Below are 45,657 nucleotides of genomic sequence, written 5' to 3'. Positions count from 1 at the left end.
GGCTATAAGCTCAAAAATCAATTTAACCGACTTCGTGAACATTGAAAATAAATTAGCGAAACAAGGTAAAATCATGAATAATGCTGTTTCTTCTTTCATATATATGAGAAACTAGCCAAAGTCAAGAAAGGAGATAACCATGGGTTATCTCCTTTATATTTTGAGTGAATAAATAATTATTCAGCTACAACTTCGAAAGGAACTTGAACTTTCACTTCTTTGTGTAAGTTTAAGTTTGCGATGTATTCACCTACAGATTTAGGCTCTACTTCGAAAGTGATACGGCGACGGTCAACGTCATAACCTTGAGCTTTCAATGCATCAGCAATTTGGATGCTATTTACTTTACCAAAGATTTTACCAGACTCACCAGCTTTAGCACCGATAGATAACTTAACGTTTTCTAATTTAGCAGCTAATTCAGTAGCATCTTTCTTGATTTTCTCTTGTTTGAACTGAGCTTGTTTGATGTTCTCAGCCAACACTTTTTTAGCAGATGAAGTTGCTAATGTAGCAAATCCTTGAGGAATTAAGTAGTTACGACCGTAACCTGGTTTTACTACTACGATATCGTCTTTCTCACCAAGGTGCTTAACATCTTGTTTTAATATAATTTCCATTTATCGTATCCTCCTTATTTTAATGAATCAGCTACGTAAGGTAATAAGCCTACGATACGCGCACGTTTCACAGCTTGAGCAACTTTACGTTGGAATTTCAATGATGTACCAGTAAGACGACGAGGTAAGATTTTACCTTGATCGTTAACGAATTTCATTAAGAAGTTAGCATCTTTATAATCGATATATTTGATACCATTCTTTTTGAAACGACAGTATTTTTTACGGTTGTCCTCTACTTTAGGAGCAGTCACGTATTGGATGTTTTCCTTTGACATTATTTTGCTACCTCCTCAGTTTTAGTTTCAGCTTTCTTGTTGAATGCACCGCTACGTTTTTTCTCGCTGTAAGCAATTGCATGCTTATCTAAAGCGATAGTCATAAAACGCATAACACGCTCATCACGCTTGTATTCAAGCTCTAATTTTTTAATTAATTCACCTGGAGCCTTGAATTCAGTTAAGTGATAAAATCCAGTAGATTTTTTCTGGATTGGATACGCTAATTTTTTCAAACCCCAATTATCTTCAGCGATAATTTCGGCTCCGCCTTCTGTTAAGATGTTTTTGAATTTAGCAATTGCCTCTTTCGCAGCATCTTCTGAAAGCAACGGGGTAAGAATGATTACAGATTCGTACTGTTGCATTGTTTAAATAATTATGTTAATTTAAATTTTCCGTACATACGGAAGTGCAAAAGTAGATAAAAAATATTATTTATCAAATAGTTTTTGTAATACTTAAGCCAAATATTTCAATGATGCTAAATATCTAGACGACAAATTATACCAAATATTTAGTTAATTATGTCCCTTTTATCAATTTACCACTTGAAGAAGTTTTATTTTGAAGTATTTCTGCTGGCTCTTTTTCGTAAGTAATGTTTGCCGAAGAAGAAAGAATACTACTCAATGTTTGGGCTGTCATAATGTTTAATTTAGCAGAAGAACTGCCTTCACACACTAAGTTACGAACTGATGCTTGCGTTAAATCAAGTTTAGCTGAAGAACTCATTTTTATATTAGAATCTTCAATTTTTCCAGCTAAGAATATTTTTGCTGAACTAGAAGCAGTGATCATAAGTTTTGATACATCTATATGGGCATCGAAGTTTGCAGAAGAACTAATTTGAATGTCTAAGTCTTTTGCTTTAATATGACGGGCGTTAATTTTTCCTGAAGAGGTCGATACGATTGATACGGATTCTGATGATATAGGAGAATCAACTGCTAGTCTTGCGCTTGAAGAGGCTTTTAAATATTTTAGTTTAGAATTGGAATAAACGGTTATTTTATTCTGTTTTAGACTGTTTATCTTGGTATTAGGTTTGTATTGAATAGTCAAAACTCCATTTTCGACTTCGGTCATTATTAATGCAATATGATTTTTGTTTGCACAATCAATTACAATTTCATTTTTGTTGGATTCAATATACGATACATTCAAGTTTGTGGCTACTGAAATGCCTTGATGTGCACCTATTTGGCGAGTTTCGGTATGTTGGGCTTGAAAGGAAGAGAATAAAAGGAAGGCTAAAATACTTGCGAATACAGTTTTCATAATTTAAAATTTACATGTAAGTTAATACAATTATTTGATTTCGTCAATTTCTTGAGCTAGAGTCATTAGCTTCTGTTTGAGTAAATAAATCTGTGATTCCAATTGGTCGTACATATCTGCGCGATTTTCCAAATCATCGACTGTGTATTTTCCACCTTTACCAAAATATAGGTCAGCTATGTCTTTTGAATTTTCATCAATTTGTCCAAATTGGGACCATTTGTCAATAATATCTTTTCGTAAAGAGTTTTTATTAATGTCTTCCGAATTGAGATAATACCATATAAAAGATGGAAAAAGCTTGGAAACGGCTGGTCCTTCCCAGATGTCTTGAAGAATATTTCGTTCATGATAAAAGTCAATTTTTCGTTTATTGAACAACATCGTCAGACCTAATCCTGCCTCAGCTATACCCGTACTAATCCCTACAGCATTGCTTGCTTTATCATTCTTAATGACACCTCCTGTCAAAATCGCTCCAGTAGCACCTAACACAATAGCGCCTATCGTTAATTTTGATTCTTGAGTCCCTTGTTTTTCGGATATATAATGTGCAATTTGACTTACGCGCTCTTCCTCGCAATCCAATTCAGAAGACACAGCAGATATTACTAATGAGGCATTATTTATTTGATGGTCTATAGCCTGTTTGAGTTCAAGTATTTTTAGTCGATTTTCAATGTTTTCTTCCGAGCTTTGGGAGGTTTTTAATTCTGCATACGCATTCAAATAGTCTATTATCCCGATAGTATTCGCAATATGCAAGCTAGGTGCTGATATTGAATTTTGTATTTTGGTATGTATATACAATTCATTTAAAGGCTTTGGAAAGTCTGCTGTGCTGTAACTATATAGATTCTGCTGATTACATTTGCTTGCTGCCAATTGTTTGCTTATTTCAACATCTTTAATGGAAGCACATGAAGCACAAAATAATATTAAACAATAGATTAGTGTTGTTAATTTCATAAAGCTAGTGTTTTCTTTACAGTAAATGTAATATTATATCTTTCAATTTCTTTACTTCTCTTTTGATTTATATATTTGTTTATGACTTTAATCGAGCATTTCAAAAATCTGTACAATATTGATGAAGATTTGGAAATTTTCTTTGATTCTATCAGCGAAACAAAGGAATATGCAAAGGGAGAATTGATTTTTGAGCCGAATAGTTACTTAAAGCATATTTATTTTATAGAATCTGGATTCACACGCGTTTTTTATTACAAAAATCGGAAAGACATAACGCACTATTTTTTTGGCGAAAACACATTTAGCACAGGTATTGAGAGTGTTTTTTACCAAAAGCCGAGTTTGTTTGGTTTTCAAGCATTAGCTCCATGCAGAATAACACTGTTGCCTTTTACGCCTATCCGAGAGCTAGCTAATAAAAGCATTACGATGAATCATATTATCGAAAAAATCCTTTTGGATAATCTAATCTCATTTTCTAAACGATTCTACAATAGCCAATTTGAGACAGCGCATGAGCGCTATGAGTCCTTACTTAAAGAGAATCCTTCATTGCTTCAAAATGCTACATTGGGACATATTGCGTCCTATCTGGGAGTATCTCAGCAGACACTTTCTGTAATACGATGTATGAAGTAATTTCATTTTTTAAGATATCTGAAAAGTTTAAAGGTAAGGAAGATCTAGTTTTGCACTGTCAATAGAGATAATTTAACTTTGAAATGAAAAGAAATTACCTTACTTACGGTTTTATAATGTTATCAAATATGTTGTTTTTCAACGAATTGATGGCGCAAGACCAATTAAAACTATTTACTAAAACGGTAGAATCTGCTGTCAGCTACAACAAAAGTTTCCAAAATGCGGTTTTGGAAAACAAGAAAGTGGCTTTAGATAGGGAAGAGGTGCAAGGTAAATTATTGCCAAAAGTTTCCTTGAATGCGCTTTATGGTTATGTAAATAGCGGCATGGACTTGGATTTGCCTACCCAACAATTGCCTATTACGGCTATCAACCTTTTTGAAGGTTCGACCAAAGCTAATATTTCTACCCAATTATTTGCAACGGGAGTGACTGCTACGCAGGTAATCTTCAGTGGATTGCAAATTACGAATGGACAAAAGGCTTTAGAGCAAAAATATAATGCACAAAAGTTGATGACTGAAGCCAGTTACGACCAATTGGCACAAGAAATTGTGACTTCTTTTGACCAATTAATGTTGCTTAAGGAAGTAAATTTGCTAATCAATGATTCGGAAAAACGTTTGAATAAAGAACACTTGAAAGTGATTAAAGCTATCGAAAACGGTGTTGCCATTCCTTACGACCGTGATAAGATTAAGTTGGCGATGTTAGAATTGGAAAGCAAACGTGCTGAGGTGCAAAGCAATCGTGAACTGTTATACTACAAATTGGAAGAACTGACTGGTTTGCCAATGGACGAGTTGCAAGCGATTTCATATTCTTTGCAAGAAATTGTGCTTGATGATAGCGCTACTCAGATGAATCGTAAAGAATTACAAGCTTTGGAAGCTTCGCAAAAGGCATATGAATTTGTCTTGAAAAAGGAAAAAGGGGCTCAATTGCCGATGCTATTTGCTTTTGGTAATGCTTCTTACCTGAATGCTTTCAATTCGAATGCGACGATTAAAGATGTGCCACAATTGGGGGATTTGAAATTAAAATCCAATCATTTGCAATTGGCTCCAGCTTTTGCGGTTGGTGTAGGAATGAAATGGAATATTTTTGAAGGAAAATCGCATAAAGCTGCAGTCGAAAAAGCAAAATTGGATTTACAAATCAACGATAACAAGTTGGCTGATACCAAAGAAAAATTAAGCTTATTGCAACGCAAAACAAAATCTGATTATGATTTAGCGATGAAAAAAGTTTCTGTAAATCAACAACAAATGATTATCGCTAAGAATAATCTAAACTTAGCTTCTCGTCAATTTGAAGAAGGATTGCAAGATGTGACTGAAAGATTAGAAGCTGAAAATGAGTATTACAAACAATCATTAAGTTACTACAATCAAATATTAAGTCAGCGTACTGCTGCAACAGAAGTATTAAAAGCAAACGGAAATTTATATCAAACCATCGTTAGATAATTATGAAAAATATAGCATATATAATAGGTTTAGCTTTTTTGGTGCAAAGTTGTTCATCAGATAAAGTTGAAAAAGGTATAGAAGGTAAAGTAGAAAGAGAGCAATTGTCGGTAACGACTAAAATACCGGGTAAAATCCAAAAAATATTGGTTGAAGAAGGACAGTTGGTACACAAAGGGGATACCTTGATTATATTGGAATTGCCAGAAGTGGATGCGAAAGCTATACAAGCGCAAGGTGCTTTAGAAGCTGCGCAAGCGCAATATGATATGGCTGTTCGTGGTGCTACTGATGGTCAAATGAAACAATTGCTTGCCAAAGTGGATGGTTTGAAAGAACAATTTGATTTTGCACAAAAATCTTTAGATAGAATGCGCAACTTATTGCAAGATTCATTGGTGTCACAACAAAAATATGATGAAGTCTATGCAAAATATCAAGGTGCAAAAAACCAATATTTAGCTGCGCAAGCTGAAATTGCAGATATTCAGCATGGTGCACGTATCGAGCAACAAAAAATGGCTTTGGGGCAAAAAGAACGAGCAATAGGCGCTGTAACAGAAGTGAATGTAGCGGCTAAAGAACGTTATATCATCGCGCCACAAGATATGTCTATCGAAACGATAAACTTGAAAGTTGGGGAATTGGCATTGGCTGGTTATAGCTTGGCTTCAGGGTATATTACTGAAGGAACTTATTTCCGTGTAACAGTTCCAGAAAGCAAAGTGAAAGAGTTTCAAAAAGGAGCTGTAAAAACGTTGCGTGTGCCTTATTTGGACAACAAACAATTACAAGCGAAAGTAGAAACTATCCGTACATTGACTTCTTATGCGAATATTAATACGGCTTATCCTGATTTCGAACAACAAGAAGCGATGTTTGAAGTGCGTTTGAAACCTGTTAATCCTGCTGAAAGCAACGATTTATTGACTAAATCTACTTTTGTAGTAGAACAATCTAAATAAGGAGATTATGAAGAATTTTTTGAGTTTAGTCAAAAGAGAGTTTCAATTATTCTTTCAGAATAAGGTATTGGTCATGCTTTTTCTGGGAGCTCCTATACTGTATGGTGTTCTCGTAGGCTCGGTGTACGAAAAAGGAACTGTGACGCATATTCCGATTGTGGTTGTCGATGAAGACCAAACACCACTTTCTAGACAGCTAATCGATATGTTTAATGAGAATGAGGTTATTTATGTAGCTTCAATTTTGCATGATAATTTCAAATCTCGTGAAGAGGCTTTGCGCAAGCAAGCAACTGTAGTGGTAAATATTCCAAAGAATTTTTCGTCAGATATCAACTATAATCGCACGACAGAAGTGACCATGTTTGTGAATACATCCAATACCGTGACGTCGAATTATGCAATGATGGCGGTAAATGTCTGTGCTGGTACATTGAAAGCGGGTATTCAGATTAAAGCTTTAGAGAAAAAAGGCGTACCATCTTATGTAGCATCTCAACAATATGAGCCTTTCAAAACGACGATTATTAAGGAAAACTTCCGTTCAGGAAACTATCTTTATTTCATGCTTCCTGGTGTATTATTGACGGTTTTCCAACAAGTGATGATGTTAGGATTGGCATTGAGCTTTGCTTCAGAATTTGAAAAAGGTACGTTTAATGAGCTTATTGCTAAGTCATCCAATGTATTGGAATTATTGCTTGTGAAAATCACACCGTATCTATTGATGTCGGTATTAATTTATGCTTTATACTATGGTTATTCTTTATGGTACAGGATGCCGTTACATATTGAAGGTTTTGCTTTCTGGGGAAGTTCGTTATTGTTTTTGTTGGCGGTAGGATTTTTGGGTATATTATTCAGTATCGCGATTCCAAATCAATTGAAAGCAACTGAAATCTTAATGGTGGTAGCAACTCCTTCATTTATCTTGAGTGGTTTTACTTGGCCATTGAGTCAAATGCCAGCTTGGGTGGTAAGCATTGCGAATTGTATTCCACTGACTCATTATTTGCAGATATTCAGAACACTCGTTATCGAGCGCGGAACAGCAGATATGGTTTCGCATTCAATTTGGGGATTGGCTATTATTGCTATTGTGACGTTTATAGCTTCCGTCGGCTTGCTACAATGGAAGATTAGTAAAGAGAAGAAAGAAAGTCTTGCGAAATAAAATAGAAGAGGATTAAGCAATAGCTTAATCCTTTTTTATAAACAGTATAGTATTATGCTTTTTGGAAAATTTTATTCATAAGGGTGTAAAAATATTCTATTTCTCTGGTTATTTAACAATTACGATAATAATATCAAATAGTATTTTAAAATTAAATATTATTTTTTACCTTTAAGGTTATAAAAACCTGTCCTTACCTATGAAATTGTTAAAAACGCTTTTAGGAACGTTTTTCGTTTTTTTTGTATTTGTTAATTTCAACTTTGCTCATCCTATTTCTAAAGAATTAGCTCAATTTAATGATTCATTGAATCTCTTAATCGACAAAGAAAAAGATTACAAAAAGTTACGAATCTACATTACAGATTTACTTAATAAAAATTATTTAACAAATAGGGCTTTTGTAATAGAGTATATAGAGAATCACGTATTAGAAAACCCGAACTATATGCGGGATACTGTATTCTATGCGAATACAATCAATACATACGCTATTTGTTTTTTAGATAGTGATTTAGATAAAGCCATTGAATTTGCAAAAAGAGGCATTAATTATATCGGTGAGAGTAATAATCCCGAAATATTAGAGAAAGTTGCTTTACTAAGTAGTAATCTTGCAAATGCATATGCAGCACTCGGGCATCACAACAGTAGACTTAAAGTGTATGCTGATATACACCCTATAATTCTCAAAACTAAAAATGCACAAATAATTCGTCATCACAATTTTAAATTAGGTGGTGTTTATTACCAGTTTAATGAATTGGACAAAGCATTATCACACTTGCGTAAAGGTATTTTTGTAGAAGAAGATTTTAATTGGCATCCGAATTTTGCAGGGATGGGCGAAACTTTAATAGCCTCTGTGTATTTTAAGAAAAATGAAATTGATAGCGTAAAAAAATATATCTACATAGCAGATCGAATAAAGCGAAGTGAGCTACCAGTAGCTTACAAGTCTAGAATTAATAGTTTAATAGGTTTGACCGCTGCTTCTGAAGGTGACTTTACAGAAGCATTTAAACGCATAGAAGAGTCATATAAAATTGCTTTGGTTGGTAAGGATACTTCTGAGCTTATGTTTAGCGAATACATTAAAGGGAGGGCATTTGCATATAAAAATGATTATAGTTCTGCTATTAAAATATATAATGATGTGTTGGACCGATATGTACATCCAGATTTGGATCATTACAAAAATTATATTTTAATGAGTTTGATTGCTGCTTATAAAGCTACAAATCAACAGTTGAAAGCCTATGAAACATATGATAGGTTGTTGCGGTTTTTTGATCATCAAAAGTTAAGTAATCAGCAGTTATATGCAGTTGAACTTAGCTATAATATGAAATTCAATGAGAAATTGGCAGAAATTGATCGATTAAAGGTTAGCAATGAAAAGGCGGAAATTACGAAACAGCGTAATCAAGTATTTATTGGTGGATTGTGCATGTTACTGTTGTTTGTTTTGGTTGTGTTATTTTTAATACTAAAAGCACAGAAGCGTAACAAAATTTTGGCTAAGCAGGAACTTGATCTTTTGGAAGTTAAGTTGGAAGAAGAAAAGAATAATCGTGTCATCGATGAAATGACACTTCTTAAACAAGTAGAAGATAGAGAGCGCAATAGAATTGCTACGGATTTACATGATAGCATTGGTGGACTATTATCTTCTATCAAAATCGCTTTATTTAGTTATCAAGAATCTGCAAAATTGAATGCTAACGAAACGCAACATACAAATCGTATTTTGGATTATATCGATGATACAAAACAAGAATTAAACCGTATAGTATATAACCTTACGCCTTTAATCGTCGAAAAGTTTGGATTACTAGAAGCGATAAAGCAGTATACTAAGAAAATTCAAACTGATCAGCTAAATATTAATCTTCAATTGATTAGTATTCCGACGAATATTATTATGGAGGACGAAATTACTCTTTATCGAATAATTCAAGAAGTGTTGCACAATATCGTGAAGCATGCAATTGCCAAAAATATATTATTACAAATTCAAACAGATTATACTTCGGGTATGGTTATTATATCTATTGAGGATGATGGTCAAGGAATGAATGTTCATGAAGCCATGACGAAAGGCGGGTTGGGTATGAAGAGTATGTATTCTCGGGTTCAAAATTTAAAAGGATCTATCACTATTGAATCCAATAAAGATGTAGGAACGACAGTTTATATTAATTGTTTTCCTAAATCTATTAAGGAAAATGTGTTGATTTCTTAAAAGCACTTAAATTTGACGGTTGCCAATTAAAAATGGCTCAATTATTAATTGAGCCATTTTTAATTGAATATACCTCTAATTCAAAATTATAATTTCAACGCGTCTATTCTTTTGACGACCTTCTGCTGTTTTATTGTCAGCAATAGGATTATTTGGGCCTAAACCTTTTGTCGTAATTCTAGAGGCTGTAATACCTGCGTCTTCCAAAAATTTTTTAACAGAAGCTGCGCGCTTCTCCGATAACCACACATTATAATTTACTTCTCCTGTAGCATCAGTATGTCCGTCTACTCGGATTTTTTTATCTGACTGTGTACGCAATATTCTGGTAAGTTTATCTAATTCAGCTTTAGCTTTATCAGTCAAATAAGAAGAGTTAGAAGGAAAAAGCACATCTGAAGATAGTGAGAATTTAATACCTTCATCCGTACGAGTAGCATCGTTAAAGTCTCCTTTGACATTCTTCAATCCATCATCAGTTCCGTCTTTACTCACTACAGCTCCAGGAAGAACCGTCAATTGTTGTTGTTTACAAGAATTTAATGACATCAAACCCGCTAATACGGAGAATACTAGTATTTTTTTCATATAAATGTAACTTAAGTATATTGCTAATATAAAGATTTTAAATTATTATTTTTTATTTCCGAATAAGGCTTCTCTTTTAGATTTTAGTTCAGGAATCTTATCATACAAATCCCAAATCAGCCCTGTTTTAGCATTTTCAATCATTACTGCTATAGCTGCTTGATTTGCTGAGTTATATTCATCTGAAACATCGTCATTCTGCAAATCCAACCATGACCTGAAACCATATTCTGTAAATAGAATATTGCCATATTGTTTATATAAGCTTATAATAGATTTTGTACCTATTGATTTATCGATGCTAATAGACGAAGGACCAATAGCAGGATTAATTCTATACCCAGATACGCTATCATTACTTTTGTAAAAACCCCAAATATCGCTATTACTTGCGCCTAAACCTATTTCATTGTCTCGACGTTTTACATAATGTAAATAATTTTGTAATGCTTTACCCCAGTTTGTTAATGAATCGTTTATGCTTTCGGGACGAATAGTCAAAAATGGTTCATATAAATCTAATAAACTGCGATTCAATTTACCAAAAGGTAAATCTAAACCATATGCAACATGAGAATTTAAAACGGAAATCTGAACAGTAGTATCTACTTTATGAGTTGTTTTTAAAGCATGGAATTCATCTTCCGTAATTGTTTCATTATAAAAATACGGGTTTATAGATTGCGTAGTATCTTGCTTTATAGTTTCAAATTTGCTGTACACGGCATTAAAATATGTCGAACTTGTAATAGCAAATTTTGATTCACCAATAGCTAACAAATATGTGTTAATTGCATTTTCCAAACCACTTAAAGGCAAATTTTTGCTGTCGTTTTCTTCTAATAATGCCAATTTTGATTTCAAAAGATCATTATTGTCAAGTAACGATGACCAATCTACTTGTTGATAAATCTGCGTAATGCGTTTACGTAAATCGTTCTCTGTCTCATTATTTTCATTAAAGAACTCTCTGGCGATAAGTAGGGCTTCGATAATAGAGCCAGTAGCTTGTACATCATAAATCGCTTTATCACTTCTGTATTCTGGTACACCTTTTCTTGCATCATAATAAGCTGGAAAAATTCCATTTTTGGTTTGTGATTTTAGCAAGAAAAAGGCAATTTTCGAAATTCTATTTAATGCTGTTTGACGTTTTACAAAATCATTTTTAACACCTACAACTAATGATAATATAGCTCCTGCAGTTTCTTTTGTTGACACAATAACTTTATTTTTTGACCTAAATGGCATATACATACCGCTATTGATATCAAAATTTTCAACAAAATAGTTCACATTAGCCAATTGTACCAATCGAATAATTTCTTCATCTTTCATTGGTTTAGTTTCGACTTCTTTGACCGTAGAAGCAGGTGATTCTTTGTAATTGAAATCCATCCACGTCACTTTGTAATAATACTTTTGCCCGATCAAAGGAACTATATCCAAGCATGATTGCATATGAATTGGCCTTATGCTGACAGGTTGAAACTCCTTTCCGTCTTCTGATCTATAAATTTTTATATAACGTATACTTGGTGTTAAGGGCAATTGCCAACTCAAATGGACAGCTTTATCATACCCCTTGGCTTCGCTTAATATTGCAGCAGATTGCAAAGGGATTTCAGAATATTTAATTGGTAAAAACTCTATCTGATCAATAAAAATATGATGATAATGAGTTGAAGCTGTATGTTGTGCAAATCCAATACCCAAAATAGGAGCTTGTTTATTTGTTATTCTAAAATTTTTTACTGGAATTTTCAGATGAATCCACTTATTATATTCTATTGCTGTAATAAATTTTTCCAACGAAAGAGTGTCAGAAGCATAGTGTTGATGTCTAATAAACAATTTGGGCAAATCTTTCAAGGTTGTATTGGTTGATTTGATGTTAATTCTAATACTCAATACATCCGAATCATCGACAGTATAATTATACTTTTGTCTGCTATAATTGACGGAAGTTTCCCAAAATCCACCTTTTGATGAAAGATATTTTAAAGACAATGAATTCCCTGGCGTGAAAAATAGAGTATCAGACACCAAAAGATGTTTATTAACGTTTTCTACCCAGCTATCACCCGTATACAAAACTTTACTTTTTGCATACGCTCCTCGAACTATACTATTGTCAAAAATAACCTCTGGATAGGTGTCAGCAAGTAAAATAGCGGGTAATAAGGATATGAAGAAAAATAGTTTTTTTACAAAATTCATATTCAATTGGATAATACTGATGAACAAAAATATATAAATCAAATGTATTTGATTGTAAAGACCTTGTTAAGTTTAAATAATATAATGTTTTTCAATAAAGAAATCCGTGTAACAATTGTGCCAATTCTTCATATTATACATTTTATTGTCTTGCTAATACATTATTTATCGATGATTGAAGTAATTAAAAATTTCTAACTTTGCGATTATGTCAATGAGCACATCCAATTCACAAGATACTATCATAGCATTAGCTACTTCTCAAGGAGCGCAAGGTGCTATAGCAGTCATTCGTATATCAGGAACAGAAGCGATTACAATAGTTAATTCGGTATTTAAAGGTAAGGATTTAACAAAACAGTCTTCACATACTATTCATTTTGGAACTATACGAGAAGGAGAAGAAATTATAGATGAGGTTTTAGTATCGCTGTTTATTGGACCAAATTCATATACCAAAGAAAATTCGGTGGAAATCTCTACTCATAATTCCAAATATATAATAGAGCGAGTAATCAATCTATTAATTCGAAAAGGAGCGCGTGGAGCGAGACCTGGTGAATTTACATTGCGTGCATTTTTGAATGGTGGTCTTGATCTTTCACAGGCAGAAGCAGTAGCTGACTTGATCGCGTCAAATTCAGCAGCGTCACATCAAATTGCTATGCAGCAGATGCGTGGTGGTTTCTCCAATCAATTGAAGAAACTACGTGAAGATTTAGTTCATTTCGCTTCTCTAATAGAATTAGAATTAGACTTTGCTGAAGAAGATGTAGAGTTTGCTAATCGTGATCAACTGAAGAGTCTTATTAAGCAGATTTACAATGTTATACAGCGTTTGATTCAGTCTTTTGAACAAGGAAATGTGCTTAAAAATGGTGTTCCGGTAGTAATCGCTGGAAAGCCAAATGTTGGTAAATCAACTTTATTGAATGCCTTATTAAACGAAGAACGTGCAATAGTATCCGACATCGCAGGTACCACTCGTGATACTATAGAGGATGAAATCAATATTAAAGGTGTAACATTTCGATTTATTGATACTGCTGGTATTCGCCAGACTGAAGATGTAATCGAAGCAAAAGGAGTGGAACGTACCCTTGAGAAGATGAAGCAAGCTCGTTTGATTGTGTATCTTTTCGATCCGACTCAAGATTCTATAGCTGATGTTCAGTCTCAAATTGAAGAAGTAAAAGAATTGAATATTCCTTTTGTGACGATAATCAATAAGTCTGATCTAATTAGTGAAGAGCAACGTGCATCTTATGCTGTCCTAAATCCTTTGTATATATCCGCAAAAGAACAAATCGGAATAGAAGAGCTGAAAGATGAATTATTAAATCAAGTGAATCTATCGAATATCAATACGGACGACGTAATGGTCACAAACATACGTCACGTTGAAGCACTTCAACATACACAAACTGCTTTGGAAAAGGTGCTATACGGAATAGACAATCCCGTAACTTCAGATTTCCTAGCCATGGACATCCGCCAAGCTTTACATCACCTTGGCGAAATTACAGGGACAGTTACAACAGATGATTTATTGGAGAATATATTCTCTAAGTTTTGTATCGGAAAGTAACCTATAAAAACAACTAAACAACAAAATGTATTAAAACACTCATAAGCTCCTAATTAGGGGCTTTTTTAGATTGAAGAATCTATTTCTAACGGGATATCTCATGATTCATATTCCCTTATTAGCAATCTTAGTGGCTTACTTGGTAGTGTTAGCGCTGAACAAATAGATGAAGAGGAAAGAAGAAAAAGAAGAAGGACGAGGCGTTAAATTATTATATAATTATATATTCAATAGTTATATAAATATATATTAGAAACTTATATAATTATATATTTTGAGGTTATATAAATATATACAAATAGCATTATATAAATATATAATGCTGTTTGTGTTTAATTGTTTAGTTTTCAATTAGTTCTTTTGTGTTTGTGACATCTAGAATCAATGATTTAGCGGCATAATTATTTGGTTCAAAGACAAGTGTTTTAGTCGTTGTCTTTTTGCCGTCAACATAAAATTCATACGTCACTGTTAGCGGATTAGCATTTTCTTTCAAATTGGTAAACACCGATGAAATAGTGAAGGTACTTACAGCAGCTGAAGTTTTGATACTTGATGTAGCGTTAGGGATCGGGGATAGGTTGGCTTGATGAATTATGCTTGCTTCATGAAATATCGATAAAGTAGAATTTATGCCTACAAACTTGAAGTCACTTTTCAAGTCAGCGTCCACACTCGCTACCTGTAAGCCTAGATTAGCAGAATAATCAGGATAGTTCGAGCCGCAACTAATTTTTAATTCTACGACCTTTTTAGATGATTTGTTCGGGCTTGGTTTATCATTATCGTTCTTGCTGCAAGAAAAGCTGATAAGCGCGACCAGAAGGAATGAAATTTTGATAATTGTTCTCATGATTTAATAGTTTTATGTGATTAAAATTTGTGTCTAATGTCAGCCAAGTTGTAATAGAAATACTCTTGATTACTTCGCAAAATGTAGCGTTTGATATAATGCGTGAAGTAGGATTCTGATAATTCTACAGGATTGAAGTCTTTTAAATTTGGCTTATGTTCTGGAAGGTTGTACTTCTCAATATTTGATAGCATCAAGTTTCGCAGATAGCTATTTGCACTTTTGATCGTTGTACTATATTTTGCTTTATGCGTTAATGTTCGTTGTATGCCATAATAGATTAATCTGTAGGATTTTGATAAGCTGTAGTGATTAAATAGTTCATCTGCAATTAATTCTAAATTTTGTTTAATAAGATCAAAATTTGCATAGTTTCTGGTGCTATATTCAAAGTAGTTGATTATACTTTCTTGATAGCATTCTTTCCACAATATCTCACGTTGAGCAGCTGTGTAATCTTTTTTGACAAGATAATTGAAGATTTCTCCTACAGTCAAAGTAGTACCATCTTTCGCTAAATTGAGTGTCCATTGGCAATTAGCCAAAGTTAGTTGAGGTTGAAAAAGACCTAAGTCACCATAATGGTCGAGAGAGGTTGAATATTCGACTTCTTTTTCTGGTATAAGGATCTTTTTATCAATAAATGCTTTAGTGAATTTAAAGATCTCCGTAGGAAGTTGGCGTACACCGAAATTTACTTCAATTAGCCGAGCATTTATGAAATTGAAGGATTTTGATTCTTTATTAAAGTATTCGTGAATTAGTATAACTAGTTGAACCTCTTCATAAATACTTAGATTACTTAATTCAATATCTGAGTTATAAGTATTGTCATAATAACTATCCCAAGTTTTATAAAAATGCATTTTTCTAGCCTCAAGCTCATTTTTTCTTTTTAAAATGCAAGTTTTACATAAACAATCAGGTGTTTCATCATGTCTACAAGCTGGACAATAAATGAGTTCTGCAGCGAATGATGTTCTGCCTTTTGTTTTTCTGTACAAAGGTTTACCACAGTCACAAATATCATCGGTGATCACATAAGGCAGAAACATATAAAGGTTGTTGTTAATCTTAATATCTGGGAATGTTTCTTTAATCAAGCCAACCGAAGTTCCATCTTCATACATCGTTAAAATCTGATTTACTATGGACTCATCAGCTGAAATTAAGGGGGAACTTTTAGAACTGTAATAAAATCTTTCTTGTGCCATTTTAAGTTTATTTTGAGAAATAAAGAAAGGCGTGAAACTAAGATCAATCCAAGACTGAGGCTTGCGACGGCCTGACAACCAGAAAGACTTAGCCCACGCCCAATATCAGGCACGGGCGTAAGTCTATCGAAAGTTGGTTGTCAAATGAAGGTCGCAATTTCAGTCTAACCAATACGATAGCTTACGCTGTTTCGTTTAATAAATTATTAGTGTAAAGATAAGGAAAATTGAAGGATATTATAGTTAAAATTCGCTGTTTTATTACCTTAAATATGGTTAATTACAATTTCTAAAGACACTTATTTCCTCATATCTTTTTTTGTAGCGCTTATAACATATCGTCTTCCATCTTTTGCACCACTCCAGATATTAGTAACGCTATTGATGTTGATAGGAGGTTCTTTCTCCACTTTAATTAATCTTTTACATACTTTTCTAAATTTTCGATTCCATAGTCGTTTATCTTGTTTCTCCGATATAGCTGTGGCAACTCCGAATATTTTGGTTTTACGTATTGATCTTGACATTGAGGTATGTGTTTTATGGTTTGAATATAGCAACTTTGATGAATAACAAGTATATTGTTTCATAAATTGTTCTTATGAAAATACAGTATTGTTCGGATTTGCATTTAGAATTTCCAGAGAATAAAAGATTTCTTGAAGAGAATCCTTTACTTCCAGTTGGTGATATTTTGATATTAGCTGGTGATATAGTTCCGTTTAAAAATATGGATCTTGCTAAGAACTTTTTGAAATTTTGTTCTGAAAATTTTCAAGAAACATATTGGATAGCAGGAAACCATGAATATTATCACGGTACTTTGGAAGGTAGAACTTCAGCGTTTAAAGAAAAAATAATGGAAAATGTTTTTTTGGTAAACAATTATACTCTTGAAAGGGAAGGTGTGCGAATTATTTTTTCTACATTATGGACGAATATTTCACCAGAAATGTCTTTTTTTATTAAGAATGGATTGTATGATTACAAGGTAATAAGAGATGGTAGTCAGTTATTCTCTGTAGATCGTTGTAATAAACTTTTTGAAGAAAATCTTAATTACATTAAAAAAACAGTTTCATCTGATGATCAAAAGCAAAATATAGTCGTTACGCATCATGTTCCGACCTATCTTAATTATCCGCAAGAGTATTTAAACAGTAATATAAGTGAAGCTTTTGCTACGGATTTAGATGATTATATTGAATCATCGAAGATTCATAGTTGGATTTATGGACATCATCATCGTAATGTTTCTGAATTTAAAGTAGGAGAAACAAATATGTTGACCAATCAACTGGGATATGTAAAATATGGAGAGAATAAGAGGTTTAGATGGGATGCTTTGGTTGAAATATGAGTAAAGAGTTTGGTTATTGGGAATTGTCTTTTATTAAGGCTAATATTGTTTTTGCTTTTGAATTTAATTTGTTGGTAATCTATTGTGCACAAATTTTAAAATGTAATCAAATTTGATTACATTTGATTATGGAAAAGAGATTAGAACGTTTTAAAGGTATACATCCAGGTCTGATACTAGAACGAGAACTTAATAAGCGTTCGATTAAGCCAAGTCCCTTTGCATTGTCTGTTGATACTCATAGACAGATTTTTAACGCCATTCTTAAAGGGAAACGAGGTATTCCAATTCCTTTGTCTTTAAAAGTTGATCAAGCTTTAGGATTAGAAGAGGGGACTTTTGCGATGTTACAAACTTTTTATGATATCCAAAAGGTTAAAGAAAACGAGCTGAGTAAAATTCATCCTGATTTGGGTATTATTCGAAAAATACTTTTTTGGGATACGGATATTCATAAAATTGATTGGAAAAAGCAGGATAAAGCTGTTATTCAGCGTGTTTTTGAAAGAGGTAATGACGAAGAAAAGAAAGAGATAGAACGTTTTTACGGTTTGGATAGAATTCAAGAGGTTTTAGCTTCAAATAAAACTGAACCAATGTCACTGCATTAACAATAAGATATTTATATGCTTTATTACAACACAGTTAATGAACTGCTTAAGAGTACACTTATTAGATTAATGCAATCAGATGTTTTTTCCTCTTTTCGATTAGTCGGAGGGACAGCCTTAAGTTTGCATTTAGGTCATCGTGAGTCTATAGATATTGATCTTTTTTCGGATGTAGACTATGGAACTTTAGATTTTGAGACTATTGATATTTATTTAAAAAATTCTTTTTCTTATGTAGATTACCTGTCAAATGTAGCTCCAGCTATGGGGAAATCTTATACGATTGGGACAGATGCTGAAAATACAGTAAAACTAGATGTATTCTATACGGATTCTTTTATTAAAGATATGGTTGTAGAAGATGAAATTCGCTTAGCATCTATTGAAGAAATTATAGCAATGAAAATTGATGTGGTACAGCGCGGTGGGCGTAAAAAGGACTTTTGGGACTTGCACGAATTGTTAGGAAAGTATTCTATAATGCATATGCTGGAATTACATGAACATCGCTACCCTTACACGCATGATCGTAATTTAATTATATCAAATCTTGTCAATTTTGAAATTGCGGATAATGATTTTGACCCAATATGTTTTAAAGGCAAATACTGGGAATTTATCAAAGCTGATTTTGAAGATATTATAGCTAGTTTATAGTTATGAAAATACAGGATGGCTTGAATTATAAATTTTAAAACGCCATTTAGTAATTCTACAGCTTGGCAAACTGCAAACTAATAAAAAATCATTTTTGCATATTCAATATTAAAAATATTCCTGTAATTTTAACGGTTTGATTATTAATAGATAAAGACAAGTATTATTGATTAATGATCGATATCTGCGGATTCCCGTAATTCTTATTTATTGGTTTGTTTTACTTTTATTCATTAATATTTAGTAATATTTATTAATTACAGATATCTTTAAGGAGTATAAAGCCATACACCTATTAATGAAATTTAACGAAGATTCTAGAGTCAAAATACCAGCCTTATTGCATTTATTGCGATTAGGTTATCGATATATTCATATTTCCAAACAGGATCGTATAGAAGAGAATAATATATTCCCTGCTATTTTTATTCCAAAAATTGCTGCCTTAAATAACATTACAGAGCAAGAAGCCAAGCGTGTATTGGATGAAATAAACCTAGAGCTTGATTATGAGGATTTAGGAAAGAAATTTTATGAACGTCTGACAGCTACTTCAGGTGTTAAACTCATCGATTTTGATCATTTTGATAAGAATGATTTTCATGTTACAACAGAATTGAGCTGTATAGCTGGAGATGAAGAATTTCGTCCTGATATTACTGTATTGATTAATGGTATGCCTTTGGCTTTTATTGAAGTTAAGAAACCACACAATAAGGAAGGTGTTTTGGCTGAGCGTAATCGTATCAATACACGTTTTAAGAATAAGCACTTTCGTCGATTTGTAAATATTACGCAATTACTGGTATTCTCCAATAATATGGAATACGAGGATGGTGTAGTAGATCCTATCTTTGGGGCTTTCTACGGTACGCCAGCGTATGGTGAGGTATTATTTAATTATTTCAGAGAAGATGCTGATTATCCAGTAAAACAAGCCTTAATAAATGTCTCGGATGAGACTGAGAATTTGCTATTAAAAGATAATAACCTAACCGTTATCAAGCATAGCCCAGAGTTTATTACAAATAAAGATGAACGTAAACCGACCAATAGAATCCTTACTTCTTTATTTAGCAAAGAGCGATTAGCGTTTATATTGCAGTTTGCAATTGCTTATGTGGAAGATGAGACGGACGGGAAGATTTCTAGACAAAAGCATATTATGCGTTATCCGCAGATCTTTGCTACGAAAGCGATCGAAGCTAAACTAGAAGCAGGACAGGATAAAGGTATTATTTGGCATACACAGGGTTCGGGTAAGACAGCATTAGCTTATTACAATGTCAAGCATTTGACGCATTACTATGCGAAAAAGCATATTATACCCAAATTTTACTTTATTGTAGATCGTTTAGATTTATTGATTCAATCGGCTACTGAATTTGCCAATAGAGGATTGAAGGTAAATTTAGTCAATTCCAAAGCAGAATTTATACAAGATCTACAAATTGTAGGTGCCATTCATAATGATAGTGGTGTGCCTGAAATTACTGTTGTGAATATCCAAAAATTCTCTGAAGATGCGACGGTAGTGAAAGATATCAGCTACGATATTCATGTGCAACGTGTATTTTTCTTAGATGAGGCGCATCGCTCGTATAATCCTAAAGGTAATTTCTTAGCAAACTTGATTAATTCGGATCGCAAGGCGATTAAGATAGCGCTGACAGGTACTCCATTATTGCGTGAAGTAGCTAAGGAATACGATTCCAAATTGCTATTTGGTAATTATATCCATAAGTATTACTACAATATGTCTATTGCGGACGGGTACACGCTTCGGTTGATACGTGAAGAAATCGAAGGTGGCTTCAAGATGCAGATGCAGGATGTGATGGATCAGATCAAGGTCTTAAAAGGGGAGATATCAACCAAAGAAATATACAAGCATACCAAATTTGCTGAACCTTTGTTGGATTATATCTGTAAAGACCTGATTCAATTCAGAAAAACGCAAGGTGATGCTACATTAGGCGGGATGGTGGTCTGTGACTCTGCCGATCAAGCTAAGGAATTGTTCCGATTGTTTGAAGAGCGTTATGGTAAACAAGAAACGGATGCAAGTATTGTGATGGCGGCTGAACCTGCTGTACGATATGGTATGAACACTGAACCAGAATTGAATGCAGCGCTTATTTTGCATGATGAAAATGATAAGCAAATCCGAAAAGATTTAATCAAAGCCTACAAAAAGGGTCATATTGATTTGCTTTTTGTATACAATATGTTATTGACTGGGTTTGATGCAAAACGTTTGAAAAAACTCTATTTAGCGCGTGTGATTCAAGATCACAATTTATTACAGACCTTGACACGTGTTAATCGTCCGTACAAAAATTATAAGTATGGCTATGTGGTAGATTTTGCGGATATATCCAAAGCATTTGATCGTACCAATCGCTTGTATTTTGATGAATTGCAAAATCAATTGGGCGACGAGATGGAAATGTATGCCAATCTCTTCAAATCAGAGGCAGAAATCAAGGCAGAAATCGAAGAAATTAAGGATGTATTATTTCATTATGATACGTCAAATATGGAGCATTTCTCTAGACAAATTGCCGAATTGCAAGATAAAGCCGAATTGCTAAAATTGGTAAAAGCACTACGTACTGCTAAAGAGTTAAAAAACATCATTGCATTGAATGGTTATGAAGCTTTAGGAGGCGTGGCTGATTTCGAGGTATGGAATCGCTTATTGATCGAGTCGCAAAATAGATTAGATAACCTCAATTTGCTGGAAAGTATTGGCAAACAAGGAGAAAGTCAAAATTTATTAAATACCGCACTGGAAGATATTATTTTTCAGTTTGTGAAGGTAGACGAGAGTGAATTGGTTCTGGCTGACGAGTTTAAAGATATACTACGTAAAACACGTGAATCTTTGCAAGTAAATTTCGATCCAAGCGACCCTGAATTTGTATCTTTGCGCGAAGAATTGGAACGTATATTCAAAAAGAAAAATCTTTCTGAGGTAGGACAAGAGGAGTTATTGGAAAATAAAGCCTTGCTCGAAAAGATATACGATAAGGCAAAAGAACTCAATCGTAAAAACAACTTGCTACAAGCTAAATACGAACAAGACAGTAAATATGCGCGTATTCATAAGCGATTGGTAGAGAAAGGTACACTCAATGCTAAAGAAGCCCAATTGCATCGTGCGCTGATGCAGGTGAAGGGATTGGTGGATGAGACGATCAACAATCAAAAGAACATTATTGACAATGAAGCTTTCTTTCAACAATATTTGATGAAAGTGGTTATTGATGAATTTAAAGCAAAAGAACAAATACCGCTAGATTTTGCGACTACACAGTCTATCAATCAATTGATTGTAAAAGAATATGTACAGCAATATCAACAACGATAACACATGACACAAGACATTAAATTTATAACGCATACCAAAGACTTGATCGACAATCTGAAGTCGGTATGTGCACAATATGGATTAGGAAATGACGGCAATGAGTTCAAAATTATTACCCAAGTATTTTTATACAAGTTTCTTAATGATAAGTTCCGCTATGCAGTAAAGCAACAGAAACCCGAATTGGCAGCAGCCGAAAACTTCTCTGATGCGCTGAAGGCTTTGTCCGAAGACGAATATTTGTTCCTGGTGCATAGTTTGGATGCCAATATTCCACGCTTGAAACCCGAGCATCTTATCTCACATTTGTTTGCGGTGCAAAACAACAGCGACTTTGCCAAAACTTTTGATGATACGCTACGTCAGATATCCATAGAAAATGCCGATGTATTCTCTGTAAAATCTTTCTCTGGTGCAAAAGATACGTTATTTGATGAATTAACACAATTTATTTCTGATTCATCCCAACGTGATGCTTTTGCGAAAGCGTTGATTAATAAATTGTTTGAATTCTCATTTGAGGAGATGTTTGCGCAGAAATACGATTTCTTTGCGACTATATTTGAATATTTAATCAAAGATTACAACACCGATTCGGGCGGTAAATATGCCGAGTACTATACGCCGCATGCCGTAGCACGTATCATGGCGCAAATTTTGGTTCCAGAGCCTGTAAAAGGGGTGAAATGTTATGATCCAAGTGCGGGATCGGGTACCTTGTTGATGTCATTAGCGCATCAAATTGGCGAAACCAATTGTACGATTTACTCGGAAGATATCTCCCAAAAGTCGAGCAATATGCTACGACTGAACTTGATATTGAATAGCTTGACGCATTCTATTCCGAATGTGATCAAGACCAATACTATCGCACAACCGACCTATTTGGACACGAAGTTTGACTATATCGTATCTAACCCACCTTTTAAGCTGGATTTCTCCGACTTTAGAGATGATTTGGAGAAGGACGCTTTTAAAAAGCGTTTCTTTGCTGGGATACCCAATGTGCCTAAAAGCAAAAAGGAATCGATGGCGATTTACTTGCTCTTTATTCAGCACATCATGTACAGCTTGAGTGATAAAGGTCAAGCGGCTATCGTGGTGCCTACGGGATTTATCACGGCACAAAGCGGTATTGAGAAAAAGATACGCGAGCGATTGATCGAGAACGGTTGGCTGCGTGGTGTAGTATCTATGCCGTCGAATATCTTTGCGAGCACAGGTACCAATGTATCGGTATTGTTCTTGGACAAACAAGCCGATAACGAACATATTGTGTTGATGGATGCCAGCAAATTGGGCGAAACCGTGAAAGAAGGTAAAAACCAACGTACGGTTCTCACGCCTGAAGAAGAAGCGAAGATCATTAACACCTTTAACCAAAAAGAAGCTGTAGAAGACCTATCGGTAGTGGTCAATAAAGACGATATTGCTGCTAAAAATTATTCATTTTCTGCAGGGCAATACTTTGAAGTGAAGATAGAATATGTGGATATCACCGCAGAAGAATTTGCTGAGAAAATGCAAGGCTTCGAAACTCGCTTAGCTTCTTTATTTGACGAAGGCAATACCTTAGACCAAGAAATTCAGAAACAATTAAAAGGATTGAAGTATGAATAGATTTATTAGTTTAAATAGTTTTATTTCTAAACAAAAATCAGGTGATTGGGGAAGGGATAGTTATGATGAAAAATATAATTTTAAAGTTCATTGTGTTAGAGGAGCAGATATAAATGCGGTTAATGAAGGTAAATATGATTGTTTACCTTTAAGATATATCGAATCAAAAAATAAGGCAAAATTACTGGAGGAAGGCAATATAATTATTGAAATTTCTGGAGGTAGTCCATCTCAATCTACTGGGAGGGTATCTTATGTAGGAGGTGTATATAAAAATATTATATGTTCTAATTTTTGTCGCGCATATGAAATACAAAGTGAATATTCTGCCAAATACTTTTATTATTTAATAAAGAATATATATAACTCTAATGTGTTTTTTAATTTTGAAAGTAAAACTACAGGGATTAAAAATTTATTAATTGAATCAGCATTTAATAATATAAAAGTTCCTGAATTTGACCTTCCTACCCAACAAAAAATAGCGGCTGTATTATCTGCCTTAGATGACAAGATCGAGCTCAACAATAAAATCAATGCAGAGTTGGAAGCTATGGCGAAGACTTTGTATGATTATTGGTTTGTACAGTTTGAGTTTCCCTACGACTTCGCTCAGGACAGGCCCAATGCGGAGGGCAAGCCTTACAAATCTTCTGGTGGTAAAATGCTGTACAACCCAACCCTAAAAAGAGAAATTCCTGAGGGTTGGGAGGTGTCTGTATTTAATGATTGGATAAAACAAACCAAGACTGGTGATTGGGGCAAAGAAAAAATAGAAGGAAATTACACAGAACGTGTATTTTGTGTACGTGGAGCAGATATAAATGGATTGAACGGTAAAGGTGAAGTTAAAGCTCCTGAACGTTACATCTTAAAAAACAATCTCTCTAAGAAATTAGAAGATAATGATTTCATTATTGAGATATCTGGTGGTAGTCCTACACAGTCCACAGCTCGTATAGCTTTATTAACAAAAGAAACTTTAGAGCGATTTGATACGAATGTGGTTTGCTCGAATTTTTGTAAAGCAGTCACGTTAAAAGAAACGGTTTATGCTTTTAATTTTCAGCAAGAATGGCAACGCCTGTACGATGCAGGCGTGTTTTTCGGATTTGAAGGTAAAACAAGTGGGATAAAAAACTTCTTGTTTGATTCATTTATGGATTCATACCATATCGTTAAACCACCAAAGGAATTAGCTCAAAAATATAATTCTTTTGCTAAAGAATTAGAAAAGAAGAAGCAATTAAACCTCAAACAGAACCAAGAGCTTGCTCAATTAAGAGATTGGTTGTTACCAATGTTGATGAATGGGCAAGTGAAGGTGGAAGATACATATAGCTCTAGTGAGCAACAAACTAATATCGCTGCTGAAGCAGCTATAGCATACCAAAACTAGCGCTTGCTAGTTTTGGATGTTTTTTATAGACTAACTGATTATTTATTTTATGATTTTTCCTGTTGTATTAGGATGGACACTTGTTACTATCGTTATTATTTCGATAGCGTTTGGATTATTTTGCTGGTTTAGTAAAAAGTTTTTTTTTCATAATAAATTAGATGATATAGATATTAATAAACCAAATCTATGGATAGGGCTATTGTTAATTTTAGCTATTTTACTAGTCTTTTTTGCATTTACAGCACCCGTGTTATTTACAAATTCTTCTAGTTATGGGGATTTTAATGCATCTACAGGTGCAGTTGGAGATACTATTGGTGGTATAATGAATCCTTTTATTGCATTAGCTGCTGTTATAGTTACGGGTTTAGCTTTTTATATGCAGTTTCAAGCTAATAAACAGGTGCAGGATCAGTTTAAGTTGCAACAATTTGATTATCAGTTTTATGAAATGCTCCGATTGCATAAAGAGAATGTGAATGAGATGGAAATTGAGGGGTATGAATATGATAGTTCAAACAATAAAAAAGAATTTAAGGTAACAAAAGGAAGAAAAGTTTTTGTTACAATGATTAGGGAATTGGAATGTATTTATTTAATTATAAAAAAATGTTACAAGTTAAAAATTGATGATTTAAAAGAACACTCAATAACTCACTACGATATTAAAAGTGAAATAAATAATAAGATATTTTCTAAAAAAACATACTATTCCTTTCCTGATAATGAAAAATATTTTTATTTAGCGTATGAAATTTTCTTTCATGGATTGGATAAGTTTGAAGAGGCGTACTATGATAACATATATCACGATTATAATAATATTTTTATACTTGAACTGATTAATGAACTTAAAAGGTGTAGAAAATCCCATAGTTTAGGAGGTAAAAAACAAAGTAATTACTTAAATATTAAAGGAAGTCCTTTTATAGAAAAAGAATTATTTAAAGAATATATAGATAAAAAGTTCCCATCCCTTAAAATGTACTTTAATTATAAACCATTTTCAGGTCATCAAAGAAGACTTGGGCATTATTATCGACATTTAATTTCTATTACTGGTTTTGTAGTTAAAAGTGATCTTTTAGTATATGAACAGAAACGTGAATATTTAAAACTATTAAGAGGTCAGCTGTCAAATCATGAATTCGTTCTACTTTATTATAATTTTTTATCTGGTTATGGTAGTAAATGGGAGAATCAAATAAATAGCTATTTAATTGATTATAGAATGCTTCATAATATTCAGAGGGAATTAGTTTTACCTGAATTCAATCCTTATGATAAAATGTTATCAATAAAGTATTCATTTTTATATAAGAATGATGACGTCAATGATGATTCTCTTTTTGAGCTATACAAAACAGCGAGTAAATTAAGTATTGAAGATAATAGAAAGTTAAAAAATAAATGAATAGACTAATACTCATAGGTAACGGCTTTGATTTAGCGCATGGATTGAAGTCTAGATATAAGGATTTTATATTTTGGTATTTGGCAGATTGTTTAAGTCGAGCAGGGGGCTATCCTCATATATATTCAGATGAGTTTATTGATGTTTACCCACCATCCATTTCTTACGTAAAAGTTGCTTTAAATATTTTTTCCGATCCAATAGTTGGAAATACTACATATGAGGAATTTATTCGGCAACATTACGATAGAAGATCCCTTATTGATTTTCTTAATATTTTACCAGATAATAATTATTTATCCATACCTATAAATAAAAATGATGAGTATAACATATATAATTTCAGAATAGAAATCAAAAGTACATTTTTCGGTTACCTAATTTATAATTGTACAGAATGTGGTTGGGTTGATATAGAGCAAGAATATTTTAAGGCATTAAAGAAATATAATGATAAAGATAATGCTCATGATCTAGATTATATTAGAATGATAAATAAACATTTTGACTTCTTAAAGAAAAAACTAGAAGAATATTTGACTATTCAGGATGAAAATTATGATGGAATATTTAATCCTAATTTGGGTAAAATTTTAGGGCAAGAGTTTCAAGAAGATGATTTTGACCCAAGTATAGGCGATGATGAACTAAGAATAATGTTAGGAAAAGATTATTCTGTAGAGAATAATAAAACCCAGCGGAAAGTCTATGTCTTGAATTTTAATTACACCAATACATTTTATAATTATTTAAGAGAGATTAAAGGTAATTATTTTACGCAAGTTGAAATTAACCACATCCATGGCCAATTAAATAACAAGGACAATCCGATTATATTTGGTTTTGGTGACGAACACGATAAAGATTATGCTTTATTCGAAGAACAGTCCAATAATGATCTGTTCGAGCATGTGAAATCTTACCATTACTTGAAAACTCCTAATTATAGGCATCTTATGCGATTCTTAAATGAAGATCATTTCCAAGTGTTTGTATTAGGGCATTCTTGTGGTTTGTCAGACCGTACAATGTTTAAAGAAATATTCGATCACGAAAATTGTAAGTCTGTCAAGATTCTGCATCATAAGCGAGATGATGGCACAACTGACTTTTTTGATAAAACCATCAACTTAGGTAGACATTTTAGCGACAAAGGACGGATGCGTAAACTCGTTGTGAATTTTAATGAAGTGGATGCAATTCCGCAGATGAAGAAAGAAATATAAAATATGTTGAAATATAAAGATTACGAAAGAGAAATTTTTGATTGGTTAATTGAAAAAAACAAAAGTTCTGGATTCACTTTTGGACTTCGAAGAGTTGCAACTAAGGGCGCTGAAACAGATTATTTTATAGGAAAAGAAGCTTCAAACTATTTTGGTACTACTTTTTGGAATATTCCTGTTTCTTTCCCAGGTTCTTCAGGAGATCTTATTCAATTGATTTTTCAATATACAAGTAACAAAAGAGAATTTGTTTATTTCTTTGAATGTAATCAAACTAAGCAACCTAATAATCCTCAAAATCAATATGCTTTAGAGTTAATCCAAAGCCTAAAAGACCCAATTGAAAAGAAATTTGGTTTAAAAAGACCTTTTAATCCGAATGCTAAGATGTATAATTTTCAGGTTAAACCGATAGAACCATCATATGGCATTTTAAGCTTTATGATTAATGATATTGAAAGCCAGATGTATGATTTTATTGCATTAGTTAATGAGCATATTGGTATATTGAAAAATAAGTACCCTGATTTTCAAGCAGATCAAATAAGTAATGTTGATTTTAATATCAATCTTGATAAAACATATAAAAGAATTGAAAAACATTTGAATGTAAATCAACCAATTAAAAGTGGAGATGGTGATTTGTTGAATCCGATTGTTTCAAGGGAGTTGAATGATATTGTTCATCTTAACTTGGAACAATCTAAGTACTACTTTTCGGTTTTGGATAAGATTATAGATAAGGTTGACCTCAAGCAGGATGATCAACGCGTATATTATAATTATAGAAAAGGTCGTTTGATTTTTGGAGTTGGTCAACGTTATGTTTGGTGTATAAATAATAAGAAAAATTATTTGCGTTATATATCTAAAAAGCCAAATGAAGTATCATCAGAGAAATTTGAGGGCGGTAAAGAAGCCTATTTAAATTACAGTCAAGATTTTTCAAGAAAAGATATTTCAGATTTAACCATTTTACCAATTGAGGAGACATTAGCAGTTACATCTTTGTCAGGGTTTTTACGCTATAATAAGCTAGATTTTGAAAAAATGGTGTTCGATAAAAATTTTCGTGAATCTGTGTTTGATGGTAAGATTGAATTTAAAGAACAACAAAACAATAACGAAGCTAATATGTCTAACTCACCAAATCAAATCTTATATGGTCCTCCAGGGACAGGTAAGACCTACAATACAATAAATAAAGCTGTAACTATAGCAAATCCATTTTTTGATTTGAGTCAGGATCGTACGATTATCAAGGCGGAATATCATCGACTAGTTGAATCAGGGCAGATTGTTTTTACGACATTTCATCAATCCATGAGTTATGAGGATTTTGTTGAAGGAATTAAACCCTTGGTAGAGGAGGATGAAGATGGGAATAAGCAAGTTGTGTATGAGGTGAAAAATGGGATTTTTAAAGAAATTGTGAATCGCTCTCGCGAAATAAAACTTATTGATGATAAAGATTATACGTATGCCTTCGATGATGCTTGGAATGAGTTGGTAGAATTAACCAACAATAGTATTGAAAAAGGAGAAAAGATGTTTTTACCAATACAAACAAAGAATTTAGGTTTAAATGTTATTGGAATTTCAGCAAAGGGTAATTTAATCCTTAAACCAGCTTATTCACATAATTCTAAAGAATATATCGTTTCATATTCTCGAGCAAAGCGACTACAAGAAGTATATAGTGACTTGAGTGTTGTAAAAAATATTGATAAGGAATTTAGAGCAATAATCGGTGGCTCAAATTCAACTGCTTATTGGTCAGTTTTAAATTTTATCAATACCAAGATAGAAGATAATAATAATTTTGATCAGCACATTGTTGAAGACAATAAAAATTATGTATTAATAATCGACGAAATCAACAGAGGTAATGTATCTGCAATTTTTGGTGAACTAATTACTTTAATAGAAGAGTCTAAACGCGCTGGTGCTGAAGAAGCTCTTGAGGTAATCCTGCCTTATAGTAAAGAAAAATTTTCTGTACCATCTAACTTGTATATCATTGGTACGATGAATACAGCGGATCGCTCTGTTGAAGCTTTGGATACAGCTTTGCGTAGACGTTTTGTTTTTGAAGAGATGTTGCCTAATCCTGATTTGGAGGAGTTGGACTACGAGATGTACGGCTATAAAGCTTCTGCTATTTTAAAGCGTATCAATCTACGCATAGAGAAATTGATAGATCGCGATCACTGTATAGGACATGCTTATTTTATAGGTAAGAATGAGGAGACTATTATTGATTCCTTTTATAAAAATATTATTCCATTACTACAAGAATATTTTTTTGGTGATTACGGTAAAATAGGTTTGGTATTGGGTTCAGGTTTTGTACAACGTATAGATGCAAGTGATGATATTTTTGCTCCTTTTGATTATGATTATAGAGATGATTTAGCGAGTCGAATGATTTATCAAATCATTGATTATCGCAAATATGAAGATGATGAAGAGGCGTTTAAGACTGCACTTGATTTATTGATGAATTAATGCCGATTGAGGATTTAAAACATATCATCTGCTTTGAACACGAAAAGCTCCTTTTTGATATACATATCGAGGAGGAGCGAAAGTTGTATGCGGTATTAGAGGCTTATCACGGGGATTATACGCCATTCTTTAAACTTATTAGAAATGGTGTTCAGTTTTGTGAATATGTAGGTGTACTGCAGGTTGGAAATAGTATTATAGAGGTGCTTCCTAAGGCTGATAAATCGAGAAATGCCGTTGTTTGGCAAAATATCTTGATTAATATGATTCGTTCAGTATGGGGATTTTCGGTTCAAAATTCTGGATCGTCTGATTTGAAGCTGAAGCATAATTCTGTATTAGATCTATATTTTGAGCTTTTTGTGAAGGAATTAGTGTCCTTGCTACATCAAGGTCTAATCAAGAAATATATTCGACAAGAGCAGCAAGCGAAAGCTTTGAAAGGTAAATTGCTTTTTTCGAAACAGCTGCAGTATAATCTGATTCATAAAGAACGATTTTTAATAGAAAGTACTGTTTATACGGTACAGCATCAGTTACATCAAATTATCTATGCGGCTTTATTACTGGTTCAGAAACTGAACAAGAACGTGCTATTGGCTTCACGAATTGGCAATTTACTGCTGAATTTTCCAGAACAAGAGAAGATCAAAGTGAATCGTAAGACATTTGATTGCCTTAGATACGATCGTAAATCGCAGGTTTATAAGGGTATAATGGATATTGCGGAGTTGATCTTGTTAAATTATCATCCTGATATCACCAGGGGACGTAGGCATATTTTAGCTTTAATGTTTGATATGAACGCCTTATGGGAGCAATTCGTGCTGGGCTTATTAAGAAAATCTTTGCGTGATTATAAAGTGTCTGGTCAAGTGACCAGGCGTTTTTGGAAAGCGGAATCTTTGAGTTCGACCATGCGACCAGATATTGTCATTTACAGCAAAGATTCCACTGTAGTAATGGATACCAAATGGAAAAACTTAAATGGTAAAAGTCCATCACCAGATGATTTGCGTCAAATGTTTGTTTACCACGAATATTTTGAAGCGAATAAAGTGGTGTTGCTTTATCCTGGGGAAGGTGATATATTAAAGGGGCAATATTATTTAAAAGATCAAAGCGATTTTGATGAAAAACATTGCCATATACTACAGATTCCAGCCGTCAAAGACTTTGTTGTTTGGAAGAGCAAGATAGTGGAGAGTGTTATTAAATCTATTCTTTAAATATATTTTTGATTGTTATTTCAATCAAAAATGATATATTTGATTGAAATAACAATCATTGTGGAATGAAGAAGCAAGTCGTATTACCAAAATTTAGAAATGTACTCGAGCAAATGGGAGAGAATATTAAGCTCGCTCGTAAAAGACGTAAGCTTACTACCGTACAAGTAGCAGAGCGTGCTGGCGTTGTTCGTTCAACTTTATATTTAATTGAAAAAGGAGATCCTAGTGTTGCAATGGGTGCATATTTTAATGTTTTACGTGTGCTAGGATTACAAGATGATTTTCTGAAATTAGCAGCTGATGATGCTTTTGGCCGTAAACTTCAGGATTTAGATTTATTGTAATATGGCTAATAATAAAACAGATATCTATGTTTATGCAGATTGGATTGGTTTATCAGCACCAACTTTAATTGGTGTTTTGTCTGCTCATCAAGCAAAAGGCCGTAAAGCATTTAGCTTTGAATATGATAAACAATGGTTAAAGACAGGTGCTCAGCGTCTAATTGATCCTGATATTCAATTCTACTCGGGACAACAATTTCCAAATGATAAAGAAAATTTCGGTGTTTTTTTAGATAGTATGCCTGATACATGGGGAAGAACACTAATGAAGCGCCGAGAAGCTCAATTAGCTAAGATTAATGGTTCTAAAGCAAGAACATTGTATGATATAGATTTTTTATTAGGCGTCTATGATGAAACACGTATGGGCGCTTTTCGTTTTAAATTAGATCCAAATGCTGATTTTTTAGATAATGATACCGAAAAATCTACTCCACCTTGGTCAACTATACGAGAGTTACAACAGGCTGTTGTGCATTATGAAAATGATACAGAGAATGAAGCTATTAATAAATGGCTAAAACTATTAATTGCCCCAGGATCATCACTTGGAGGAGCTAGACCAAAGGCAAATCTGCTAGATGAGGATGGAAATATTTGGATTGCTAAGTTTCCTTCAAAACATGATACAATTGATAAGGCAGCTTGGGAGTTTCTGGTTTATAAATTAGCCATCGATTCAGGAATTCAAATGGCAGAATGTCGTTTAGAGAAAATAAGTGATTCTTATCATACTTTTTTCACTAAACGTTTTGATAGAATAGGAGCAGGTCGAATTCACTTTTCATCAGCGATGACTATGACTGGAAATAGCGAAGAAACAATTAAAGATAATCCAGCTAGTTATTTAGATATTGTAGAGTTTATACAGGATTATGGTTGTAATGTGGATTTGAACTTAGCTCAATTGTGGAGAAGAATAATATTTAATATAGCAGTATCTAATACAGATGATCATCTTCGTAATCATGGCTTTCTATTAAGTGATCAAGGTTGGCAATTATCTCCAGCTTATGATATTAATCCATCAATAGATAAAGATGGTCTTGCCTTAAATATCGATATGGATAATAATGATTTGGATTTTGATTTGGCAAAGAGTGTAGGAGAGTATTTTAGATTGAATGAACAGCAAATGAATACTATTATAGATGAAGTGTTAGCATCTGTAAAAAAATGGGAAATTGTTGCAAAAGAAATAGGTATATCGAGATCTGAACTAGAGTTGATGAAGTCAGCATTCCGAATTGAATATTAGATATGATGATCAGACGACTTCTCCGATAATAAAATGTTACAAAATTGAATTTTATTTGTATTTATTTTTAAATAAATATCTGATAATCAGTTTTAAATATTTTTTGTATCGAATTATTAAATTTTGCCAAAGTCAATTTTTTTTTCTTTTTAAAATTTTAAGCAAATTCATTAACAAACACTTAATTAATTATTGATTATAATTAATTTCTTATTCCTTATAAAGAATTAATTCTTCTAAAGTTAATTCTAGCCCTTTACATATTTTCAAAAGAGTTACGAATTGAAAATCTTCTTTTGCGCCTTCGATATCGCTGATTTTGGCATGGTCAATTTTACCATTAATTTTATCAGCTAATTTTGCTTGGGTTAAACCCATTTTTTTTCTTCTCTTACGAATGTTTTCTCCAATTAATTTATAATCATCAAAAAAATCTTTATCTACCATAAAATTAAATTTGGTTTTATTGCCAAATACAAAAAGTATTATTATCTTTGAATCAGTTACATAAGCGATTAATAGAGTAGGGTTTAAATATTCTACTTTTACGATGTCACTCATATTAGGAAGCCGCTAATTTCCCGATGAGTCGATCGTGGGTTCGCCATTTCTATTAGATTTTTATATCTTCGTGATACTGTCTAATAGGGCGACTCCCATGTAAGTCTTCGGGGATACATGATTTTGGTCATGGAGGTACTTAGCGGCACCACTAACGAAGCATTGGGATTCGCTCTATTGGTTTTTTACCTACCAATACAGCCTTAGTCATTTGCTCTTTGAGTGTCATCGTTATCATAAAACATTTATAAACAAACTATGAGAACGAAACCAACTACCTCCAAGTCCCAAATGTTGATCCAGGATCAACAACGGATATCCTTAAATCTTATCTATAAGAACATCAAACGATCACCAGAATAGTTGATGATTTAAAATATACAGCGCATAAAGAAAAAGGGCGCCTATTCTGATTTATGGAATACGCCTATTTACCTTATGAATACTGTAGCCGACTTCTGTACTAGATATAGATATACATAGTAAGATTTAATAATCGATATCATATTTTATTGTTCGCACTCTAAATATACTACTCCTTATGCAATCTTACAAGTGGTTTGAACCACATATTGTCTTTCAAATATACTTTTGGGAAGTCGGCATTTTATAATTCCATCTTAATTTTTGTTAGTAATGGCTGGAGTTATGTAGGATATTAAATTGAATTGATTTTATTCCTTTTGAAAAATCCTACATCAGCATTTTACGATTAACCAAATATATTACACTTGAAAATGAAGAATTTTTATCAAGAGGGAAGAAGTATGCCTTTATTAGAGTACATATCTTCCGCTAAATCACCCGCGATTTTTAAAATATTTAAGGCAAAGAGGCAACATATGGATGAAGAAATTTGTGCAGAAGATTTAGAAGGGTATACTTCATATCTGGCTTCACAAATTTATGAGTATCAATTACGATTGAAGTATTCAAAAGACGCGGAAGGAAAAATGTATTCACAGAAAGAGGGGGCTTCTGATGAAGTTAAAGACTTAGATTTCGTTAAAAATGTTATAAAATATTTTAATAATATTATCCCTACGCACAACATGAATATGTTGACCATCATTTTTCTATTGATCTTTAGTAGTAATGCAGTTTTTGCTGCCGTACGACAGGACACTACATCATTTAAAATTCCATTTACATATTTCCTTTCAGAAAGAATTGACACTGGATTAGAAAATAAGCTTCGTCAGCAGCATTCAGACATTGATTTCAATAAATATCCTGTAAAATCGTATAAGGCGAAAGCAAACTTAATTCAAAGTCTCCCAGTAGAGTCTAAAATTGATGATTATGTTTTAGATATGCGTATTAGGGTTTTTAATGATTCACTGGATCGTGAATTTGTAACACTTCGTGAGTTAAGTGAGAATCGCATAGTTGTATTAGATTTTTGGGCTTATTGGTGTAAACCTTGCTTAGCTTCTGTAGTGCATTGGGAAACAAATCACAAATCACTAAAAGATAATATCAGCGTATTAGCTGTAAATGTGGAATTTGATTTTTGGGCCATACGATATGCTAAAGATCGGAATTGGAAAAATACACAGGTCATCGGTCCGGCATCTTATTTTCTAGCAAATTATTTTCTAAAACAAACACTTGTTGGTCCTAATGTGTGGATTAAAGACGGATATTATTTGGGAGCTTCAAACCCGATACAGGAATCATATGAATTTGTTAATCAATTAAAAGATGGTCACATCAACTACATACCAAAAGAAAATCGTTATGAACCAATATATACTTCACCTTTTCAAGACTAACCTAATAATATGATGAAATTAAAATGTTATTTTTTTTTATTGTTCCTAAGCATATTAGCAACAGGAATTAAGGGGCAATCAATAAGAGATGTATCTGGAATTATTCGCTCAGAAGGCACCAATGAGCCTATTGCTGGAGTAACGCTTCAAATACACGGGCGTACAATTTTTTACGTTACTGGTGAACAAGGAAGATTTACGATTCCACAGGTAAGGGACTCAATGATGCTCCATATAAGTCATGTTCAATACAAATCCAAAACTATTATAATCAATAATAAATTGGACGAATTAATTATTCATTTGGAAAGGAATGAAGGAGAAATCCAAGAGGTAGCTGTATACGCTACGGGATATACTTTGATACCTAAGGAACGTGCGGCAGGATCTTTTGAGATTTTTGATAAAAAAAAGTTAAATCAATCACTCTCATCGAATATTCTAGATAGATTGGATGGACTTTCTGGATCACTTGCTTTGGATCGGAGAGCAGCAATGCAAACAGAAGGAGGGAAAACGGATGTTTCACTGCGGTTAAGAGGTATGAGTACGTTAATGAGTGATGCTCGACCATTAATTATTGTTAACAATTTTCCCTTTGAAGGCAAATTATCTGACATTAATCCCAATGACATTGAATCGATATCTTTTTTAAAAGATGCTTCCGCATCTGCAATTTGGGGGGCTAAGTCCGCAAATGGTGTTATCGTAATTCAGCTCAAACAATCTAAAATAGGAGAAAGTAAATCAATAAATGCATTATTTACAACTCGTATCAGTAATAAACCTAATTTATATGCTAACAATAGATTTATATCTGCTCCTGAATATATGGGTTTCGAGGAAATTATGTTTAATCGAAATTATTATCGTGATGAAAAAACAATATTGTTATCTCCATATGTACATCTATTGTCCAAAAAGCATAAGGGCCTAATTGATGAAAACGAATTTCAATTTGAAAAATCAAAATTTATGGAACAGGATATAAGAAAGCAAGCAGATCAATACTTATATCAAAATGCCATAGATAAAATAATGAATATTAATATGAGTGGAGGCTCATCCTTACATAGCTACCTGTTCTCTATTGGTTATGATGATGTTAAACCTGTTTTGGTAGGGAATTCTAATTCAAGACTATCACTAAGGGTAGATAATAAGATAAGGATCACATCTAAATTTGAAGCACAGTTTTCGATAGATTATATCCATAGAATGGAACGAAATAATAGTGTATCGTTATTTGATCAGTCAGGAATAGTTCCAGCAGATAAGAATATGATATACCCTTATGCATCTCTGATTGATATTAATGGAGAACCAACTAGAAGCGCAATTGCATTTAACCCATTCTTTTTAGATTCATTTAATCAATCTCATAATAGAGATTGGTTATTTAGTCCCTTGGAAGAACTAGATATTAGAGATAATACTTATAAAAATAATTCCATTCGAATGTTTAGCAATTTAAATTATAAGTTATCAAAAGATTTAACGATCTCAGCTAATTATATATTTAATAGCACAAATGGGGACAGAATTAATCATTTTACTGCAGATTCGTATTATACAAGAAACTTAGTCAACAGATTTATGCAAGGTCCTGGTTCATTCATTATTCCAAATGGTGCTATAAGACATAAAACTGTTGATTCTTCGCGTAAGTATGGTGGGCGTATGCAACTGGATTTTAATAAAAATATATTTAATAAACTTTCGATAAATTCTTTAGTTGGAGGTGAAATTAGCTCATATATTTCCATATTTGATCCTTTACAGATATTGTATAATTTCAGTAAGGATAATTATATAGGGCAAAATATATTTGATTATACCAAATACTATACAGTGAATCCTGATGGAGCTCAACGAATCCCTTCATCAAATAGTCAAATCTATGAGCTTACAGATAGGTTTATTTCTTATTATGGCTTAGGAACGCTGATGTGGGATAACAGATATTTATTAACAACTAGTTTGCGCTGGGATGGTTCTAATTTATTTGGCGTAAAAACCAATCAGAAAGGAGTTCCATTATGGTCTTTAGCTTCTGGCTGGCTTTTACACAATGAAAAATTCATGAATAATTCAAAGTTGTCAGAATTAAAATTAAGAGCTACAATAGGGGAGAATGGTAATATCAACAAGAATGCGACAGCTTATCCAACAGCAGTATTTACAACTAATAGTAGTACTGGATTAAGAGAGGCACTTTTAAAAACCGCAGGAAATCCACAACTTAAATGGGAACGTGTACTTTCCTGGAATATTGGTGTAGATTGGGCACTACTAAAACGTTCATTAGGTGGAAGTATAGATTTTTTCAAGAAGGATGCATACGATCTTATGGGCTTAAAAGAAGCAGATCCTACTACAGGAATCAATCCAATTTTATCGGGAGTTAAACAAATGATCAATTATGGCAAATTTGAAAGTTCAGGTTTTGATGTAAGATTGTTTAGCAAAAATAACATAGGGAATAACCTCATAATTGATACTGATTTTAGTATTAGTAAAAATTGGAATAAAGTAGTCGATTATAACGTTGTACCATTGGGTATACAAGACTATTTTCAATATATCGTTCCTGCCGTTGCAGGCAAGTCACGTGATATATTTTATGCATTTCCTTGGTATGGGCTTGATAGCCAAACTGGAGCCCCATTAATTATGGAAGAAGGTAATCTGACTACTAATTATACTAATGTTCCCAAGTTTCTTCCTGAAAACCTTATTAATATAGGAAGCAGTTTTCCAATATGGAATGGTTCATTTCGAGCTGTATTGAGTTACAAACAGCTATCCTTAAGTGCATTGATTCTTTGGAAAGGTAAGTACAATTTTAGGAGAAGCTCTATAAATTACCAAGAACTTTTAGATAGTTGGAATATGCATAACGATTATTATTTACGTTGGCAGCAACCAGGGGATGAAGATAAAACATATATACCTGCAATTCCTACTACAGTTGATCGTAATAGAGAACTATATTATATGAATTCTGATGTATTAGTTGAGAGAGGAGATTATATTAGGTTACAAAGTATTCAGATAAATTATAGTTTGCCCTTAAAGAATAACTTATTTAAGTTAGATGTAATAGGGGTAATGGAAAATCTTGGTTTGATTTGGACAAAAAATAAACAAGGTTTAGATCCAGAATATCATCTTTACTACTATAATCCTCCCAAACAGTTTTCATTAGGATTAAGAGCTAACTTTTAAATTATATGATTATGATTAAGAAAATATTATATATGTTCATAACTAGTATTTTGACCCTAAGTTGCTCACAAGGTTTCTTAGATATAAAACCTGCTAAAAATCTGGTTGTATTATCAACTATAGAAGATTTTGAAGCTTTACTTGATCGTGTAGCGATATTTAATGAGAAGGGTTCACAGTCTCTCTCACTAATTTCAAGTGATGATTATTTTTTAACCAAAAGCTCGTGGGAAACGATTGTTACACCCTTTCAACGTAATGTATATATATGGGATAAGGAGATTTTCGAAGGAACTCAATCAGCAGATTGGGATAATGGGTATGAGCGGATATTTTATTCTAACATTGCGATTGAAGGTTTGAATAAGATTGTGCCATCAGAAAATGATCAAAAGAAATGGAACGATGTGATGGCAAGAGCGTTATTTCATCGTGCATGGAACCACTTTAATATTTTAGTTTTGTTTGGTGAGTATGGTTCCGAATCACAGGATTTAAGTAACAAAATTGGAATACCTCTAAGAAAAGAATCAGATATTACTATACCAGTAACACGTGAAAACGTAAAAGCAGCTTATGATTTTATAATTGAAGATTTAAATAATGCTCAAACTTTATTTGATGACTCTAAATATAATATTGAAAGACCATCAAAACAAAGTGTATTGGCACTTTTGGCAAGAGTATATTTGTATTTTCAAGATTATGAGAAAGCTTTTCATAATGCAGATCTTTGCTTAAAAATGAATGCTGAATTAATTGATTATAATGAATTAGATGCATCTAGATCTTATCCATTTCCTGCATATGGTTTAAATAATAAAGAAATTCTATTTAATTCATGGCAACCATCTATCTCAGCATTAGCTCAAAGTAGATTATGTATTGATACAAATTTATTAGTAACATACTCTAATGATGATCTTAGATTGGGAATGTTTTTTAGAGATAATGGACTCGGAAATAAGACTTTCAAAGGTAGTTATGTAGGTAATTTGTTTATGTTCTCTGGAATATCACTTAATGAAGTTTATGTAATTGGAATGGAAGCAGCCGCAAGAATTGATAAATTAGATGTAGCATTATCATTGTATAATAATCTGAAAATTAAACGAATAAATAAATTAAGTTATGTTCCTCAATATGAAGTTTCTAAAGATCAATTGATAGAATTGATATTGAAAGAAAAGCGTAAAGAAATGGTCTTGCGATCAAATAGATGGGAAGACTTGAAAAGATTTAATAACACCTCTGGTGCAAAAATGATATTAACAAGGAAATTAGATAATCAAATTTATACACTTCCTCCATTTGATAATAGGTATACTATGCCAATTCCTGAATATGTCATTAAATTTTCTGGAGTGCAACAAAATATAAGATAATTAAAGGAAGAGCTCCAAATTTTATTGGAGCTCTCTTTTAATTTTTACTCAACTAATCGGCTATATGCTTCATCGGTTACATTATGATCGGTTTGAGCTTGAGTAACAGATGTTGGGAAGGGATTTGCTGGGTTCAATTCAATTTCTATCGCGCACATATCGGTGTTTTTAGCAGTACTACATGGATCATCAGGGCTATTACTTGGCGGGGAAGATAGTGGAGTTGATGAAATGATACCAGAAGTATTCACAGGATACCAGTTCGAAGATTGTTCCTTTTTAACAAATGACATAAGCGTCAGACTTGTAGCAGCAATGACTAAGGCTACCAAAGCCATTGCATAGTTTTTAATGTTTTTCATAGTGTTTGATTTACATTGTTAGTAAAATTTTATTTGCTTATTTGGGCTATCTAATAGGATAGTCCATTTTTGTTATCCAACAACTCTCATTTTTTGTTCGATGCCTGAAAGTTCACATTTGGATATTCTGAAAACCATTTGGCTGGCGATGCCCTTTACCTAAATTAACCTAGAATCTAGATTCCGAAGTTTTATTTTCATTGATGATATTTTATAATTTAATTGAAGATGTTTTTTGAAGTGAGAACTGTATATACCAAGCTGTCACACTCAGGATTAAAAAGATTGAGTTGAATAATAGATGTTCATCCCAGTTCATTCCAGAAATTATAAGGCCACAGCCACATGGTAATTTATCCCAAACATTTAGCAGCGCTGCAGCAATATATAATGTAAACACGCTCATTAATAAAGTCGATAATATGAATCCCCACAACCTATATTTTGGAACGACAATAAATATTACTGTAGTAATTTCTAATAATGGAATACTGTAAATAATAAATTTAGCTACGTATTTGTTAAATGGCTGATTATAAATATTGTTCTTGAAAGTTTCAAAATCAGCAATCTTGTTTAAACTAACTGGAACCCATAGTATTAGTAAAAGAAACGTAATAGCTACAAGTATATATGTCTGTTTTTTCATAGTTTCTAATTTTATAAAATAGGAGATAGGACCTATAATTCAAATTTCGAAACTGTATCATATGAAAAAACTACTCACTAATGGGATTAATTTAGAGTACTTTATCTATTTCTCCATTTAATTAATGCCCGGTAAATTGAGTTTATTGATATTCCTAATAGCTGTGCCGCTTCTTTATGGGTTAATGAAGCTTTTAGATTTTTCATGTTTTCAGCAAAATATAAGTATCTGTCGATTGTGCTGCTGATGCTACTCAAAATACGTAGTTGAGCCAGTTGTTTTTTCTTTTTGTTATTCAGTATGCTGACTAATGTATTGACTTCTGGAATATCCTGCTGTACATGTTTTAGTGCTTTATATGGAATTTTAATAATTCTAGTATTTGCATGTAGTGCAATGATATTACCTACGGAAGGAGTGGAACTAAATAAATGTACAGTACTCATTAAAGCCATTTCAGGCAGTGCTATACTTAGTATATGTATTCTGTAATTCGAATCATATATAATTCTTGCAATTGCGCCATGGGATACGAAATAGACATATTTTTGCTTTTGACCCTGTAAGTAGATAATATCTCCCTTAGAAAGTGGTTTTATTATTTCTATATTTTCCTTTATCCAATTTATGTGATGCATTTCAATAGTACTATGCTTTTTCCAAAAAGCTAAAAGTGCTCGAAATGTAAGATTGTTATTTCTTATAACTACCATTTTTGATGGTTTTTATTTGGTTCTATTTTTTAGTTTTTATCTTTTAAGTAATTAAAGATTGATGCTCGATCTGATAGCTCAGCGCTTAATTAAGAAATGCTTAAAAAAAGTATGTTGTGAATTTTATTTATTTAATTTCGAAAATTTTAAGTTCTTCTTTCCCTAAAGAAAATCACTGCTTTAATAGATGACTCGTTTTCATTGACATGATTATTGAAAAATCTATTAATAATTAATTAGTATTATTTCTAGTAATTATTATACAACACTTTTAAGTAAATATAATTTACCCTTAATCACCTATTAAAAAATGACATTGTCACAGATCTTCACCAAATAATAGCTGCAACTTTTTAATAAAACCAAGATATTTTAGGCTCTAGTGGACAGTATAAAAGTAATCAATTCTCTTGCTGCTTTGTATTAAGTGTTCCTCAGTAAGAATTTTAGCTGGGAGATATTAAATCAATCTCCCAGCTAAAATTTGTTGTTTACTTGGTATCCTCTTCTTTAGCGTAACTAATATCAATTTCAAGTATGTCTTGATTTACTAATCCAATAACACTATTATAATTATTAGCTGTAGTACTTTTAAGTCCAATTAGCTTTCCCCTTCCTTCTTTAGGAGGTTCTGGATCAGATGGATTCGACATTGGAACAGCTTTGGTAAAAATAATAGGTGAGCGTAGAGTCATACTATTAGCTACTTGTACCTGAATGCAAGTTTTTACTTCAACAGGAAGCTGCGAGAGATAATTTTGCTGATGAATATTTAGCTCAATATGATTTAATATCCAGCTGTCAAAATCTAATAGAATTGAATCAATTTCTACTTGCAATTGAGCGTCATTTAAAGCGTAAAGTTCAGCTATTAGCTGAGCAATTCCGAGATTTGTTAATGGGTGTTTTTCCATAATGTAGTTGTTTTGAAATGAAATTATTAGGATAAAATTAGCACTCATGGCCCCCAATAATCTATTCTGCATCTTGGATTATAGCCTCAAATGCATTATTTTATCCCCAACTGCATGTTATCAATGATAGGATGAAAATTTCAAATATTTTTGGAAATAGAATTCTACTCAAATACAATTTTGGAGCTTACTTTAGTTAAATACTGATTAGGTTTTATTGGGAAAAATTTGTTAAAAGTATATTATTTAATTATATTTTAATACTTCTAACCTATGGCAGCATATTTTATGTGTAGAAAAATTCATATTAACATTATACTTTTGCTATTATCTACAATTTTGTCGTTTTATATCCTAGTTGCGCGTCAATCAATTCCTATATTAAAAGCAATGCAGAGTTTTCAATTCTGGTATATGTTCCTAATTGGTGTTGGCTTATTGTATTACTACTTTAAACTCTCCTTAAGGTTTCACCATAATATTCATCATTCTGAAAATCAACACATATTACTATTTATTGTATCAAGGTTAGCTGTAGGGATATTATTTCCCCTTTTTGTCTTTACAGCATTGATGGAAATTATTTTTTCCTTATTAAATCTAGATTTTAATCGTAGTGGCTACATGCAAACTGAATATTACATGGTAATTAATATTTTATGTATTACCACACTAGGGCTCTTGGTATACTATTTTTACGATCAAAATAGAATCTTAAAAACTAGTAAAACAAGTTCAAAAATAGGTAGCCATGATCAGATCGAGTTAAATAATACTAATGAAGAAACTCTAAAGTCTCAAAATAATGAAAAAATAGAGATCAAAAATGATTTGTGGTCTTCAAATGATTTTAAAAGAGAATTTGCTGAGCTTGAATTAAATCTTGCGGTTTTAAAGGTAAATAAAGAATCCACAATAATATTTAAACATGATGGCACCTGGGAGTCTTATGAAAATAGGGATATTATTAATGAGCTGAAAAACAGTGATTTTATGCTGCAATGCAACAGGTGGATTTGGATAAATAAATTTTTTATTAAAGGAATAGTAAAGAAAGGAAATCAAGAGTATATAACACTTAAAGATGACCTGGAAGAAAAGTATAAGCATATAAAATCTTTTAATGAGGGATATAATTCTAGTAAGGACAAAAGACAGTCATACCTTTTTATAAGCCGAAATTTTAAAGATAGCGTACATCAAGAATTAAAAAATTATAAATAAGTCCATTCTTAAATTGGATAATATTTTTATAAAATTTAAGGTGATTTAGATCCTTTCTAATTCAAATTAAAGAACCATCTATTTTGAATTTTAAAAATGTAAGTATTTATGTCTTAAGATCAGTCTTAGGAATTTTTAGGTTATATTAAATGAGTAATCCTGAGTTATGGTATTGGATGACAATAAGGGTATACGAAGTTTTTATAAGGTTCTTTATAATTCCAGTAAGTATATTTTGTTAGGAAGAATATTAATGATTAGCGTGCTATTGTTTTATTAGTAGTTACTATTATACGTACAGAGTTCAACCGCCATAAAATTTGATTGTTCTATAGTAAAATTCTATATTATGGCAATAATTGGTGAGATTATAAAACGAGCAATTGGCGTTTCTGGTATAATTAGTTCAGATCCTAATCCAATAAAAGCGCAACAAGAAGTTTTGCTTTCTTTGCTCAACAGAGCAAAAGAAACAGCATTTGGAAGAAAATACAATTTTTCAAATATTCTTTTGGAAACAGACCCAATCAAGGCCTTTCAATCAGAAGTTCCCATTTATGATTACGACAAAATTCATGAGCAGTGGTGGCATTATCTTCATCAGGGGCATGAAAATATTACTTGGCCAGGAGGGCAGAGGTATTTTGCTTTGAGTAGTGGCACAACTAGTAATAGTAAGGCTATTCCCGTAACCGATGACATGATTGATGCAATTAAAAAATCTGGGATTCAACAAATTCTTAGTCTTAAAAACTTTGATTTACCCGCTGATTTCTTCGAAAAGGATATTATGATGCTTGGTAGTAGCACACAATTGAAGGATAACAATGGATTTTTAGAAGGTGAAATTAGCGGTATATCAGCTGCCAATATTCCTTTATGGTTTCGAAAATTTTATAAGCCTGGGCGTCACATTGCAGCTAGTAAGGAATGGGATGAACGTCTTGGTAAAATAATTAAAGCAGCTAAAAATTGGGATATTGGCAGTATGTCAGGTATTCCATCGTGGTCTGAAATTTTATTGAAGGAGATAATTCGTTACAATAACGTTGAAACAATTCATGACATTTGGCCAAATTTGCGTGTATATACGACTGGGGGGGTAGCGTTTGGTCCTTATCGCAAAAGTTTTGAAAAACTATTCGCGCATCCCATGATTTATATTGATACTTATCTGGCATCTGAAGGATACCTAGCAACTCAAAAAAGGCCAAATACTAATGGTATGGCACTTATAGTTGATAATGGCGTATTTTTTGAATTTGTACCATTTGTTGACGAAAATATGGATGAAGACGGCTCTGTTAAATCATCCGCGCAAGTGCTGACCATAGATCAAGTAGAAGAAGATGTGGAATACGTGCTTTTAATCTCTACTGTATCGGGGGCTTGGCGATATATGATTGGTGATACAGTAATGTTTACAGACAAAGAACGTGCTGAAATTATTATCAGTGGACGCACCAAGCATTTTTTAAATGTAGTAGGTGAACAGCTTTCAGTTCATCAAATGAATAATGCCATTCAGAAATTGGAAGAAAAATTTAATCTTCACATTAGTGAATTTACGGTTGCTTCGATAAAAGATGGCGATAAAAACATTAATCGTTGGTATTTGGGTGCAGATAAGATCTTAGTGTCTTCGGAAATTAAAGAAACTTTAGATCAAGAATTGAAAGATTCCAATAAAAATTACAAAGTTGCAAGAAATCAAGCGTTAGATGAAATTCAG

38 protein-coding genes (1 of these 38 cut by a window edge) are annotated in these 45,657 nt (G+C 32.7%); 23 read left to right on the top strand and 15 right to left on the bottom strand.

Features of this window, described 5'->3' with window-relative positions:
• Positions 1-176: 176 nt before the first annotated feature.
• The 5 genes from rplI to GOQ17_RS08870 all read right to left on the bottom strand — a co-directional run bounded on the left by rplI (position 177) and on the right by GOQ17_RS08870 (position 3,148).
• Entirely contained in the window at positions 177-620 is a 444-nt protein-coding gene (gene rplI, locus GOQ17_RS08890; RefSeq protein ID WP_159636978.1) for a 50S ribosomal protein L9, read from the bottom strand.
• Positions 621-634: 14 nt separating this feature from the next.
• The gene (rpsR, locus tag GOQ17_RS08885; RefSeq protein ID WP_149915452.1) at positions 635-898 is read right to left on the bottom strand and encodes a 30S ribosomal protein S18; all 264 of its coding nucleotides are present in this window, start codon (positions 896-898) and stop codon (positions 635-637) included.
• Positions 898-1,266 (bottom strand): 30S ribosomal protein S6, encoded by a 369-nt coding sequence (gene rpsF, locus GOQ17_RS08880; RefSeq protein ID WP_159636977.1) that lies wholly within the window; start codon positions 1,264-1,266, stop codon positions 898-900. The genes rpsR and rpsF overlap by 1 nt, the downstream gene beginning before the upstream one ends.
• Positions 1,267-1,423: 157 nt before the next feature.
• A complete protein-coding gene (locus tag GOQ17_RS08875) occupies positions 1,424-2,179 on the bottom strand; it encodes a GIN domain-containing protein (RefSeq protein WP_159636976.1) in 756 nt (251 codons plus the stop codon).
• A 30-nt stretch (positions 2,180-2,209) separates the two neighbouring features.
• Positions 2,210-3,148 carry a hypothetical protein gene (locus tag GOQ17_RS08870; RefSeq protein WP_159636975.1) on the bottom strand — a complete coding sequence of 313 codons (939 nt, stop codon included), beginning with the start codon at positions 3,146-3,148 and terminating at the stop codon, positions 2,210-2,212.
• Between the two features lie 81 nt (positions 3,149-3,229).
• Here GOQ17_RS08870 and GOQ17_RS08865 point away from each other — a divergent pair, with 81 nt between their 5' ends.
• The 5 genes from GOQ17_RS08865 (at position 3,230) to GOQ17_RS08845 (ending at position 9,646) form a co-directional block, all read left to right on the top strand.
• Positions 3,230-3,790, top strand: coding sequence for a Crp/Fnr family transcriptional regulator (locus GOQ17_RS08865; protein WP_159636974.1), 561 nt, complete (start codon positions 3,230-3,232; stop codon positions 3,788-3,790).
• A gap of 83 nt (positions 3,791-3,873) precedes the next feature.
• Positions 3,874-5,262 carry a TolC family protein gene (locus GOQ17_RS08860; protein WP_159636973.1) on the top strand — a complete coding sequence of 463 codons (1,389 nt, stop codon included), beginning with the start codon at positions 3,874-3,876 and terminating at the stop codon, positions 5,260-5,262.
• Positions 5,263-5,264: 2 nt separating this feature from the next.
• Positions 5,265-6,227: an HlyD family secretion protein gene (locus GOQ17_RS08855; protein WP_159636972.1), complete on the top strand. Its 963-nt coding sequence runs from the start codon at positions 5,265-5,267 to the stop codon at positions 6,225-6,227.
• Positions 6,228-6,234: 7 nt separating this feature from the next.
• Complete coding sequence (locus GOQ17_RS08850; protein WP_159636970.1) at positions 6,235-7,401, top strand: ABC transporter permease; 1,167 nt, start codon at positions 6,235-6,237, stop codon at positions 7,399-7,401.
• 199 nt (positions 7,402-7,600) lie between these two features.
• Positions 7,601-9,646 carry a tetratricopeptide repeat-containing sensor histidine kinase gene (locus GOQ17_RS08845; RefSeq protein ID WP_159636969.1) on the top strand — a complete coding sequence of 682 codons (2,046 nt, stop codon included), beginning with the start codon at positions 7,601-7,603 and terminating at the stop codon, positions 9,644-9,646.
• 75 nt (positions 9,647-9,721) lie between these two features.
• Here GOQ17_RS08845 and GOQ17_RS08840 read toward each other — a convergent pair whose 3' ends face one another.
• Positions 9,722-10,234: an OmpA family protein gene (locus GOQ17_RS08840; RefSeq protein WP_159636968.1), complete on the bottom strand. Its 513-nt coding sequence runs from the start codon at positions 10,232-10,234 to the stop codon at positions 9,722-9,724.
• A gap of 45 nt (positions 10,235-10,279) precedes the next feature.
• Complete coding sequence (locus GOQ17_RS08835; protein WP_159636967.1) at positions 10,280-12,454, bottom strand: glucoamylase family protein; 2,175 nt, start codon at positions 12,452-12,454, stop codon at positions 10,280-10,282.
• Positions 12,455-12,662: 208 nt separating this feature from the next.
• On the opposite strand from GOQ17_RS08835, the gene mnmE reads away from it, so the two are divergent.
• Positions 12,663-14,042: a tRNA uridine-5-carboxymethylaminomethyl(34) synthesis GTPase MnmE gene (gene mnmE, locus GOQ17_RS08830; protein WP_159636966.1), complete on the top strand. Its 1,380-nt coding sequence runs from the start codon at positions 12,663-12,665 to the stop codon at positions 14,040-14,042.
• A 340-nt stretch (positions 14,043-14,382) separates the two neighbouring features.
• Here mnmE and GOQ17_RS08825 read toward each other — a convergent pair whose 3' ends face one another.
• The 3 genes from GOQ17_RS08825 to GOQ17_RS08815 all read right to left on the bottom strand — a co-directional run bounded on the left by GOQ17_RS08825 (position 14,383) and on the right by GOQ17_RS08815 (position 16,636).
• Positions 14,383-14,895, bottom strand: a complete 513-nt coding sequence (locus GOQ17_RS08825; protein ID WP_159636964.1) for a beta-barrel fold lipoprotein — start codon at positions 14,893-14,895, stop codon at positions 14,383-14,385.
• 20 nt (positions 14,896-14,915) lie between these two features.
• The gene (locus tag GOQ17_RS08820; RefSeq protein ID WP_159636963.1) at positions 14,916-16,109 is read right to left on the bottom strand and encodes a hypothetical protein; all 1,194 of its coding nucleotides are present in this window, start codon (positions 16,107-16,109) and stop codon (positions 14,916-14,918) included.
• A gap of 299 nt (positions 16,110-16,408) precedes the next feature.
• The gene (locus GOQ17_RS08815; protein ID WP_159636962.1) at positions 16,409-16,636 is read right to left on the bottom strand and encodes a hypothetical protein; all 228 of its coding nucleotides are present in this window, start codon (positions 16,634-16,636) and stop codon (positions 16,409-16,411) included.
• Between the two features lie 74 nt (positions 16,637-16,710).
• Here GOQ17_RS08815 and GOQ17_RS08810 point away from each other — a divergent pair, with 74 nt between their 5' ends.
• From GOQ17_RS08810 to GOQ17_RS08755, 12 genes are all read left to right on the top strand, one after another.
• Complete coding sequence (locus GOQ17_RS08810) at positions 16,711-17,469, top strand: metallophosphoesterase (RefSeq protein WP_159636961.1); 759 nt, start codon at positions 16,711-16,713, stop codon at positions 17,467-17,469.
• A 128-nt stretch (positions 17,470-17,597) separates the two neighbouring features.
• Positions 17,598-18,080, top strand: a complete 483-nt coding sequence (locus tag GOQ17_RS08805) for a helix-turn-helix transcriptional regulator (RefSeq protein ID WP_159636960.1) — start codon at positions 17,598-17,600, stop codon at positions 18,078-18,080.
• Positions 18,081-18,095: 15 nt separating this feature from the next.
• The gene (locus GOQ17_RS08800; protein WP_159636959.1) at positions 18,096-18,737 is read left to right on the top strand and encodes a nucleotidyl transferase AbiEii/AbiGii toxin family protein; all 642 of its coding nucleotides are present in this window, start codon (positions 18,096-18,098) and stop codon (positions 18,735-18,737) included.
• Between the two features lie 298 nt (positions 18,738-19,035).
• Positions 19,036-22,110 (top strand): type I restriction endonuclease, encoded by a 3,075-nt coding sequence (locus GOQ17_RS08795; RefSeq protein WP_159636957.1) that lies wholly within the window; start codon positions 19,036-19,038, stop codon positions 22,108-22,110.
• A 3-nt stretch (positions 22,111-22,113) separates the two neighbouring features.
• On the top strand, positions 22,114-23,730 hold the full coding sequence (locus GOQ17_RS08790) for an HsdM family class I SAM-dependent methyltransferase (protein WP_159636956.1): 1,617 nt from the start codon (positions 22,114-22,116) through the stop codon (positions 23,728-23,730).
• Positions 23,723-25,129 carry a restriction endonuclease subunit S gene (locus tag GOQ17_RS08785; protein WP_159636955.1) on the top strand — a complete coding sequence of 469 codons (1,407 nt, stop codon included), beginning with the start codon at positions 23,723-23,725 and terminating at the stop codon, positions 25,127-25,129. The genes GOQ17_RS08790 and GOQ17_RS08785 overlap by 8 nt, the downstream gene beginning before the upstream one ends.
• Positions 25,130-25,178: 49 nt before the next feature.
• A complete protein-coding gene (locus GOQ17_RS08780) occupies positions 25,179-26,546 on the top strand; it encodes a putative phage abortive infection protein (RefSeq protein ID WP_159636954.1) in 1,368 nt (455 codons plus the stop codon).
• Complete coding sequence (locus GOQ17_RS08775) at positions 26,543-27,772, top strand: AbiH family protein (protein WP_159636952.1); 1,230 nt, start codon at positions 26,543-26,545, stop codon at positions 27,770-27,772. The genes GOQ17_RS08780 and GOQ17_RS08775 overlap by 4 nt, the downstream gene beginning before the upstream one ends.
• Positions 27,773-27,775: 3 nt before the next feature.
• Complete coding sequence (locus tag GOQ17_RS08770; protein ID WP_159636951.1) at positions 27,776-30,280, top strand: McrB family protein; 2,505 nt, start codon at positions 27,776-27,778, stop codon at positions 30,278-30,280.
• Positions 30,280-31,509, top strand: coding sequence for an McrC family protein (locus GOQ17_RS08765; protein ID WP_159636950.1), 1,230 nt, complete (start codon positions 30,280-30,282; stop codon positions 31,507-31,509). The genes GOQ17_RS08770 and GOQ17_RS08765 overlap by 1 nt, the downstream gene beginning before the upstream one ends.
• Positions 31,510-31,574: 65 nt before the next feature.
• Positions 31,575-31,856, top strand: a complete 282-nt coding sequence (locus GOQ17_RS08760; protein ID WP_159636949.1) for a helix-turn-helix transcriptional regulator — start codon at positions 31,575-31,577, stop codon at positions 31,854-31,856.
• A gap of 1 nt (position 31,857) precedes the next feature.
• Positions 31,858-33,114, top strand: a complete 1,257-nt coding sequence (locus tag GOQ17_RS08755) for a type II toxin-antitoxin system HipA family toxin (protein WP_159636948.1) — start codon at positions 31,858-31,860, stop codon at positions 33,112-33,114.
• Between the two features lie 210 nt (positions 33,115-33,324).
• Here GOQ17_RS08755 and GOQ17_RS08750 read toward each other — a convergent pair whose 3' ends face one another.
• Positions 33,325-33,675, bottom strand: a complete 351-nt coding sequence (locus GOQ17_RS08750) for a helix-turn-helix domain-containing protein (protein WP_201288590.1) — start codon at positions 33,673-33,675, stop codon at positions 33,325-33,327.
• A gap of 737 nt (positions 33,676-34,412) precedes the next feature.
• Between GOQ17_RS08750 and GOQ17_RS08745 the strand changes: the two genes are divergently transcribed.
• Genes GOQ17_RS08745 through GOQ17_RS08735 form a run of 3 tightly spaced genes read left to right on the top strand, consistent with a single transcriptional unit; the run spans position 34,413 to position 40,063 of the window.
• On the top strand, positions 34,413-35,450 hold the full coding sequence (locus tag GOQ17_RS08745; protein ID WP_149912701.1) for a TlpA family protein disulfide reductase: 1,038 nt from the start codon (positions 34,413-34,415) through the stop codon (positions 35,448-35,450).
• Between the two features lie 9 nt (positions 35,451-35,459).
• Positions 35,460-38,678, top strand: coding sequence for a SusC/RagA family TonB-linked outer membrane protein (locus tag GOQ17_RS08740; RefSeq protein WP_159636946.1), 3,219 nt, complete (start codon positions 35,460-35,462; stop codon positions 38,676-38,678).
• Between the two features lie 32 nt (positions 38,679-38,710).
• Positions 38,711-40,063 carry a RagB/SusD family nutrient uptake outer membrane protein gene (locus tag GOQ17_RS08735; protein WP_159636945.1) on the top strand — a complete coding sequence of 451 codons (1,353 nt, stop codon included), beginning with the start codon at positions 38,711-38,713 and terminating at the stop codon, positions 40,061-40,063.
• A gap of 44 nt (positions 40,064-40,107) precedes the next feature.
• Here the strand turns inward: GOQ17_RS08735 and GOQ17_RS08730 are convergent, their stop codons facing one another.
• The 4 genes from GOQ17_RS08730 to GOQ17_RS08715 form a co-directional block, all read right to left on the bottom strand.
• Complete coding sequence (locus GOQ17_RS08730; RefSeq protein ID WP_149912698.1) at positions 40,108-40,425, bottom strand: hypothetical protein; 318 nt, start codon at positions 40,423-40,425, stop codon at positions 40,108-40,110.
• A 211-nt stretch (positions 40,426-40,636) separates the two neighbouring features.
• Positions 40,637-41,074, bottom strand: coding sequence for a MauE/DoxX family redox-associated membrane protein (locus GOQ17_RS08725; protein ID WP_159636944.1), 438 nt, complete (start codon positions 41,072-41,074; stop codon positions 40,637-40,639).
• A gap of 101 nt (positions 41,075-41,175) precedes the next feature.
• Positions 41,176-41,787, bottom strand: coding sequence for a Crp/Fnr family transcriptional regulator (locus tag GOQ17_RS08720; RefSeq protein WP_159636943.1), 612 nt, complete (start codon positions 41,785-41,787; stop codon positions 41,176-41,178).
• 491 nt (positions 41,788-42,278) lie between these two features.
• On the bottom strand, positions 42,279-42,701 hold the full coding sequence (locus GOQ17_RS08715; protein WP_159636942.1) for a hypothetical protein: 423 nt from the start codon (positions 42,699-42,701) through the stop codon (positions 42,279-42,281).
• Positions 42,702-42,974: 273 nt separating this feature from the next.
• Between GOQ17_RS08715 and GOQ17_RS08710 the strand changes: the two genes are divergently transcribed.
• Positions 42,975-43,925, top strand: a complete 951-nt coding sequence (locus GOQ17_RS08710) for a hypothetical protein (RefSeq protein WP_159636941.1) — start codon at positions 42,975-42,977, stop codon at positions 43,923-43,925.
• A gap of 349 nt (positions 43,926-44,274) precedes the next feature.
• Positions 44,275-45,657: the 5' portion of a GH3 family acyl-acid amido synthetase gene (locus tag GOQ17_RS08705; protein ID WP_159636940.1), read on the top strand. 135 nt of this gene lie beyond the right edge of the window; 1,383 of the gene's 1,518 nt are visible here — the first part of the coding sequence; it begins with the start codon at positions 44,275-44,277; its stop codon lies beyond the right edge, outside the window.

It is taken from the genome of Sphingobacterium composti, assembly GCF_009829075.1.
Taxonomy (GTDB): domain Bacteria; phylum Bacteroidota; class Bacteroidia; order Sphingobacteriales; family Sphingobacteriaceae; genus Sphingobacterium; species Sphingobacterium composti.
Note: the sequence above shows the minus strand (reverse complement) of the source record. Positions and strands in the feature narration are given on the sequence as shown.

Coding starts and splice junctions, on each gene's coding strand:
- rplI (WP_159636978.1), bottom strand. CDS start 620: ATGGAAATTATATTAAAACAAGATGTTAAGCACCTTGGTGAGAAAGAC.
- rpsR (WP_149915452.1), bottom strand. CDS start 898: ATGTCAAAGGAAAACATCCAATACGTGACTGCTCCTAAAGTAGAGGAC.
- rpsF (WP_159636977.1), bottom strand. CDS start 1,266: ATGCAACAGTACGAATCTGTAATCATTCTTACCCCGTTGCTTTCAGAA.
- GOQ17_RS08875 (WP_159636976.1), bottom strand. CDS start 2,179: ATGAAAACTGTATTCGCAAGTATTTTAGCCTTCCTTTTATTCTCTTCC.
- GOQ17_RS08870 (WP_159636975.1), bottom strand. CDS start 3,148: ATGAAATTAACAACACTAATCTATTGTTTAATATTATTTTGTGCTTCA.
- GOQ17_RS08865 (WP_159636974.1), top strand. CDS start 3,230: ATGACTTTAATCGAGCATTTCAAAAATCTGTACAATATTGATGAAGAT.
- GOQ17_RS08860 (WP_159636973.1), top strand. CDS start 3,874: ATGAAAAGAAATTACCTTACTTACGGTTTTATAATGTTATCAAATATG.
- GOQ17_RS08855 (WP_159636972.1), top strand. CDS start 5,265: ATGAAAAATATAGCATATATAATAGGTTTAGCTTTTTTGGTGCAAAGT.
- GOQ17_RS08850 (WP_159636970.1), top strand. CDS start 6,235: ATGAAGAATTTTTTGAGTTTAGTCAAAAGAGAGTTTCAATTATTCTTT.
- GOQ17_RS08845 (WP_159636969.1), top strand. CDS start 7,601: ATGAAATTGTTAAAAACGCTTTTAGGAACGTTTTTCGTTTTTTTTGTA.
- GOQ17_RS08840 (WP_159636968.1), bottom strand. CDS start 10,234: ATGAAAAAAATACTAGTATTCTCCGTATTAGCGGGTTTGATGTCATTA.
- GOQ17_RS08835 (WP_159636967.1), bottom strand. CDS start 12,454: ATGAATTTTGTAAAAAAACTATTTTTCTTCATATCCTTATTACCCGCT.
- mnmE (WP_159636966.1), top strand. CDS start 12,663: ATGTCAATGAGCACATCCAATTCACAAGATACTATCATAGCATTAGCT.
- GOQ17_RS08825 (WP_159636964.1), bottom strand. CDS start 14,895: ATGAGAACAATTATCAAAATTTCATTCCTTCTGGTCGCGCTTATCAGC.
- GOQ17_RS08820 (WP_159636963.1), bottom strand. CDS start 16,109: ATGGCACAAGAAAGATTTTATTACAGTTCTAAAAGTTCCCCCTTAATT.
- GOQ17_RS08815 (WP_159636962.1), bottom strand. CDS start 16,636: ATGTCAAGATCAATACGTAAAACCAAAATATTCGGAGTTGCCACAGCT.
- GOQ17_RS08810 (WP_159636961.1), top strand. CDS start 16,711: ATGAAAATACAGTATTGTTCGGATTTGCATTTAGAATTTCCAGAGAAT.
- GOQ17_RS08805 (WP_159636960.1), top strand. CDS start 17,598: ATGGAAAAGAGATTAGAACGTTTTAAAGGTATACATCCAGGTCTGATA.
- GOQ17_RS08800 (WP_159636959.1), top strand. CDS start 18,096: ATGCTTTATTACAACACAGTTAATGAACTGCTTAAGAGTACACTTATT.
- GOQ17_RS08795 (WP_159636957.1), top strand. CDS start 19,036: ATGAAATTTAACGAAGATTCTAGAGTCAAAATACCAGCCTTATTGCAT.
- GOQ17_RS08790 (WP_159636956.1), top strand. CDS start 22,114: ATGACACAAGACATTAAATTTATAACGCATACCAAAGACTTGATCGAC.
- GOQ17_RS08785 (WP_159636955.1), top strand. CDS start 23,723: ATGAATAGATTTATTAGTTTAAATAGTTTTATTTCTAAACAAAAATCA.
- GOQ17_RS08780 (WP_159636954.1), top strand. CDS start 25,179: ATGATTTTTCCTGTTGTATTAGGATGGACACTTGTTACTATCGTTATT.
- GOQ17_RS08775 (WP_159636952.1), top strand. CDS start 26,543: ATGAATAGACTAATACTCATAGGTAACGGCTTTGATTTAGCGCATGGA.
- GOQ17_RS08770 (WP_159636951.1), top strand. CDS start 27,776: ATGTTGAAATATAAAGATTACGAAAGAGAAATTTTTGATTGGTTAATT.
- GOQ17_RS08765 (WP_159636950.1), top strand. CDS start 30,280: ATGCCGATTGAGGATTTAAAACATATCATCTGCTTTGAACACGAAAAG.
- GOQ17_RS08760 (WP_159636949.1), top strand. CDS start 31,575: ATGAAGAAGCAAGTCGTATTACCAAAATTTAGAAATGTACTCGAGCAA.
- GOQ17_RS08755 (WP_159636948.1), top strand. CDS start 31,858: ATGGCTAATAATAAAACAGATATCTATGTTTATGCAGATTGGATTGGT.
- GOQ17_RS08750 (WP_201288590.1), bottom strand. CDS start 33,675: ATGAGTGACATCGTAAAAGTAGAATATTTAAACCCTACTCTATTAATC.
- GOQ17_RS08745 (WP_149912701.1), top strand. CDS start 34,413: ATGAAGAATTTTTATCAAGAGGGAAGAAGTATGCCTTTATTAGAGTAC.
- GOQ17_RS08740 (WP_159636946.1), top strand. CDS start 35,460: ATGATGAAATTAAAATGTTATTTTTTTTTATTGTTCCTAAGCATATTA.
- GOQ17_RS08735 (WP_159636945.1), top strand. CDS start 38,711: ATGTTCATAACTAGTATTTTGACCCTAAGTTGCTCACAAGGTTTCTTA.
- GOQ17_RS08730 (WP_149912698.1), bottom strand. CDS start 40,425: ATGAAAAACATTAAAAACTATGCAATGGCTTTGGTAGCCTTAGTCATT.
- GOQ17_RS08725 (WP_159636944.1), bottom strand. CDS start 41,074: ATGAAAAAACAGACATATATACTTGTAGCTATTACGTTTCTTTTACTA.
- GOQ17_RS08720 (WP_159636943.1), bottom strand. CDS start 41,787: ATGGTAGTTATAAGAAATAACAATCTTACATTTCGAGCACTTTTAGCT.
- GOQ17_RS08715 (WP_159636942.1), bottom strand. CDS start 42,701: ATGGAAAAACACCCATTAACAAATCTCGGAATTGCTCAGCTAATAGCT.
- GOQ17_RS08710 (WP_159636941.1), top strand. CDS start 42,975: ATGGCAGCATATTTTATGTGTAGAAAAATTCATATTAACATTATACTT.